This window comes from Lactococcus hircilactis (genome assembly GCF_009601015.1).
Taxonomy (GTDB): Bacteria; Bacillota; Bacilli; order Lactobacillales; family Streptococcaceae; genus Lactococcus; species Lactococcus hircilactis.
This window is the reverse complement of record NZ_WITJ01000011.1, coordinates 57,672-115,342: the sequence shown is the minus strand read 5'-3', so window position 1 is coordinate 115,342 and position 57,671 is coordinate 57,672. Positions and strand designations below refer to the sequence as shown.

Annotated in this window: 50 protein-coding genes, 2 pseudogenes and 1 riboswitch (2 of these 53 cut by a window edge); of the genes and pseudogenes, 6 read left to right on the top strand and 46 right to left on the bottom strand. The window is 38.3% G+C overall.

Annotation, left to right across the window (positions count from 1 at the left end; genetic code table 11):
• From GHI93_RS08910 to GHI93_RS08830, 18 genes are all read right to left on the bottom strand, one after another.
• A protein-coding gene (locus GHI93_RS08910; RefSeq protein WP_153496707.1) for an aspartate carbamoyltransferase catalytic subunit crosses the window boundary here: on the bottom strand, window positions 1-859 show its 5' portion. Its footprint begins 68 nt before the window's first position; 859 of the gene's 927 nt are visible here — the first part of the coding sequence; its start codon is at window positions 857-859; its stop codon lies off the left edge, out of view.
• A 30-nt stretch (window positions 860-889) separates the two neighbouring features.
• On the bottom strand, window positions 890-1,084 hold the full coding sequence (locus GHI93_RS08905; RefSeq protein WP_153496706.1) for a hypothetical protein: 195 nt from the start codon (window positions 1,082-1,084) through the stop codon (window positions 890-892).
• Between the two features lies 1 nt (window position 1,085).
• Complete coding sequence (locus tag GHI93_RS08900) at window positions 1,086-2,372, bottom strand: uracil-xanthine permease family protein (RefSeq protein ID WP_153496705.1); 1,287 nt, start codon at window positions 2,370-2,372, stop codon at window positions 1,086-1,088.
• Window positions 2,373-2,407: 35 nt separating this feature from the next.
• Complete coding sequence (gene pyrR / locus GHI93_RS08895) at window positions 2,408-2,929, bottom strand: bifunctional pyr operon transcriptional regulator/uracil phosphoribosyltransferase PyrR (protein ID WP_153496704.1); 522 nt, start codon at window positions 2,927-2,929, stop codon at window positions 2,408-2,410.
• Between the two features lie 386 nt (window positions 2,930-3,315).
• Window positions 3,316-4,866, bottom strand: a complete 1,551-nt coding sequence (gene ffh / locus GHI93_RS08890) for a signal recognition particle protein (RefSeq protein ID WP_153496703.1) — start codon at window positions 4,864-4,866, stop codon at window positions 3,316-3,318.
• Window positions 4,867-5,024: 158 nt separating this feature from the next.
• The gene (locus GHI93_RS08885; RefSeq protein WP_153496702.1) at window positions 5,025-8,963 is read right to left on the bottom strand and encodes a leucine-rich repeat domain-containing protein; all 3,939 of its coding nucleotides are present in this window, start codon (window positions 8,961-8,963) and stop codon (window positions 5,025-5,027) included.
• A gap of 55 nt (window positions 8,964-9,018) precedes the next feature.
• A complete protein-coding gene (locus GHI93_RS08880) occupies window positions 9,019-10,725 on the bottom strand; it encodes a ribonuclease J (RefSeq protein WP_153496701.1) in 1,707 nt (568 codons plus the stop codon).
• Between the two features lie 251 nt (window positions 10,726-10,976).
• Window positions 10,977-11,858 (bottom strand): 4-hydroxy-tetrahydrodipicolinate synthase, encoded by an 882-nt coding sequence (gene dapA, locus GHI93_RS08875; RefSeq protein ID WP_153496700.1) that lies wholly within the window; start codon window positions 11,856-11,858, stop codon window positions 10,977-10,979.
• Window positions 11,855-12,319 (bottom strand): NUDIX hydrolase, encoded by a 465-nt coding sequence (locus GHI93_RS08870; RefSeq protein ID WP_153496699.1) that lies wholly within the window; start codon window positions 12,317-12,319, stop codon window positions 11,855-11,857. The genes dapA and GHI93_RS08870 overlap by 4 nt, the downstream gene beginning before the upstream one ends.
• A gap of 1 nt (window position 12,320) precedes the next feature.
• On the bottom strand, window positions 12,321-13,400 hold the full coding sequence (locus GHI93_RS08865; RefSeq protein ID WP_153496698.1) for an aspartate-semialdehyde dehydrogenase: 1,080 nt from the start codon (window positions 13,398-13,400) through the stop codon (window positions 12,321-12,323).
• 56 nt (window positions 13,401-13,456) lie between these two features.
• A riboswitch (Lysine riboswitch) is annotated at window positions 13,457-13,625 on the bottom strand.
• A gap of 86 nt (window positions 13,626-13,711) precedes the next feature.
• Window positions 13,712-13,840, bottom strand: a complete 129-nt coding sequence (locus GHI93_RS13185; RefSeq protein ID WP_281347490.1) for a hypothetical protein — start codon at window positions 13,838-13,840, stop codon at window positions 13,712-13,714.
• A gap of 253 nt (window positions 13,841-14,093) precedes the next feature.
• On the bottom strand, window positions 14,094-14,525 hold the full coding sequence (locus tag GHI93_RS08860) for a hypothetical protein (protein ID WP_153496697.1): 432 nt from the start codon (window positions 14,523-14,525) through the stop codon (window positions 14,094-14,096).
• Between the two features lie 15 nt (window positions 14,526-14,540).
• Window positions 14,541-14,792 carry a hypothetical protein gene (locus GHI93_RS08855; RefSeq protein ID WP_153496696.1) on the bottom strand — a complete coding sequence of 84 codons (252 nt, stop codon included), beginning with the start codon at window positions 14,790-14,792 and terminating at the stop codon, window positions 14,541-14,543.
• Window positions 14,793-14,933: 141 nt separating this feature from the next.
• A complete protein-coding gene (tkt, locus tag GHI93_RS08850) occupies window positions 14,934-16,910 on the bottom strand; it encodes a transketolase (RefSeq protein ID WP_153496695.1) in 1,977 nt (658 codons plus the stop codon).
• A 265-nt stretch (window positions 16,911-17,175) separates the two neighbouring features.
• The gene (purB, locus tag GHI93_RS08845; RefSeq protein WP_343030350.1) at window positions 17,176-18,474 is read right to left on the bottom strand and encodes an adenylosuccinate lyase; all 1,299 of its coding nucleotides are present in this window, start codon (window positions 18,472-18,474) and stop codon (window positions 17,176-17,178) included.
• A gap of 122 nt (window positions 18,475-18,596) precedes the next feature.
• Complete coding sequence (aroD, locus tag GHI93_RS08840; RefSeq protein WP_153496694.1) at window positions 18,597-19,283, bottom strand: type I 3-dehydroquinate dehydratase; 687 nt, start codon at window positions 19,281-19,283, stop codon at window positions 18,597-18,599.
• A 118-nt stretch (window positions 19,284-19,401) separates the two neighbouring features.
• A complete protein-coding gene (locus GHI93_RS08835) occupies window positions 19,402-19,605 on the bottom strand; it encodes a DUF2969 family protein (protein WP_153496693.1) in 204 nt (67 codons plus the stop codon).
• Between the two features lie 177 nt (window positions 19,606-19,782).
• Window positions 19,783-21,186, bottom strand: coding sequence for an amino acid permease (locus tag GHI93_RS08830; RefSeq protein WP_153496692.1), 1,404 nt, complete (start codon window positions 21,184-21,186; stop codon window positions 19,783-19,785).
• A gap of 153 nt (window positions 21,187-21,339) precedes the next feature.
• On the opposite strand from GHI93_RS08830, the gene mmuM reads away from it, so the two are divergent.
• Window positions 21,340-22,284 carry a homocysteine S-methyltransferase gene (gene mmuM, locus GHI93_RS08825; protein ID WP_153496691.1) on the top strand — a complete coding sequence of 315 codons (945 nt, stop codon included), beginning with the start codon at window positions 21,340-21,342 and terminating at the stop codon, window positions 22,282-22,284.
• A 33-nt stretch (window positions 22,285-22,317) separates the two neighbouring features.
• Here the strand turns inward: mmuM and GHI93_RS08820 are convergent, their stop codons facing one another.
• The 16 genes and pseudogenes from GHI93_RS08820 to GHI93_RS08745 form a co-directional block, all read right to left on the bottom strand.
• A complete protein-coding gene (locus tag GHI93_RS08820; protein WP_153496690.1) occupies window positions 22,318-22,938 on the bottom strand; it encodes an FBP domain-containing protein in 621 nt (206 codons plus the stop codon).
• Window positions 22,939-23,194: 256 nt separating this feature from the next.
• Window positions 23,195-25,327, bottom strand: coding sequence for an AAA family ATPase (locus GHI93_RS08815; protein WP_153496689.1), 2,133 nt, complete (start codon window positions 25,325-25,327; stop codon window positions 23,195-23,197).
• A gap of 54 nt (window positions 25,328-25,381) precedes the next feature.
• Window positions 25,382-25,606 carry a transcriptional regulator gene (locus GHI93_RS08810; RefSeq protein WP_153496688.1) on the bottom strand — a complete coding sequence of 75 codons (225 nt, stop codon included), beginning with the start codon at window positions 25,604-25,606 and terminating at the stop codon, window positions 25,382-25,384.
• Window positions 25,607-25,858: 252 nt separating this feature from the next.
• Complete coding sequence (locus GHI93_RS08805; RefSeq protein WP_153496687.1) at window positions 25,859-26,224, bottom strand: DUF1304 domain-containing protein; 366 nt, start codon at window positions 26,222-26,224, stop codon at window positions 25,859-25,861.
• A gap of 25 nt (window positions 26,225-26,249) precedes the next feature.
• Window positions 26,250-26,888: a nitroreductase family protein gene (locus GHI93_RS08800; protein WP_153496686.1), complete on the bottom strand. Its 639-nt coding sequence runs from the start codon at window positions 26,886-26,888 to the stop codon at window positions 26,250-26,252.
• A 16-nt stretch (window positions 26,889-26,904) separates the two neighbouring features.
• Window positions 26,905-27,309, bottom strand: a complete 405-nt coding sequence (locus GHI93_RS08795; RefSeq protein WP_153496685.1) for a MarR family winged helix-turn-helix transcriptional regulator — start codon at window positions 27,307-27,309, stop codon at window positions 26,905-26,907.
• A gap of 129 nt (window positions 27,310-27,438) precedes the next feature.
• Window positions 27,439-28,298: pseudogene (gene scrK, locus GHI93_RS08790) on the bottom strand (fructokinase ScrK).
• Window positions 28,299-28,351: 53 nt separating this feature from the next.
• Window positions 28,352-29,221: an ROK family protein gene (locus GHI93_RS08785; RefSeq protein WP_153496684.1), complete on the bottom strand. Its 870-nt coding sequence runs from the start codon at window positions 29,219-29,221 to the stop codon at window positions 28,352-28,354.
• A 15-nt stretch (window positions 29,222-29,236) separates the two neighbouring features.
• Window positions 29,237-30,631 (bottom strand): glycoside hydrolase family 1 protein, encoded by a 1,395-nt coding sequence (locus tag GHI93_RS08780; protein WP_153496683.1) that lies wholly within the window; start codon window positions 30,629-30,631, stop codon window positions 29,237-29,239.
• A gap of 192 nt (window positions 30,632-30,823) precedes the next feature.
• Window positions 30,824-33,511, bottom strand: coding sequence for an alpha-mannosidase (locus GHI93_RS08775; RefSeq protein WP_153496717.1), 2,688 nt, complete (start codon window positions 33,509-33,511; stop codon window positions 30,824-30,826).
• A gap of 76 nt (window positions 33,512-33,587) precedes the next feature.
• The gene (locus GHI93_RS08770) at window positions 33,588-34,886 is read right to left on the bottom strand and encodes a glycoside hydrolase family 125 protein (RefSeq protein ID WP_153496682.1); all 1,299 of its coding nucleotides are present in this window, start codon (window positions 34,884-34,886) and stop codon (window positions 33,588-33,590) included.
• A 132-nt stretch (window positions 34,887-35,018) separates the two neighbouring features.
• Complete coding sequence (locus tag GHI93_RS08765) at window positions 35,019-36,698, bottom strand: extracellular solute-binding protein (protein WP_153496681.1); 1,680 nt, start codon at window positions 36,696-36,698, stop codon at window positions 35,019-35,021.
• Between the two features lie 69 nt (window positions 36,699-36,767).
• Entirely contained in the window at window positions 36,768-37,676 is a 909-nt protein-coding gene (locus tag GHI93_RS08760; RefSeq protein ID WP_153496680.1) for a carbohydrate ABC transporter permease, read from the bottom strand.
• 12 nt (window positions 37,677-37,688) lie between these two features.
• Window positions 37,689-38,672, bottom strand: coding sequence for an ABC transporter permease (locus GHI93_RS08755; RefSeq protein WP_153496679.1), 984 nt, complete (start codon window positions 38,670-38,672; stop codon window positions 37,689-37,691).
• Window positions 38,673-38,995: 323 nt separating this feature from the next.
• Window positions 38,996-39,478 carry a hypothetical protein gene (locus GHI93_RS08750; RefSeq protein ID WP_153496678.1) on the bottom strand — a complete coding sequence of 161 codons (483 nt, stop codon included), beginning with the start codon at window positions 39,476-39,478 and terminating at the stop codon, window positions 38,996-38,998.
• On the bottom strand, window positions 39,475-40,089 hold the full coding sequence (locus tag GHI93_RS08745; protein ID WP_153496677.1) for a DUF624 domain-containing protein: 615 nt from the start codon (window positions 40,087-40,089) through the stop codon (window positions 39,475-39,477). Before GHI93_RS08745 ends, GHI93_RS08750 begins: the two co-directional genes overlap by 4 nt.
• A 180-nt stretch (window positions 40,090-40,269) precedes the next feature.
• Between GHI93_RS08745 and GHI93_RS08740 the strand changes: the two genes are divergently transcribed.
• The 3 genes from GHI93_RS08740 (at window position 40,270) to GHI93_RS08730 (ending at window position 45,603) form a co-directional block, all read left to right on the top strand.
• Complete coding sequence (locus GHI93_RS08740; RefSeq protein WP_153496676.1) at window positions 40,270-41,331, top strand: GntR family transcriptional regulator; 1,062 nt, start codon at window positions 40,270-40,272, stop codon at window positions 41,329-41,331.
• 20 nt (window positions 41,332-41,351) lie between these two features.
• Window positions 41,352-43,577, top strand: a complete 2,226-nt coding sequence (locus tag GHI93_RS08735; RefSeq protein WP_153496675.1) for a GH92 family glycosyl hydrolase — start codon at window positions 41,352-41,354, stop codon at window positions 43,575-43,577.
• Window positions 43,578-43,680: 103 nt separating this feature from the next.
• A complete protein-coding gene (locus GHI93_RS08730; RefSeq protein ID WP_153496674.1) occupies window positions 43,681-45,603 on the top strand; it encodes a fructose-1,6-bisphosphatase in 1,923 nt (640 codons plus the stop codon).
• Window positions 45,604-45,728: 125 nt separating this feature from the next.
• Here GHI93_RS08730 and ftsY read toward each other — a convergent pair whose 3' ends face one another.
• From ftsY to GHI93_RS08715, 3 genes are read right to left on the bottom strand one after another with little or no spacing between them, the layout of a single operon-like run.
• Window positions 45,729-46,895, bottom strand: coding sequence for a signal recognition particle-docking protein FtsY (gene ftsY / locus GHI93_RS08725; RefSeq protein WP_153496673.1), 1,167 nt, complete (start codon window positions 46,893-46,895; stop codon window positions 45,729-45,731).
• Between the two features lie 14 nt (window positions 46,896-46,909).
• A complete protein-coding gene (locus tag GHI93_RS08720) occupies window positions 46,910-47,566 on the bottom strand; it encodes a VC0807 family protein (protein WP_246177067.1) in 657 nt (218 codons plus the stop codon).
• A gap of 7 nt (window positions 47,567-47,573) precedes the next feature.
• Window positions 47,574-48,383, bottom strand: a complete 810-nt coding sequence (locus tag GHI93_RS08715) for a Cof-type HAD-IIB family hydrolase (protein ID WP_153496715.1) — start codon at window positions 48,381-48,383, stop codon at window positions 47,574-47,576.
• A gap of 185 nt (window positions 48,384-48,568) precedes the next feature.
• Here GHI93_RS08715 and GHI93_RS08710 point away from each other — a divergent pair.
• A pseudogene (locus tag GHI93_RS08710) lies at window positions 48,569-48,934 on the top strand (CidA/LrgA family protein); the annotation flags it as partial.
• Between the two features lie 107 nt (window positions 48,935-49,041).
• The gene (locus GHI93_RS08705) at window positions 49,042-49,743 is read left to right on the top strand and encodes an LrgB family protein (RefSeq protein WP_153496671.1); all 702 of its coding nucleotides are present in this window, start codon (window positions 49,042-49,044) and stop codon (window positions 49,741-49,743) included.
• A 71-nt stretch (window positions 49,744-49,814) separates the two neighbouring features.
• Here GHI93_RS08705 and der read toward each other — a convergent pair whose 3' ends face one another.
• From der to GHI93_RS08660, 9 genes are all read right to left on the bottom strand, one after another.
• On the bottom strand, window positions 49,815-51,125 hold the full coding sequence (gene der, locus GHI93_RS08700; protein ID WP_153496670.1) for a ribosome biogenesis GTPase Der: 1,311 nt from the start codon (window positions 51,123-51,125) through the stop codon (window positions 49,815-49,817).
• A 244-nt stretch (window positions 51,126-51,369) separates the two neighbouring features.
• A complete protein-coding gene (locus GHI93_RS08695; protein WP_153496669.1) occupies window positions 51,370-52,581 on the bottom strand; it encodes a serine hydrolase domain-containing protein in 1,212 nt (403 codons plus the stop codon).
• 201 nt (window positions 52,582-52,782) lie between these two features.
• A complete protein-coding gene (locus GHI93_RS08690; RefSeq protein WP_153496668.1) occupies window positions 52,783-53,499 on the bottom strand; it encodes an NADPH-dependent oxidoreductase in 717 nt (238 codons plus the stop codon).
• Window positions 53,492-54,376 carry a primosomal protein DnaI gene (gene dnaI, locus GHI93_RS08685; RefSeq protein ID WP_153496667.1) on the bottom strand — a complete coding sequence of 295 codons (885 nt, stop codon included), beginning with the start codon at window positions 54,374-54,376 and terminating at the stop codon, window positions 53,492-53,494. Before dnaI ends, GHI93_RS08690 begins: the two co-directional genes overlap by 8 nt.
• Window positions 54,360-55,574 (bottom strand): DnaD domain protein, encoded by a 1,215-nt coding sequence (locus GHI93_RS08680; RefSeq protein ID WP_153496666.1) that lies wholly within the window; start codon window positions 55,572-55,574, stop codon window positions 54,360-54,362. Before GHI93_RS08680 ends, dnaI begins: the two co-directional genes overlap by 17 nt.
• Window positions 55,575-55,617: 43 nt before the next feature.
• On the bottom strand, window positions 55,618-56,064 hold the full coding sequence (gene nrdR, locus GHI93_RS08675; RefSeq protein ID WP_153496665.1) for a transcriptional regulator NrdR: 447 nt from the start codon (window positions 56,062-56,064) through the stop codon (window positions 55,618-55,620).
• Between the two features lie 22 nt (window positions 56,065-56,086).
• Window positions 56,087-56,737 (bottom strand): tRNA (guanosine(46)-N7)-methyltransferase TrmB, encoded by a 651-nt coding sequence (gene trmB / locus GHI93_RS08670; RefSeq protein WP_153496664.1) that lies wholly within the window; start codon window positions 56,735-56,737, stop codon window positions 56,087-56,089.
• Window positions 56,738-56,802: 65 nt separating this feature from the next.
• The gene (locus tag GHI93_RS08665; RefSeq protein WP_170272426.1) at window positions 56,803-57,576 is read right to left on the bottom strand and encodes a phosphotransferase; all 774 of its coding nucleotides are present in this window, start codon (window positions 57,574-57,576) and stop codon (window positions 56,803-56,805) included.
• 50 nt (window positions 57,577-57,626) lie between these two features.
• A protein-coding gene (locus GHI93_RS08660) for a Veg family protein (protein WP_153496662.1) crosses the window boundary here: on the bottom strand, window positions 57,627-57,671 show its 3' portion. Its footprint extends 204 nt past the window's final position; only the last 45 of its 249 coding nucleotides appear in the window; the start codon falls outside the window, past its right edge; the stop codon is at window positions 57,627-57,629.

Genomic DNA, 57,671 nt, shown 5'->3' with positions numbered 1-57,671 from the left:
TTCGGCTTTTAGGGCTCACAACAAGTGCGTCAGCAAGTTCTACATCGCGATTGACCGGTGCGGGGTGCATGATAATCGCTTCTGGTTTCATGAGCGCGCTTCTCTTTGTTGTTAATCCATAACGTTTGTGATAATCACTTTTACTGAAATTTTCATTTTCGTCCGCTCCCATTCGCTCATGTTGAACGCGCAAAAACATTGCGACATCCAAAAATTCTAACACATCGTCCAATTGAACAAATTGTCCGTAAGAATCAAACTCGTGAGTATGCCAGGCTTTAGGTCCTGTAAAATAGAGTGTTGCACCCAATTTTTTTAGAATCACCATGTTTGATTTTGCAACACGAGAATGGCTCAAATCACCAGAAATTGCAATGTTGAGTTGGTCAAAATGACCAAATTCTTCATAAATTGTCATCAAATCCAGCAAACATTGACTTGGGTGCTGTCCAGAACCATCGCCAGCATTGACAATCGCACACGTGATGTGCGGTGAATCCACTAATTTTTGATAGTATTTTTCTTCTTTTGAACGAATAACAGCAACTTTCACTCCCAAAGCACACAGCGTTAGCACCGTATCAAATAAGGTTTCTCCTTTGCTGATTGAGCTTTTTTGTGCATCAAACTCCAACACTTCAAGTCCAAGTTTGCGCTCTGCAATGTGAAAGGAGTGATGTGTTCGCGTGCTATTCTCAAAAAAGAGATTACTGACAAAAGTTTGTGACCACTCCGGCATTTGCACGGTGTTATTTTTGAAAGAAATGGCGCGAGTAATCAGAGCCATAACCTCATCAACACTCAAATCTTCCATGCTTGTTAAGTGAGATAAGCTCACCGTCCCATCTGTGCGTAACATTTTTTACCTCCCTGAGTAAAATTAAATGTTTTAATTCATTTTATTTTTTGTCAGTGCTGAGCATTTTTTGTCAGTACTGACAAGATCTAAAAGGCCATTTTTACGGATTTTTAACTGGGCATGCCCAAGTTTATTGTCCCATTTTGCACTTAATTCTACCGGAACGACTACACTAATCACACCTATTGTTCCTGATAAAACAAGCGCCAATTTCCAAAGTTTCATATTATTCCTCTTTAGGTAAAATAAGATTAAGAACGATGCCAAGGATTGTCGCAATCGCTACAGAAGAGATGGCAAAATTTTGAGTGACTTCAATAATCATCCCTCCAATCCCAATAACTAATACGACAGAGCTAATCAAAAGATTGCGTTTGATGTCAAAATTCACTTTATTTTCAACTAAAATCTTCAATCCACTCGCGGCAATGACACCAAACAGAGCAATAGACGCCCCACCAATGACTGGACTTGGGATTGATTGTAAAAGTGCTGTAATTTTTCCAATGAAAGACACAACCACTGCAAGTACCGCTGCTCCTGCAATGACATAAATGGAGTGAATTTTCGTAATCGCCATGACACCAATATTTTCTCCATAAGATGTCACAGGAGGAGCACCCAAAAATCCAGCAATAATCTGTGCAACACCGTCTCCAGACAGGGTTTTTTCAAGTCCCGGATCTTTGAAATAATCTTTTTTTGTTAAACTATTTAACACCATAATATGTCCAAAATGTTCTGTCATCGTTACAAATGCAATGGGCGCCATCGTCAAAATTGCGCTAGGATAAAATGCCCAGTGGTAACTGGCAAACATGATTTGAACTGGCGGAATTGCAAGCCAGTGAGCATGAGACAATCCAGAGAAGCTCACAATCGGCTGCTTGATTATAAGTCCAATCACAAGTGCAGCAACATACCCTGTGATAATTCCCAATAAAATGGGAACAACAGATAAGAACCCACGACCATAAATACTGTAAATCACGATGGAAAGCACGGTCACCAACGCAATAAGAATGTAGGCCAAACTATATCCTTTAAGCTGACCCGGATTGATATACATGGCATCATTGATTGCAGTAGGTGCTAAACTTAATCCAATGACCATCACAATCGGTCCGACGACAATCGGTGGAAGCACTTTATCAATCCACCCTTTTCCAGCCACTTTTACGATGAGCGCAACAATTAGATAAACTAATCCTCCAGTCATCGCACCTTGTGCAATCGCTGGAATTCCACCGTGTTTCATCAATAAAGTCATCGCGCCAATATATGCAAAACTTGATCCCATATAGGCGGGCACTTTATATTTTGTGACCGTCATGTGTGCAAGCGTTCCAAGTCCTGATGAAAGTAATGCAATCGCAGGATTTATTCCAACTAATATCGGAACAAGGACCGTTGAGCCAAACATCGCAAATAAATGCTGAAAAGACAAGCCAAACCATTGTGCAGTTTTGGGTTTTTCGTACACCCCTAAAATTATATCTTCTTTATTTTCCAAAACAGTCTCATTTCTTTTTCGTTTTTTGATCGTTTTTAAAGTTCACTTGCAATTAAGATGCTGTCTGAACCATCACATTCGTTCATTTGAACAATGATTTCCTCTTCTTTTGCAGTTGGAATATTTTTTCCGATATAATCCGCACGAATCGGTAATTCGCGGTGTCCACGATCGACAAGAACTGCCAATTGAACTCGTGCTGGGCGTCCCAATTTAACTAATCCATCAATCGCTGCACGAATGGTCCGTCCAGTATATAAAACATCATCCACTAAAATAATGTCTTTATCTGTAATATCAACATTTATTTCAGTCGTATCTACATCCGCTTGACGATCATCACGAAACGGCTTTGTGTCCATCTCTCCCAACGGAATTGACAGTCCTTCAAGTTGTTTTAGACGCTCTTGAATCCGTTGAGCTAAAAACACGCCACGTGTTTTAATTCCCACCAAAACAAGCTGGTCCATTTCTTTATTTCGCTCGATGATTTCGTAAGTGATCCGTGTGATGGCCCGTTTCATTGTGATTTCATCAATGATCTCTTTTTGTTTCATACTCTTCTCCTTTTTAATCAAAAAAATACCTTCATCCAAAAAGAATGCAGGTATAAGGTTTCAGAAAAATGGGATTTCCCCACTAATTTTATTCAAATTTAAAATTTCCGCCTTGTCTGCCTCTCTGGACAACCTTAAAGGTTTTATTCATTATATCAAACTTCGCTTCAAAATACAAGAAAAAATAAACGCTTAAAGTGTATCATCTTTCGCTTGTGCGGTTTCAAATTTATGGATTTTTCCTGATGTATTGGCAGCAGGTCTTTCGTGTTCCTCCTTTTGTATCAAGCGTTCGTGATAATTTTGACAAAAACAACAGGCTGAAAGATGATGCGTGCAGTAAACTAAAAAATCAAAGAAAATCCCTGATTTTTAGTGCTTAGTGCTTACTTTTTCTTTCCTTTTTTCATTTTCTTTTGAGCGCGTTTCATGGCTTGTTTCATGGCAAATTCAGTCGCTTTTCCTTTCAATCCGCCACCAAACATTGCACTCATATCGGGAGCTCCTGAATTTCCCATCATTCCAGATAAATCGCCTAAACTCGACAGATCAGGCATCCCATTCATTGCGCCTTTTCCTTTTGGTAGATTTGGCATGCCTTGTCCACCCATCATTTTACTCATCATGGCATTCATATCTCCATTCATCATGCCTTGCATCATGTCTTTGGATTGATTAAATTGCTTGATGAATTTGTTGACTTCGATAAAGGAATTCCCTGATCCTGATGCGATTCTTCTTCTGCGCGCTGGAGATAATTCGGCTTCTAAGTGACGCTCTTTTGGGGTCATGGATAAGACCATCGCACGTTTTCTTGCGATATCTTTCGGATCAACTTTTACTTTATCTATCCCAGGCATTTGTGAAAATCCTGGAATCATTTTCATGATCTCATCCATTGGTCCCATTGATTGGACTTGGTCTAATTGTTCAACAAAATCTTCAAAATCAAAACGGTTTTCGGCCATTTTTTCAGCCAATTTTGCGGATTGTTCTTCATCGAATTGTGCTTGTGCTTTTTCAATCAAGGTCAACATATCGCCCATTCCAAGAATTCGGCTGGACATGCGCTCAGGATAAAAAACTTCAAGATCTGTTAATTTTTCACCTGTCCCTGTAAATTTAATCGGTTTTCCGGTAATTTCTCTGATTGAAAGCGCTGCTCCACCACGCGTATCGCCATCTAATTTGGTGATGATGACGCCTGTGATGTCAAGTTTTTCATCAAATGTTTTAGCGACTTGAGCAGCAACTTGCCCTGTCATCGCATCAACCACCAGTAAAATCTCTGTTGGAGCTGCTATTGCTTTGATTTCTTGAAGTTCATTCATGAGTTTATCATCAATTTCAAGACGACCAGCAGTATCAATCAAAACATAGTCTTTTCGCTCATCTGCTGCTTTTTTGAGTCCACGAGAAACGATGTTGACTGGATTTTCGCTTGTTCCTTCTTCATAAACAGGGATGTCAAGTTGCATACCGAGTGTTTTAAGTTGTTCAACAGCTGCGGGACGATAAACGTCGGCTGCAATCATGAGTGGACGTGCATTTTGCTCTTCTTTGAGTTTTTTAGCCAGTTTTCCTGCAAAGGTCGTTTTTCCTGCCCCTTGAAGTCCAACCATCATGATAATGGTCGGGATTTTTGGTGATTTGAGAAGTTCAGATTCACCGCCACCTAAAATTTTTGTGAGTTCTTCATTGACAATGGAAATCACTTGTTGTGCAGGATTAAGTGCTTCTGAAACTTCAACTCCGATTGCACGTTCTCTAATATTTCTAATGAATTTCTTAACAACAGGAAGCGCAACGTCCGCTTCAAGCAGTGCAACGCGGATTTCTTTTGTAATTTCTAATACATCATTTTCAGAAATTTTCTTTTTTCCGCGAAGATTTTTAAATACGCTTTGGAGGCGCTCCGTTAAATTTTCAAATGCCAAAATAGTCATTCCTTTCACTGTTAATGAAAATAGGATAAGTTTTACATTAACATTTCATTTCAATTTATTCATCTGTTTTTCTTAGGCTTAGAAGTTTTTTAATTTGAAACAGAATAACTCTATTTTAACATTTTATAAGGATTTTTGTCGATTTTTATTCATTTTTGAACGATTTTATGGATGATTTTGAAAATGATCAGTCCTAAACTGAGTAAAAATGTTACGATGAGAGAAAATGAAATTGGAAAACGAGCATTTTGAGCAGGCACAGTTTTGTATTTTGGAGAAATTGAGAGAGGTGTTTTGGGGGGGAAGTTGTATTTTTGTGTTTCGTTAGGACTTGTCTTTTGTACTTCATAAGATCTATCTTTTTGTACTGGGGGATACTTGTGGGGTGAATTTTTGAGAGAAAACGTGGGAAATTTGTGTGATTTTAGTACGATGTTTGATACAAAATTTGGGGCATTTCTTTTGTGATGAATACGAAAATCAGTAGAGAATTGCGCGGGGAGTGAAACGTTTGGCCATGCTTGATTTGGCACATTTGCTGACGCTATTTTTTTATTTCCAGTACTGGTTTCAGTACTTAAAACAGATGAATCAAAGTGCGTCACGTGAGCTTCGGTTTGCGTTTGGGTTGGTGAATCTGCCATGTTCGCATTTTCAGGCGAGGTGTCGCTGTCTGCGCTGACAGAATTTTCTGTGGCAGCGGGTGGATTTGACGCGGCAGTTTCTTGCTGAATTTCGTCTGTTTGCGTTGAATCATTGGCTGGCGCTTGATTTTCGGTTTGCGTTTGCGTTGGTGAATCTGCCGTAGCCGCATTTTCTGGCGAGGTGTCGCTGTCAGTGCTGACAGAATTTGACGCGGCAGCGGGTGGATTTGATGCGGCAGTTTCTTCCTGAATTTCGTCTGCTTCCGTTGAATCATCAGCTGGTGCTTGCTTTTCGTTGCTCGATTGGTTGGGTAAATCTGGGTTGTCAGCGCTGACAGAATTTTCTGCGGCAGCGGGTGGATTTGATGCGGCAGTTTCTTCCTGAATTTGGTCTGTTTGCGTTGAATCATCAGCTGGCACTTGATTTTCGTCTTGCGTTTGCGTTGGTGAATCTGCTGTGTTCGCATTTTCAGGCGAGGTGTCGCTGTCAGCGCTGACAGAATTTTCTGTGGCAGTTTCTTGCTGAATTTCGTCTGTTTGCGTTGAATCATTGGCTGGCGCTTGATTTTCGTTGCTCGATTGGTCGAGTAAATCTGGGTTGTCAGTGCTGACAGAGTCCCCTGTGGCAGCGGGTGGATTTGACGTGACAGTTTCTTCCTGAATTTCGTCTGTTTGCGTTGAATCATCAGCTGGCGCTTGATTTTCGTCTTGCGTTTGCGTTGGTGAGTCTGCCGTTTTCGCATTTTCAGCCGAAGTGTCGCTGTCTGCGCTGACGGAATTTTCTGCGGCTGTTTCTTGCTGAATTTGATCTGTTTGCGTTGAATCATTGGCTGGCGCTTGATTTTCGTTTTGCGTTTGCGTTGGTGAATCTGCCGTGTTCGGAGTGTCAGGCGAAGTGTCGCTGTCTGCGCTGACAGAATTTTCTGTGACAGTTTCTTGCTGAATTTGGTTTATTTGCGTCGAATCATCAGCTGGCGCTTGATTTTCGTCTTGCGTTTGCGTTGGTGAATCTGCCATGTTCGCATTTTCAGCCGAAGTGTCGCTGTCTGCGCTGACAGAATTTTCTGTGGCAGCGGGTGGATTTGACGCGGCAGTTTCTTCCTGAATTTGATCTGTTTGCGTTGAATCATCAGCTGGCGCTTGATTTTCGTTTTGCGTTTGCGTTGGTGAATCTGCCATGTTCGCATTGTCAGCCGAAGTGTCGCTGTCTGTGCTGACAGAATTTTCTGTGGCAGTTTCTTCCTGAATTTCGTCTGCTTGCGTTGAATCATCAGCTGGTGCTTGATTTTCGTTGCTCGATTGGTCGGGTAAATCTGGGTTGTCAGCGCTGACAGAATTTTCTGCGGCAGCGGGTGGATTTGACGCGGCAGTTTCTTCCTGATTTTCGTCTTGCGTTTGCGTTGGTGAATCTGCCGTATCCGCATTTTCTGGCGAGGTGTCGCTGTCTGCACTGACAGAATTTTCTGCGGCAGCGGGTGGATTTGACACGTCACTTTCTTTATCAGTTTCGTCTGTTTCCGTTGAATCATTGGCTGGCGCTTGATTTTCGTTGCTCGATTGGTCGGGTAAATCTGGGTTGTCAGCGCTGACAGAGTTTCCTGTGGCAGCGGGTGGATTTGACGCGGCACTTTCTTGCTGAATTTGGTCTGTTTGCGTTGAATCATCGGCTGGTGCTTGATTTTCGTCTTGCGTTTGCGTTGGTGAATCTGCCATGTTCGCATTTTCAGCCGAAGTGTCGCTGTCAGTGCTGACAGAATTTTCTGCGGCAGTTTCTTCCTGAATTTCGTCTGCTTGCGTTGAATCATCAGCTGGCGCTTGATTTTCGTTTTGCGTTTGCGTTGGTGAATCTGCCGTGTTCGCATTTTCTGGCGAGGTGTCGCTGTCTGCGCTGACAGAATTTTCTGTGGCAGTTTCTTCCTGAATTTGGTCTGTTTGCGTTGAATCATCAGCTGGCGCTTGATTTTCGTCTTGCGTTTGCGTTGGTGAGTCTGCCGTGTTCGGAGTGTCAGGCGAGGTGTCGCTGTCTGTGCTGACGGAATTTTCTGCGGCTGTTTCTTCCTGAATTTCGTCTGTTTGCGTTGAATCATCAGCTGGCGCTTGATTTTCATTTTGCGTTTGCGTTGGTGAATCTGCCGTTTTCGGATTTTCAGGCGAGGTGTCGCTGTCTGCGCTGACAGAATTTTCTGTGGCAGTTTCTTGCTGAATTTGATCTGTTTGCGTTGAATCATCAGCTGGCGCTTGATTTTCGTCTTGCGTTTGAGTTGGTGAATCTGCCATGTTCAGATTTTCAGGCGAGGTGTCGCTGTCAGTGCTGACGGAATTTTCTGCGGCAGCGGGTGGATTTGACGCGGCAGTTTCATCCTGAATTTCGTCTGTTTGCGTTGAATCATTGGCTGGCGCTTGATTTTCGTTTTGCGTTTGTAGTGACGAATCTGCCGTGTTCGGATTTTCAGGCAAAGTGTCGCTGTCTGCGCTGACAGAATTTTCTGTGGCAGTTTCTTCCTGAATTTCGTCTGCTTGCGTTGAATCCTCCGTTGTGATTTCTCCAATCACTGTATCACTTTGATTACTTGCAAGAGAAGCACTGGGGCCGTCGTTAGTTTCAGATTGCGTTTCATCAGTCACGAGCCAACTTTTTTTGATGCTTCCATCAGCACTGACAGAAATTTTTCTCACTCCAGCAGTTGGCAAATCTGTGAGTCGATTAAAAAGCGGGCTGATTTTATTGAGCGCATCGTCCGCCAAAATCACACCACATCCAAGCTCCAAATTTGAAACAGGACTTCCAGAAAATGCCATCGAATCAACTTGCGTCGCACTTTCAGAATCGAAAATTACACTGATCAAAAGATTGGATTGAAATGCTTTTGAACAAATTTCTTCTAAACGCGCGCCAAAAGAAACGAAAGTGAGCTGATTATTTGCAAAAGCCCGCGTTCCTATTCGTGTTAAAGTCTCAGGAAATTCAATCGTTGAGAGTGCATTTCCTGAAAATGCGTCTGTTTTAATGCTTTTCACATTTTTTCCTAAAATCACTTCTTTCAATGCGGATTTATAAAAATCTTTCGCACTTGTTGTCGTCTGAAAAGCACTGGTATTAATCTCCGTGACATTATCTCCGATGATGACCGCACTGATGCCCGCATTTAAAAACGCTGACGCGCCAATACTGGTCACAGGATATGTGATTTGATTTTCATAAATTGAGTCAGGAATAACAATCCCAACCCCAGCTGCACCAGAATAACTTGTCACCGCAGCCGTATTTTGGTTGTGATCAATCGTATAAGTCACCCCTTGATCGTCCGTCACCGTACTATAAATCGTACTCGCCTGCGCTGTCAGCGCTGACAAAACGAAAGGACAGTCCAAAAATACTGGACTAATCTGTATTGTCAGTACTGACAAACCTACCAAAAGCGTCAATGCTCCTTTTTTTTGCATCAAAAAATCCTCCTGACATTTAATACGTCATTGCGGAGGATTTGTCACATCTTCGTTAATCTTTTTTATTTTTTCCGTGATATTTATTGAGTTCTTGTGGGTTTCTTGCTTCCATCACAACAGGTAAAATCACAGGTTTGCGGTGCGTTTGATCATACAAAAATTTACCCAGTGCATCTCGAATATTTCCCTTTAGCTCCGCCCACTCAAACGTTTTTCCAGCTAAATATTTATCTACCGTTTCATTAACCAATTCCCCTGCTTCGCGCATCAAATCACGCGACGTTTTCACATAAACAAACCCACGCGTATGGACACGAGATTTAGAAACGATTTTTTTATCATGCTTAGAAATCGTAATCACCGCAATGAAAATACCATCTTCTGAGAGGACTTTACGATCCCGTAACACCACAGAACCAATATCCCCCACACCAGAACCGTCAATCATCACATTCTCAGCCATGATTACGCCACTTGGCACCATTTCATCCCCATCAAATTCAACCGTTTCACCACGTTTTCCGATAAAAATGTGTTCAGGTAACATGCCCATATCCATTGCTAATTCAGCATGCGCATGCAATTCACGATATTCCCCTTGAATCGGAATCAAATTTTTAGGACGTAAAATATCCAGCATAAATTGAAGATCGCGCGCATTCGCATGTCCTGAAATCTTCAAATCAGAAGAAAGCATTTTCATCACGCCACCCGCTTTATACACATCATTTTCAATCCGAGCAATCGTCGTTTCAAATGAAACCGTAGGACTCGTTACAGAAAGCACCAAATCCCCATCCTTGATTTGGACAAATTTATGACGATGATGTGCCATTTCACCTAATATTTTGAGCGGTTCACCCATACGACCCGTCTCCAAAATCACCACTTCATCATCTTCGTATTTCTTGATTTCAGAAGGTTTAATGATTGCTTTTGGATCAACAATTTTTAACTTTTTCAACCGACGCGCTGTTTCAATAATCTGATCCATGTCCTCGCCCGTAAATGCAACCCGCCGTCCAATCTTAATGGCAGCATCCAACACTTGTTGAATCCGTCCTAAATTACCAGCGTTACAAGCAATAATCACGCGCCCTTGCGCATCATCAATATAATCATAAATTTTTTCATAAATTTCATGTTCACTTGCAGATTGTACTGTCGAAAGAGCATTTGGCGAAGAAGAAAGTAGCGCAAGCACACCATTATTCCCAATCTCAGCCAAGCGACGCATGTTCGTGCGATAGCCTTTTGCAACAGCAGGATCAAACCTAAAGTCTCCTGTATAAACAATCGTACCAGACGAAGCCGCAATGACAACGCCTAAACTGTCTGGAATCGTATGTGTCGTCGTGAAAAACGAAACCACAGCTTGTCCAAAGTCAATTTCAGTATTTTCATCCACCACATGAAAATCGTTAAATTTGCGTGATGCGTCATAATTTTTAACATTAATCTTTGCAAGTTCAATCGTTAATTCGCTCGCAAATACAGGAACTTTCAGCTCCGCAACAATATAAGGCAGCGCCCCAATCGAATCAGCGTGACCGTGAGTCAAGAAAATCCCCGCAACACGCGCTTTATTTTCAATTAAATAAGAAATATCAGGAATGACAAAATCAACCCCCAACATATCCATTTCTGCATACTTTAACCCTGCATCGAGAATGAAGATTTGGTCATTCACTTCCACCAAATACATATTTTTACCAAATTCACGTACACCACCCAGTGGTGTGATCTTTATATCAGCCATCATAGCCTTTCTTTTCCATCATAAAATTAAGCAAGATAAATTCATGCTTTTATGTTCAAACAACCGATTTTCGTTACGTCTCCTCCACATCAAACCGTGGTTCGTAAGCAAAAATTTCAAAAATGAAGAGCAAAAGAAGCTCCGTTTTCCGAGAATACACTACTCTAAGTGTAACCTAAACCAAGAAAAAAATCAAGCCCGCATGATGAAGACTTGATTTTGATACGATTTTTTATTTTTTTCAGCAGGATTTACAAATGAAATGCAGCGTTAATTTTTTTTGCTTCCTCAACTGTTGCCTCAACCAAAGGTAATCTCAATCCCCCTACCGCATATCCTTTTGCATTCAATACCGCTTTGATTGGTGCTGGACTTGGTAAAGAAAAGAGTGCATTAATTTGAGGTAAAATCAACCGTTGAATCGCCGCAGCACGAGCCAAAGAACCATGTTCAAGTTCATCAAACATTTCATAGATTTGTTGTCCTAAAACATGACTTGCAACAGAAACAACGCCTTTTGCACCCAATGCTTTTGCATGAAAAGCAAAACCATCTTCTCCCGTATAAATCAAGAAATCCTTTGGTGCTTGATCCACAAGTAGCGCCAACTGATCCACCGTCGTACAATCTTTCGTTCCAATAATATTTTTGAGTTGAGCCAATCTCAACAACGTAGGAAGTTCGATTTCTTGAACCACACGACCTGGAATATTATATAAAATAATCGGTAAATCAGAACTTTCAGCAATCGCTTTGAAATGCTGATAAATTCCTTCTTGCGAGGGTTTATTGTAATAGGGCGTCACTGCTAATCCTGCATCTATATATCCAAGCGCTGCAACTTCTTTAGCAAATGCCACAGAATCTCGTGTATCATTTGTTCCAATTCCTGCAATCAATGGTACGCGTCCCTTAACAATCTGATGCACTTTTTCAAAAATTTCAAGTTCTTCTTCGTGTGACAATGTCGGACTCTCAGCAGTCGTTCCTGCTAAAATAAACGCTTGAGTATGTTGTGCGATTAAATCCTCAACCAATTGTGCATAAGCCTCAAAATTAATGGATCCATCTGCTTTAAACGGTGTAACCAGTGCTGTTATTATCTCAGCGTTTTTTAGTTGCTCTAAACTCATTTCAACTCCTTTTTTTCAATAAATTCCAAAAAATCTTTAATGACACGTCGATTGGGCAGATGAATCTTTTGAGGTAAATCGTCTGTTGAAAACCACTTCAAATCAAGCACCTCTTCTTTTTGTGGCACCAGTGTTTTCGAAAACGCTGTACACAAATAAAATGCATTGGGCATATAAATCTGATCTCCGTTCGGATAAGTCATCACCCGATCATCACCCGAATAAAGACCAAAAAATTCCATGTTTTGAGCGACCAACCCTGTTTCTTCAAAAAGTTCTCGCCGTGCCGTCTCACAAAGTTGCTCTCCCCACTCCACTCCTCCAGCATGAAGCGCCCACGCACCATTATCTTTACGCTTTTGAAGTAAAATTTTCCCCTTTTGATAGACAATCACTCCTGCGCCAAGATAAATTAAACGCTCGTGACCGATTTTTTGCCGAATCTCTTCGATATAGCTCAATTTATTTGGCCTCAAATTTCAATTCAGAAACTGGATGGATCAAATCCCGCTCATGCAGTGTTTCAGCAATTTGAACAGAATTCCACGCTGCACCCTTCAAGAGATTATCAGAAACACACCAGAGATGAATTCCATTTGCCACATCCAAATCTTTACGAATCCGCCCAACAAAAGTTTCGCGTTTTCCAACAGATTCAATCGCTTGTGGATAGATTTGATGCGCCACATCATCTTCAAGTACCGCACCTGGAAATTGAGCAATTAAGCGCTTCACATCATCAATATCAGCGACCTTTTCAGTCTCAAGATAAACCGACTCCGAATGTCCAATCAAAACAGGAATCCGAACACACGTCGCACTCACCGCAATCGTGTCATCTTCCATAATTTTTTTTGTTTCATGTGTCATTTTCATTTCTTCATACGTATAATCATTATCTGTGAACACATCAATTTGAGGCAGTGCATTAAATGCGATTGGATAGTGCTTTTTATCTCCAGCAGAGGGCAAAATATCAGCCGACAATTGTGTTGGATCAACACCGTCATTAAGGACTGATTTCAACTGCTCTCGCGCCTCATCCATTGCACGATTTCCTGCCCCACCAATCGCCTGATAGGTAGAAACAATGATCCGTTTTAGCCCATAAACTTTTCGGATGGGTTCAAGAGCAATCATCATTTGGATCGTCGAACAATTCGGACAAGCAATAATGCCATGATGCGAATCAAGCGCATGTGGATTGACTTCTGGAACGACGAGAGGAACATCAGGATTTTGACGGAAGTGCGAAGTGTTATCAACCACAACAGCTCCTGCTTTAACCGCAAAAGGAGCATATTTTGCTGAAACAGAACCTCCTGCAGAAAAAAGTGCAAGATCAATATTTTCAAAAGAATCTTCCGTCAATGTTTCAACGATTAAATCCTGATCTCCAAATTTTACCGTTTTACCTGCAGATCGTTTGCTGGCAAGTGCTTTTACAGATGCAATCGGCAAAGTCGTATGCGTTAATTGTTCAAGCATCCGAGTTCCAACGGCGCCAGTAGCACCAACAACAGCAACATTATAAGATTTCATTTTAAATCCTTCCTTGGACGCAAAAACGCCACAACTAGAGGTGGCGCATAAGTTTAGTTTACATTAGCGCAACTTGGAAAAACCAAGACAGTCCGCGGGATTTAACCCAACGTCCCAAGCTGAAAGGCGTGAATGATCAGCTTTCGGCAAAAAATTCCGCCCTCAAGTTTCAACGTGCTCACCACTTCGCTTGACTTTTTAATTTTTGCAACCTCTAATTAATTTTTAAATTTTCTTCATTATACTTCTTTTGTATGTAAAATTCAAATATTTTCTACACATCTCCAAAAAAATTTGAAATATCTCACATCTTACAAAACATGTTCATCTTTTAACTCTTTTATCGCATGCTTGATGGCGAGTTTGACCACAAAATAAAGTCCAGCTAAAACAATCGCAAGCAGCATCAGCTCATAAAATAAAACAAAAATACTTCCCATTTACGCATCCTCCTTATTCTGATTTGTCAAAAAAAACTGCCTTGTCAGTAATGACAACGCAGTTTAAGGGCAAAAATCAAAGATTTTTGTGCTCACGAGGTTCACACAAGTCAGCAAATCCTCACACTTCCTGCGCGGCTGACTCAACAGCCCAGAATTCCCTTGCTTCGATTCTGTCAGTACTGACAGAAAATCGACTCATCGCATGTCTGCATTATAGCACACTTTTTCAAGCTTGTAAAGCTGATTCACTTTAAGTTTGGATCGTTTTTTTGATAAGTTTAGCTGCAAAAAGAAAACAAAACATCGGAAAAACCAAAAACAACGCCAGCACCATTGCCCACACTAAAGAAGAAACAAAAATAAAACACCACACAACCAGCACAAGCCCCAGCACAAGACTCATCAAAATCAACATTTTGATTTTGATACGTTTTGTTTTTAACCCCAACTCAAAATCTGCAACAGTACTGATTCCAATTCCCGTCATCAAAAGCTCACAAATCAAATAAATTAAAACAGGTCTAGGAATATAAAATAAAGCCACAAAAAATGCAGTCATGATTGTGTCAAAAAAAGACGAATTCACTGCTCCTTGTGACTGTGTTCCTATCACAGCCCCAACCAAAAAAGGAAAAAGCCAATAACACGCAAGTCCTCCAAAAACGCCTGTTCTCACTTTCATTGCGTGCCTCCTTTCTTAAATTAAATGAAGCACATCGCCCAATAAAATCGCAGCTGAACCTAGAAAACTCACAAAACAAATCGCAAAACCAATCGTCATCAGCCGTGTTCCATCACGATTATAAGATTTAACGGACCTTTTTCCACGATAAAAAACCATGCTCAGCACTGACAGAACAGTAAAAAACCCTTGAAGCACATGATTGGATAAAAACATAAAATTAACAAGCGAGCCTAAGCCAGCTAATAAAGCAAGTAAAATCGCCATCTCTTCTCCACATCTCTTTCTTTTGGATTCTCCTATTTTACCTCATTTTTCTTTCCAATAATCTTACATTTTCATCATCTTTTGATATGAAATAAAGAAATTTAATTACAAAAACATCTGTCAAAAGACAGATGTTTCATTTTAATCTAAATTCTTAAAGACTTCGATAACATGTTCAGCTGTAAAGCCATATGCTGGTAATACGATATTGGCTGGCGCTGAAGCCCCCCAACGATCAACCGTGATTGTTGCCCCGTCAATGCCCACGTATTTCGCCCAACCAAAGCTTGTTCCAGCTTCAATAGCCAGACGTTTGCGGACAGTTTTTGGTAACACTTCTTCTTTGTAATGCTCAGATTGTTCATCAAAGATATTCATCGAAGGCATCGAAACCACTCGAATGCCTTGACCTAAAGTCTTTTTAGCTTCAAGTGCAAGAGCCACCTCTGATCCCGACGCAATCAAAATCCCTTCCAGCGTTCCTTCTTCTTTAGAAAGAATATAAGCACCGTGATTCACACCCTCTTGAGCAAGTGCTTCAGAGCCTTCAAGGACAGGCAAATTTTGACGGGTCAAAATCAAAGCAGTCGGACGATTTGTACTCGACGCAGCTCTGCGCCAAGCTGCATTTACTTCATTCCCGTCTGCAGGACGAATCACATCCAGATTAGGCATTGATCGAACACTCGCAAGTTGTTCAATAGGTTCATGCGTTGGTCCATCTTCTCCAACTGCAATCGAATCATGTGTCCAAACATAAGTGACGGGCAAACTTTGCAAAGCTGCCATACGAACTGCTGGCAACATATAGTTTGAAAAAACAAAGAATGTTCCACCATAGACACGAGTTCCCCCATGTAAAGCAATCCCATTCATGGTTGCACCCATCGCGAACTCACGGACACCAAACCAAATGTTGCGTCCTGCATAATTTTCAGGCATAAAATCAGAATCTGCTTTTGCCATTGTATTATTCGACGCAGACAAATCCGCAGACCCACCCCAAAAGTTGGGCATTTGAGCAGACAATTCTTGAATCGCTTCTTGAGAAGTACTTCGTGATGCTTTTGATGAACCAAGTTCATGTTTGGTCAACGCCAGTTCGGGTGTTTTATTTTCAAAAGCAGCAACATATTGTTTTGCTAACTCAGGATATTTTTTTGAGTACGCTTTAAATGTTTCATTCCACACTTGCTCAAGCCCTTCTCCACGAGCCACAAGTGTTTCAATAAAGCGCTGCTTCACTTCGGTAGGAACTTCAAAAGCTTCATACGCCCAACCGTAAGCTTTTTTGGCTGCGGCAATCCCTTCAACTCCAAGTGGTGCGCCGTGAACGACATTTGTTCCTTCTTTTGGAGCTCCAAAACCGATGATTGTCTTCACTTCAATAATGGTCGGACGATTAAGATCCGCTTTTGCAAGCGCTACTGCTGCTGCAATTTCGTCCAAATCATTCCCGTCTTTTACCAGTAAATGTTGCCAACCGTAAGATTCAAAACGTTTTTGAACATCATCTGTAAAGGATTGTTCTAATTTTCCATCAAGTGAAATATTATTTGAATCATAAAACAAAATGAGTTTGCCAAGTTTAAGTTTTCCAGCTAAAGAACACGCTTCTTGAGAAACTCCCTCCATCAAATCGCCATCACCATTCAAAGCATATGTATAGTGATCCACGATGTTAAAATCAGGTCGATTATAAGTTGCAGCCAAATGTGCTTCTGCCATGGCCATTCCAACAGCATTTGCAATTCCTTGTCCTAAAGGACCAGTTGTTGCTTCAACACCATCCGTGTGCCCTACTTCTGGATGACCTGGTGTTTTTGATTTCCATTGCCGAAATTGCTTCAAATCCTCTACGGTCACCTTGTATCCAGCAAGATGCAAAAGACTATACAGCATCGCAGAACCATGACCAGCAGACAAAACAAACCGATCCCGATTTGACCACTGTCGTCCTGTTTTAGGATTTACATTGAGAAATTTACTCCACAAGACATAAGCCATTGGAGCAGCTCCCATTGGAAGTCCAGGATGTCCCGAATTTGCTTTTTGAATCGCATCCATAGAAAGCGTTCGAATGGTGTTGACTGCAAGTTGATCTGTTGTATCAAACATAATAATTCTCCAAATTTTTATTTATTTTTATCTCATTATACCATAAATAGTGTTCAAAAATCACTATAAAAACTAAAATATTTTTCTATTTAATTAAATTTTGATGAAAACATTTTTCATCGCGTGATGATTATTCTTTTCTCTTTTGTTCTTTTTTCTGTCAGTACTGACAGAAAATCATTTTCTTTCTTTTTCTCCAAAGTATTTCTGTCAGTACTGACAAAAAAAGTAACCGATCAAAATCGATTACTTTTATTTTCTATAATTATTTCAATCCCACACGTTCAAATACTTCATCCACTCGTTTCAAGTGATAGGTATAGTCAAAGGCCTGATCAATTTCATCCAGACTTAAAACTGCGCGAATTTGCTCATTAGCCTCAACAAGCGGACGGAACATCACTTGTTCATCCCATGATTTTGCTGTCAAAGGTTGTACTAAATCATAAGCAGCCTCACGTGCCATTCCTTTTTCAATCAACATAAGCATCACGTGTTGACTATAAATTAAACCAAATGTCGCATCCATATTGCGCTTCATATTCTCAGGAAAAACAGTCAGTTGCTTCACTATCCGTCCAAAACGATTCAATTGATAATCCAATAATTCTGTCGTGTCTGGAGCGATGATTCGCTCTGCCGAAGAGTGCGAAATATCTCGCTCATGCCAGAGTGCAACGTCCTCCATCGCCGTCAATGCGTGTCCACGAATCACACGAGAAATTCCCGTAATATTTTCAGAACCAATTGGATTACGTTTGTGTGGCATCGCTGATGAGCCTTTTTGACCTTTTGCAAAGAATTCTTCAACTTCACGCTGTTCAGATTTTTGAAGACCACGAATCTCAGTAGCCATCCGCTCAAGAGAAGTCGAAATCAAAGCCATCGTATTGAAATATTCCGCGTGCAAGTCACGTGGTAAAATCTGAGTTGAAATTTCTTGTGCCCTTGTTCCTAATTTTTCAGTCACATATTGTTCTACAAATGGAGGAATATTTGCAAAAGTGCCTACTGCACCTGAAATTTTACCCGCTTCAACTCCTTTTGCAGCATGATCAAAACGCTCGATATTCCGTTTCATTTCAGAATACCATGTTGCCAATTTCAACCCAAACGTTGTAGGTTCCGCATGAACGCCATGTGTGCGCCCCATCATCACAGTATATTTATGTTCAATCGCTTTATTTTTAACAATTTCAGCAAAATCTTTTAAATCTTGACGCAATACATCATTTGCTTGTTTATAAAGATAACCATAAGCAGTATCTACAACATCCGTTGATGTCAAACCATAATGCACCCATTTTCGCTCATCCCCCAAAGATTCCGAAACAGCACGTGTAAAAGCGACAACATCATGACGCGTTTCTTTTTCGATTTCAAGAATCCGATTCACATTAAATGTTGCGTGTGCTCTGATTTTTTTTACATCTTCCTCTGGAATTTCACCAAGTTTAGCCCATGCCTCATCAGCTAAAATCTCTACTTCAAGCCACGCTTTAAATTTATTTTCTTCAGTCCAAATATTTGCCATTTCAGGGCGAGAATAACGATTGATAACCACTTTTGATCTCCAAATTCTAGCATATAATTTACTTCTTCATTATAGCATTTATCACTGCTTTCATTCGAAATTTACAGAAAAATAATTAAATTAATCCATTTTTATTCGTCATCTCCGAACATTCAAGCTTCGTTTTCAAAAAGATCAAGTAAACGACTCATATCATCCAGCTCAATTTGTCCTGGTGCACTGGCTTCTAAAACGCTCGCAAATGTCCAACAAGATCCCGTAATATAGCCAGAAACACGCGTTAATTTTCCTAAGTCACTCATGGCAATCGTGATAAATTTTCGCCCATATTCTAAAGTTAAATCTCGTGTGATTTGTAATAAGTCAATCACATCACACTCTCTTTGTGGCATCACTGCAACCTTTACAAATGCCGTTTTTTCTTTATTCATTCTCAGTAATCTTTGTGTCAAATCCGTCGGCATCTCAGAAAAATTATGATAAGATAACACAATCTTATCTTTAACCTCTGAAAGCTCAGCTAATGCTTTCGGATACGAAAAATATTCCACATCAATAAAATCTGGATTATATTTTAATAATTCCTTCAAAATATGAACATAATGTTGATTAGAAATTTCTAATGCGCCACCTTCTTTTGCCGTCCGAATGGTCAACAATATCTGAAACATGTCAAATTTCTTGAAAATCAGTGCTGCCGCTTCAAAAATTAAATTTTGCGGCATAAAATCAATGCGCCACTCAATAATATCTGCCTTCTGAAAGGATTTTAAATCGAAATTTTCAATCTCTGCGATACTGATTGGCATAATTGGGACTGCAATCTTCGTTTTTCTCATTTAGATCTTCTTTCATTCTCATTTTATTTATACTTTATTTTATCATTTTTTGATGACAGCAACAATTAAAAACAAAAAAAGCACCTGGTGTACTTTTTTATTTCATTCAATTTTCAATTTAAACCGTAAGATTGTACGCTTTAATCGCTTCTTCCAATGCATCCTCAAATGTCCGAACAACCGCAACTTCTTTTGATGCAACCACGACGACAAAAGTTCCAAACTCTTCTTTAATTTCAGCCACAACTTTTTTACCTACTTTAATTTCAGCACCTGTTGTAGTATCAATGATTTCAATTTCTGTATCTTTTTTCTTTGACATCGGAAATTTCTCCTCTCATTTCTCATCACCAACTTATTCATTTTTTGATGATCACGTTCTCTTTTTTTTATTTTTCAAAAATGATTTTGAAAAACGTGCAACTGTATTATACCATTTTTTTATTCAAAATGATGTGATAAAAGCAAGTTTCCCATTTCACGATGCAAAACTGAAAAATTAATGTCTTTTTTGATACCAGGCGTGCCCGACATAACATAAAAGAACAAATGGAATTGTGTAATAAAGTGCAATTCTTTGACTTGGATCAAACCAAATCAAGAGACACGACAACCCACTTAAAGTAAACGCAAGCCAAGGAACAATTGGATAAGCAGGCGTTTTAAACTTCAAATCAGCTAAAGCCTTTCCTTCTTTAAGATAGCTTTTTCTAAAGTTTATTTCAGATAATGCAATCGCCATCCAAACTAAAACAACTGCAAGACCTGAGATTGAAACTAAGGCAAGATAAACTGATCCTGGTGCATAAATACTTGAAAACAAAGCAAAAAGTCCACCAACCATGCTCACAGCCATCGCAAAAAGAGGCACTTTTTTTTGCGTTGTTTTTTTAAATAATGGAGGAAGTGTCCCTTCATTTGAAAGGGACCAGAGCATCCGAGTAGAAGCATAAAGTCCTGAATTCGCCGCTGACATGATTGCGGTTAAAACAACAAAATTCATAATATCCCCAGCATAAGGAATACCAACTTCATTGAGAACTAGCACAAAAGGACTTTGAGACACCCCCGCTTGATGATAAGAAATCAATGCAGACATAACAAACATACTTCCAATAAAAAAGAGAATCAAACGCCATAAACTCGCATGAATTGCATGGGGAATTGTTTTTTCAGGATTAATCGTCTCCCCCGCAGTAATTCCGATGAGTTCCGTCCCAGAAAATGCAAAGTTGACCGTCAACATCGTTGTAAAAACTCCAGAAAACCCATTTGGAAACCACCCATGATCATAAAAATGAGAAAGTCCAATTCCACCGCGCACACCATTAAAGGGAAGAATTCCAAGAATAACTAGCCCCCCAATAATAATAAATAAAATAATCGCAACAACTTTAATACTTGAAAACCAAAATTCTGCTTCTGCAAACCATCGCACAGACAGTGCGTTGAGTGAGAAAATAAGCACAATAAAAAATAAACTCCAGACCCATGTAGCGACATGTGGAAACCATTGCTGCATGATCAAGCCAGATGCTGTAAATTCAGAACCTAAAGCAATCGTCCAAGTTAACCAATACAAAATCGCAACTGTAAATCCAGTATGCTCACCAATATACTTCTTCGCATAAACATGAAAAGCTCCAGTATAAGGCATCGCAACAGATAATTCACCCAAACACAGCATCACTAAATAAACTAAAATTGCTCCGATCCCATAAGCAATCAGTGTTCCCAAAGGTCCTGCCTGATGTATGGTATATCCCGAACTTAAAAATAAACCTGTTCCAATAACACCTCCCAAAGAAATCATTAAAACATGACGATCGGACATCGTTCTACTGAGATTCTTCTCTTTTTTTTCATTCGAATACTCTGATTTTTTTTGATTTGATTGCTCCATTTTTACTTCCTTCTAACTTTTATAAATTCATGATTCCGATTATACCATTTTAATAAAATAATTGTTAAAATATTATAATAATTCAAATTGTAATAATATTAGCATTATTTTATCCGAAGTGTTAAAATACAAAAAGAATAGAAAAGAGAAAAAATGACGCATCACATTCAAAAAGCAATAAAAGAAGGTCCTATACTCCTTGACGGTGCAATGGGAACAGAACTTTCAAAAAAAGGATTAGCGACCAATAATGACTTATGGTCTGCATTAGCACTCATCACCTCCCCAGAAGAAATTTATGCCGTTCACAAAAGTTATTTTGATGCAGGCGCAAAAATCGCAATTACGAATACCTACCAAGCCAATCTCCCTGCTTTTGAAAAACATGGAATTGATAAAAAAGACGGAAAGATACTCATTAAAAAAGCAGTTGCATTGGCCCGTCAAGCACGCGACGAGAGTAATCAAGAAGGTTTTGTTGCTGGAAGTATTGGTCCTTATGGCGCTTTTTTAGCAGATGGAAGTGAATACACTGGTGCTTATCATTTATCAAGGGCAGAGTACCAAGCTTTTCATCAGCCAAGATTAGATGCACTACTTGAAGCTGGAGTTGATCTTATTGCTTGTGAGACCATGCCAAATTTTGAAGAAATAAAAGCATTATGTGCATTGATCCATAGAACCTCGCCTTCTATTTTGTACTGGGTCAGTTTTAGTTTAAAAGACAGTCATACGTTATGCGATGGGACGCCATTAAAAAAGGCAATCACAGCACTCGCGCAAGAATCTCAAATCATCGCAATCGGAGCTAACTGTATTGAAGCTTCACTTGTCGATGATGCTATCGCGGAGTTTAAAGCCGCAAGTCACCTTCCAATTGTTATTTACCCAAATTCTGGTGAAAGCTATGATCCCATCAGCAAAACATGGCAAACAAACGCTACCGCTTTTAATTTAGCGGATCTCGCTACCAAATGGGTGAAATCAGGTGTTCAATTGATTGGTGGATGCTGTAGAACAAGTCCTGATGAGATAAAAACAATCGCTCAAAACCTAGAAAAATTAAAAGCGTTTGAAACAGCAATCAAAAAAGATTAGACGATACACCGTTTAATCTTTTTTATTCCTCATTTATTTTCTTGGTTTCACGATAGATTCAAACTTTTCAAATCCTCGCGAAGACTGGATTTGACGGTTGCATTGATCTGAGTCAACACAAATATAAGTTCCATTTTTAGTGTAATTTCCACCTTTTTTCTTTTTAGTGGTTGCTAAAAATAAAGTCACGACACTTGTTTTTTCACAAATTGTACAGATACTCTTTACCTGCTCAAACATGGTGCCATAATAGCCTTCTCCGTTTGAATTTATCACATATTTTCGAGAACTTGACATATCATTCCATGCGAAATAAGTAAGCTCATCTCGTCTGGTTTCATCGCATTTAGGAATGGTGATTTTTTTTACTTTTTTAAATTGATTTTTGATGTGTTGTGTAGAAAAATCAGGAAAAAGGGCGATGGTATTTTTCAATGGTTCAATCAAAAGCTCAACTTTTTTACGTGTCAGACTTTTATCTTTCAATTGAAGCACAAATTCGCTTAATTCTTTTGATGAATCAAGTGCTAATAATTCACACGCCATCTGATTATAAATTAACTCTTGTGTCGTACGATCATTTACAGTGTGATAAACATTTACGCACCTCAGTGCTGCTGCTTTAATAAAGTGATATTCGTATGGTTTTAACATTTTTTCTTCTTTCTTATCTTTTATCTGCTAAGAAAGATTCAGTTTTCTTAGCTGAAACGCTTGATGCGAGAGCAAAAACCCGCAACTTGCTTTCCAGCCATTTGAATGTTGGATTTGATTTTCATTTTATTTTCCTTTTCATCCTTTATGAATGATTTTCAGCTTCTATCCTACCAAAAAACAGACTGATTTGCAACTGACTTTTTTCGGCTTAAATACAAAAATACAGCTCACCCAATGTGCGCTGTATCTCTTGTTATTTCTTTTTTGCTGCTGAAATCACGACTTTTCCCTCAATCAATTCGGCACGCAACGCTTTTTCTTCAGGATGATCTAAATAGAAATCTGTCACTTGATCACGAATTTGCTGCTCAATAACTCTACGCAGCGGACGTGCCCCCATCGCTTCGTCGTAGCCTTCTTCAATCAGATGAGCTTTGACCTTTTGTGAAACTTCAAGTGTCAAATCTTTTTTAGCTAAGGTTTGATCGACTTCTGCAAGCATCAAGGCTACAATTTCTTTCAAATCTTCTTTGGTCAATGCAGTAAATTCAATCACGCCATTAAACCGATTTAAAAATTCAGGACGGAAATATGGTGCGAGTTTTGTCATCACATCTTTCTTTTCATCTTCTGAGGTTTTTGGATGAGAAAATCCTGCATTTGAAGTGGCAATGATGACCGTATTGTTAAAATTCACAACATTTCCCTGACCATCTGTTAATCGTCCATCATCCATCACTTGAAGGAGCAACGTTAACACTTGAGGATGTGCTTTTTCAATTTCATCTAGCAATACAATCGAGTAGGGACTCCGACGAACTTTCTCGGTCAGTGTGTTACTATTATCGTCATAGCCGACATAGCCTGCTGTCGTTCCGATTAATTTTGAGATGGCCGTTAAATCTGAGTATTCACTCATATCTAAGCGGATAATATTTTCTTTACTTCCGAACATTTCAAGCGCCAATTGTTTTGCGAGCTCGGTTTTTCCTAATCCTGTTGATCCAACAAACAAGAAGGAACCAATCGGGCGATTTCCCTCATCAAAGCCTGCACGATTTCGACGAATCGCTTTTGTAACCATCGCTACAGCTTCGTCTTGTCCAATAACCTTACCTGAGAGTCGTTTTCCAATTGTTTTTAATCGCTCAACATCAGAAGCACCCATTTGAGAGACTGGAATACCTGTCAATCGTTCAACAGATTTCGCAATGTCATTTGGAGTGGCGATAACCGATTGATTTTCTTTTGGATGATTTAACTCATCTTCTAATGTTGCAATTTCTCCTTTATATTTCAGAGCGGACTCAAAATCTTCAGTATTAACTGCTTTTTCTTGTTTTGATTTTAAATCCATCACCTTGTTTTCTAAGCTGACTTTATCTGTGACTGGATTTTTAGCAGAAAGGTGTGCCGCTGTCATATCCAGCAAATCAATTGCTTTATCTGGTAAAGCCCGTTGTGGGATATATTGCATGGAATAGTCCACTGCGGCTTTTAAAACATTTTCTGGAAGAAGCACGTGGTGGTGGTGTTCGTAGATGTTCGCGATTCCCTTTAAAATTTCAAGCGTGTCTTTTGGACTTGGGGCATTGACAGTCACTTCATTAAATCTACGCGCAAGCGCTGCATTTTTCATGATCGTATTGCGATATTCATCTTGCGTTGTCGCACCAATCAATGAAATTTCTCCTCGACTCAACGCTGGTTTGATGATGTCTGCTAAACCTTTTGAACCATCTTCACCTCCTGTTGAGCCCGCACCTAGAATTTGATGAATTTCATCAAAGAATAAGATGATGTTTCCAGCTGATTTGACTTCTTTCATTAAATTCTGGATGTTTTCTTCAAATGCTCCTCGATATTGTGTTCCAGCTTCCAGACTTGAAATGTCGATACTGTAGATTTCTTTATCTTTGATTGCTGCGGGAACATCTCCATTGACAATGGCTTGAGCTAATCCTTCAACTACTGCCGTTTTTCCGACCCCTGCATCTCCTACAAGAACGGGGTTATTTTTGGTTCGCCGTCCTAAAATTTCAGCAGTTTCTTGGATTTCTTTATTTCGTCCAATGACGGGATCAAGCATCCCTTCTCTTGCTTCTTGGGTTAAATTTCGCCCAAGCCGATTTAAAATCCCTTCTTGATTCACCCCTTGAGCTGATGCAGGTTGAAAAGAGTGATGTGGTAGCGTGTTATTCTCAATGTTTTGAGGAAGCTGTCCTGTTTGTCGATAAGCTGCGAAATCTTCTGGAGAGACTTCTCGACCGTTAATCATATAACGGCGGTTTTCTGAATTCAATCCGTTCATATTTCCCATCATCGTGTTGAAAATGTTATTCATGTCTGATCCAAATGGATCGTTAAAAAAGTTGTTGTTTGCCATCGTTTAATTCTCCTTTTACTTTCGTGCTTCTTGAATTAAATGGAAGCACTTTTTTTATTCGTCAAAATAGAGTTTTTCAAGTTCTCGAAGCACTTCCCACATCGCTTTGTTTTGTGCTTTGGCTAGTGCATCAAGATCACGCATATTTAAGCTTGTCGCATCCGTTTGTGTTTTGTTAAATGACTTGTGGATTGTGGTATAGCCATATCCGGAGTCTTTTGCTACACGGTAAATTGTCAGTGAGTTATCGCTCAAATAAGCTTTGATATCAAATCTCATGATGTCTCTTCTTTCTTATGTCTGGAAAAAGAAATCTTTTTGTGTTTCTTTATAAAAGGTGCTTCTGATTCGTTTTTCCTTTATCAAAAGAGGGAAGTGAGAGTGATTCTCACTTTTCTTGTTCCACTCTATAATTCTATTATACCACATTTGTGATATAACACAAGTGTAAAGTATCGGGAATTTTATTTTTTATAAAAAAAGAGCTTTTGGAAGATCCAAAAGCTTTTAGGTCATGTAGCGCTCCGTTTTTTAGAGGTGAAACCAAAGACTCAAGAGTGCTAAAATCGCTAATCCTCCTTGAGTGAGGATAATTTTTTTATCGCTCGTGAGACTTCCATAGGCTGCCACTAAAATGATGTATCCTAAAATGAGGAAGTTGATTTCGAGAGCATGGTGGGAAAAGTAAGTTCCATAAAGTAAAAGTACTCCAATTAATCCATTATAAATGCCTTGATTTTTTAATAAGGTTTGTATCTTTTCATTTTCTAAATCTTGAGCGGTGAGATGAAATACGCTGCGTGTCGTTTCGGAAGTGGTTTGGATGGTTTCGATGTACATAATGTAAAAGAACTCAAGTGCCACTAATGTGACTAAAATCGTAGAAATGACGGTCATTTTTTCTCCTTTTTATCAATTGGTTTTATTTAAATTGAGTGATTTTTTCTGCTGGAAGACGAGTGGATTCATATCCTTTTTCTGCTGCTTTTCCGATTGAGAGGATCATCACTGGAACGTAGCGCTCATCGTCAAGATCAAACGCTTTTGCAAGTTGATCTGATTCAAATCCCCCAATTGGATTGGTTTCGTATCCATGAGCACGTGCAATCAACATGAGTTGCATCGCGGCTAAACTTGCGTCGATTTTGACGACGTCGTTCATCTGAGCTTTTGTGAAACTTTTATAGTATGGAACAATGGCATTTATTTGTTGATCTCTCACTTCTTTTGGCATTTTTCCTTCTGCGACGGCTTGGTCATAGATTTCTTCTGCGCGTTCATAGCATTTCAAATCTCCAAAAATGAGGATCATCGCTGATGAGGTTTCATTTTGTTTGGTATTAAAACGAATCAAAGGGTTCAAACGTTCTTTTTGCGCTTGACTTTCAACAATCATAAAACGCCAAGGTTGCATATTGACAGATGAAGGTGCTGTTACGGCCTCATCAATCATCTCTAACATTTCTTCGTGTGAGATTTTTAAATCCTTATCATAAAGGCGGACTGATTTTCTTTCAAATGTGATTTCTGAGAAATTATTGTGTTTAAAATTTTTGTTCATTATTTTTTTGGTGCTTTCATTTCTTTATTTTTTCGAGTAAGGTGAGAAGTTGTGTTTCTTCAGCATCGGTTAATCCAAAGTTGAGCGTTTGTAATGTGCTATGATTGTCATTGCAGTGCTCAAGTTCAGTGATGGCTTTTTCTGTGATTTCGACTTCGATTTCACGTTGATTGTGTGCGTTTCTTTTTCGGATGATGTACTGTTTTTCTTCAAGACGTTTTAAATGTCGGGTGACGGCTGCGCGATCAATGCCCATTTCGACTTGAATCTGAGTTTGTGAGCATTTTTCTTTTTGCCTGATCACACAGAGCATTTCATAACGTGTGATGCTAAAGCCTGTACTTTTTTCGAATGTTGTGACCAGTTCTTGATTCGTAAGCTTAAGTTGGTAAAGTAGCTTACTTTTTTGAAAAAGTGACATGTTCTTCCTTTCTTTATATTGATGCGTCAATTGTTGACTTATCAACAATAACATTTTCTAAGAAGGTTGTAAACTGTATTGACTCAAGAAAAGCGATCGAATGTGTGTTGAGCATTCGATCGCTTTAATTTATTTCATTCGTTTTGCAAGTTCAAAGTTTCCAATGGTTGCTGAAGCATTATTTTGGATATGTGGAAGGACAAGATAATTTTCGACGGTTTTTGGAATGCGAACATAACCATTGAGAAGCGTGATAAAATTTTGCTGAACTTTTTTAGCATTCCTGGTTTTCCCATCACGCCGCCTCCAAAAATAATCTGGTCTGGCGCAAAAGAAAGGGTCGTATTCATTGCAATTTGAGCAATATAATAAGCTTGGATTTCCCAAACGGGATGATCATCGGGAAGATCTTCTCCTCGTATTCCTGTCCTGGCTTCGATAGATGGTCCTGCTGCAACGCCTTCTAAACAATCGTTGTGATAAGGACAAATGCCTTTGAAATCAAGATCGTCTGGGTGGCGTTTAACCCATTGATGTCCCATTTCTGCGTGAGAAAATCCGCCAATAAACTGTCCATTTTGAACAGCGCCGCCACCAATTCCTGTTCCAATGGTTAAATAAACGAGACTTTTTTCTCCAGTAAGAATCATTTCTCCATACGCACTTGCATTGACATCTGTGGTAAAGTTGATAGGAATATTTAAGGCCTTTTGAATTTTTGCTAATAAATTATAATTTGTCCATCCCTTTTTGGGAGTGCTTGTAATATAGCCGTATGTTGGACTGTCTGGTGTGATATCAATAGGGCCAAATGATCCGATTCCAAGCGCATCCACGGGATTTTCTTTGAAAAAGGAGAGTGTTTTTTTGATGGTTTCATCGGGTAGGGTTGTTTTAATTTGTGTACTTTTCAGTATTTTATTGTTTTCATCACCGACGGCTAAAACAAACTTGGTTCCGCCAGCTTCTATTGATCCGTATGTTTTCATTACTGTCCTTTTATTGTGTGACTCAAAACAGGTGCGTCATGCTATGGTTTTTGTTATTTTGAATCGGTTTGTGAAAAATCTACTGCAGCACCGATGAGATTGGCTTGATTGCGATAATAACACCGTTGAATCTCGGGCATAAAAGAAGCAATTTCGACTTGATTCATGATTTTTTGGAGCTGTTTTTTTAATTCAGGAATGAGCCAGTCTGCTTGTGAGACGCCACCGCCAAGAATGACAAGCTCTGGGTCAAAGGAATAGCTAAGGTTGTAGATTCCTTTTGCAACATTGAACGTAAAAATGTTCATTTCTTCTTTGGCAATGGGATCTCCTGCAAAAGCGAGATTAAAAATAGCAATGGCATCAAGGGATTGTGAAGTGCGTTCATTGTAACGCTTTGCCATCATAATGGTGGTTCCTAATTCAGAAAAAGTGTGTGTATCATCCATGAGCATAAATCCAAATTCTCCGCCAAAGAGGTGCTTTCCGTGATGTACTTTTCCATCCATCACAACGCTGCCACCAACTCCAGTCCCTAAAACGATAAATAAGACGTTTTTCAATCCTTTAGCGACGCCATATTTTACTTCTGCAAGTGCAGCACAGTTGGCATCATTTTCAATCGAAATTGGTAAGGCAAACCGTTTTTCAAGTGCTGAATGAATATTGAAATCGTGAATGTAAGGTAATGCACTTGCTCCTTCAATCACTCCTGTTTCTTTATTTACAGCGCCAGGAGCACTTATTGCAACACCTGTCAGTGCATATTTTTTTTTGTAAGTACTGACAATGCTTGTGAGCGTTTCGTAAAATTCGTCTAAAGTTTTGGGAGTGGGCGTTGCGCCTTCATCTTCGAGTTGTGATGCGTTAAAGTGAGCGTATTTGATACTGGTGCCTCCAATATCGATTGTGAGTAATGACATTTTTCTTCCTTTTTTCTAATCTAAATCATCTGTATCTAGTTGATTGCTTTGGGCGAGCGCTTTAAACCAGAGTCCTGATTTTTTCACTTTTCTTTTGAAATGATCTGCCAAATCGAGTTGATAGAATCCGTAACGATTTCGATAGCCATTACGCCAGCTCCAGCAGTCAATGAAGGTCCACGCGTGGTATCCAAAACAGTTGGATCCAGCTTGTATTCCTTTGTGAAGTTGTTTGAGATGTGCTTTCATAAATTCAATGCGATAATCGTCTTGAATCATTCCATTTTCATCCAGAAATCGTGTTTCATCCGCAACACCCATCCCATTTTCAGAAACGTACCACGGTAAATTGTGGTATTTATTTTTCATCATGAGTGCAACATCATACAGGGCTTCTGGATAGATTTCCCATCCGCGATAGGTGTTCATTTTTCGTTCGGGCCAAAGGTAGGGTTCAAATAAATCACTTAGCGCGCTCACTTTTTCATGCGCTTTTTGTGGGGCTTGAACGCGCAAGGGTTGATAATAGTTTAAGCCAATAAAATCAACTGTATTTTGGGATATTTTAGTGTTGTCAGTACTGACAACGTCTGGTAAAAGCTGATTTTTTGATAATAATTGGATAAGAAATTCTGGAAATTTTCCAAGTACTGCTGGATCAAGATAGGATTCACAAAGGAGTGCATCTGCGCACTTTTTTGCCAGCTGATCTGCTTTGCTTTCAGATCTGGCATAGGCTGGGCTGATATTTAAAATGATTCCAATTTTTCCGTCTTTAAGATTTAATTTCCGAAACGCTTCAACTGCATAAACGTGCGCCATAAGCGTGTGATAGCCAACTTGCACGGCACGTTTGAAATCATGAATGGCTGGATAATGATCTGATCCTAAATAGCCACATTCAACATGGACAATCGGTTCATTAAACGTCGTCCAGTATTTCACCAAATCGCCAAATTGCTCAAACGCTGTTTTGGCATAAAATGCAAACGCATCGACGGATTTGCGATTTTCAAAGCCGCCAATTTCCATCAGCCACCACGGCATATCAAAATGAAACAAATTGATGATGGGTGTAATGCCACGCGCTAATAGTCCTGAAAAATAATCGCGATAATACGCTACTGCAGCAGGATTTAGCGTTTTTCCATCTGGCAATAAACGCGTCCAAGCAATGGATGTTCGATAAGAATTCATGTGTATTTCTGTCATTAATGCGAGATCCGTTTTGTAGCGGTGATAAAGATCTGAGGTCGTATCTGGTCCTTGATGCGCATTGAAATTTTCAGGATTGAGTTCAAACCATTTATCCCAGGTGCTAGCGGATTTTCCATCTTCAAAACTCGCACCTTCGGTTTGTGGAGCGGATGTCGCAGCGCCCCAGAAAAAATCTTTTGGAAATTGAATCATTACTTCTCCTTTTGTTGATTGACAAAAACTAGCGTTTTTTATTTCTGTCAGTGCTGACAAGCTGTGCTGAACACGGGTTTTATTTCTGTCAGTGCTGACAAAGTGTGCTGAACACGGTTTTTATTTCTGTCAGTGCTGACAATGCTCATTTGAATATGAAAACGTTCTTATTCTATTTTACCACTTTTTTTCTCAATGCCAAACTGTCGTTAAGATTTCTGACGGATTTAATTTTTCTGCGAAATCTTCTTCATTTTCTTCAATTAAATTCGTCAGTTGTGGTGTTTTTTCGAGCACAGAAAGTTTAAGCGCATGAGGTGCTTTTGAATCGAGTGAATATCCTCTCAACAGCACACCAGTCCCGTTTTTCCCAATTTTCAATCCAGTTTGAACAAAGACATTTGAACTGATTTCAGCGATTTTTTTATCTGGTGGAAGTTGACCAATGTGTTGAGCAGCAGTTTGCTTTATGACCACTGGAATTTTCAACGCGACAGCATTTTGAAGCGTTTGATAATAATCTTCTAATTGATCTGCGTGTGGCTCAATCGAAAAACGTACAGAAAATTCTCCCAAACATTGCGCTTTAGGTGTCGGAAAATATCCCCAATCTCCCATTTCACCTACGCAACGGATTAACGTGAGCGCAATCGTATTTCCATTCAAAATTTCATATTCATTTACTGCAACATTTCCAACCGTCAGCCCATTGTTTTGATCTTTCAAATTCACAAAAGCGTGTTGATGCTGTGGGTTCGTCGGATTCTCCCAAACTTTACTGACTCCATTTGGACGCTCAACCGCTTCAAAAATACTTTCTGCAACATGATTTTCAGTCATTAAAGGCGTTGAAAATAAAACACGCAAGCGATGATCTTTCATTTGATTATCAAACGTTGTAGTGAATTCAAGTGCTTTACTGTCTTTTGTCATGCGAATCAGTGTCGTAAGCGTCAGCTCTGCATATTGATTGCCTCTCACGGAGTGACGTTGGGTGATGTCTGAGACTTTTTCTTGTTCCATTTTTAATGTCTTTGCAGCAGATTTTGGAATCCACAAATGATGGGTCAGTTTGACAATCGCCTCAACATCAGAATTTTCCACGCTTTCGACAGTAAAAGGAAAATCTGTTGAATAAAATGCTTTAGCATCTGCGGTTTGTTTAAAGATATATTCATTTCCCATATCTCCAACATCCTCAAAAACCAATTGATGTGGATAAATTTGACCCGTCTGCTTATTTGTCAGTGTCAGATCCCCTTTGTCAGTAATGACAGCTTTGATAAAGTCGTTTTCAAGATGCTGATTATCCTTCAAAAGTAACGTGTGAGATGATTTGTTAGTCTTTTTTGTATGGTTTGGCACAAGGGCTAATGTCCGATAGGACAGCGCTTCTATTTCAGGTAAATAAACGGAAACGTACACATATTTCGCCATATAAGCCACGCGAAATCCATCTTTTGGAAGATCATAAGCAAACTCGATTTTTACAGCATCAATTTTTGCATCCACTTCCACGCCATTGGCATCGATTACTCGAAAATCTGGCGTGTGTCGTGCTTCAAGTGTTTCATAAGCCCTATCCGGCCACATCTCTGAAAATTTTACCCGATCAATTTCAATTTTTGCTTGCGTACGCATCACACGTTTGGTTCCTGCTAAATTGTAGAGTGTAAATGGAAATGTATCCTGCGCAAATTTTTGGGTATCGATATTTCTTGAAATGCGATCTAATGCTTCATCCCGAACAAATTTTGCGACTTCTTGTGATTTAGCATATCGCGTCATCATCTCCTCATGCACAGCATCAACTGAACAACCACACACACTATCATGTGGATCATTTTGCAAAAGCAATCGCCACGCATAATAAAGTTCATCTAAAGGCTTATAATCACTGACCTCATTGGCTAAAACTAACAACGGTTCAGCAACATTTTCAAGAAGAACTTGCGTTTTTTCATTTTCTTTTTTCAAATACATTCTTGAAGATGCTGTATTCGCTAAGGTGTACCAGCCTGGTGTTTCTTGAGAAGTCAGCTCCCCAGAAACCTCTCCCAAGTCTTCTGGCAGATCTTTTTTCAAAGCATCCAAATAGTCATCAAAGTTGGAATGAATAAATTCATAATCCGAAAACAACTCATTTGCAAGAGCAATCGCTTGTCCCACATTGCGTTGTAATGGCTGGTGATCACATCCATTCATCATCAAAAGATGATGTGTTGACGCATATTTTTTAGCGTCAGCCAGTTTTTCATTCCAAAATTTGAGCGCTTCTGCTCTCTCCACTGGAATTTCGTTTCCGTTTGAATACCAATTTGCAAAAAGAATGCCCAAAATTTTTGACTGATCCGCACCGACCCAATTCATTTCAGAATATTGTGACGTATAACTTTCTCCAACCTGATTATTCAACCCTGTCGGTTTTACTCCCCTTCCAAATGCAGCAGCTTCTAATCCCATCTTTCGCATCATTTGAGGCGTTTGTCCCATATTTCCAAAAGTATCAGGAAAATAACCTATTTTTACTGCTTTTCCACCATATTTTTGAACTTCTTTCAATCCTACCAGCGTGTTTCTCACATGCGCTTCAGAAGAAATTAGGAAATCATCTTGTAAAATGTAAAACGGGCCAATTTTCAACCGTCCATCGGCGATATATTTCATGATTAAAGCTTTGTTTTGCGGTTTTACTTCTAAATAATCATCCAGTGGAATCGTTTGTCCGTCCACATGAAAATATTTAAAAGAAGGATCATTTTCAAATGCCTCAATAATTGCATCAAACAGCTCAACCACGCGCATGTGGTGCTGTTCAAACGGCATGTACCATTCACGATCTAAATGTGAGTGAGAGATAATATAAACCTTTTTCTTCATTTTTAATCCCATCTATGCGCTCAAAGCGTCTTATTTATTAAAGTTTTTTTGGACCATTTCTTTTGATTCAATACATTTAATCTTTATTGATTTTTATCCGAAGATCATAATACTCCATCATAAGTTCACAAAACATCATGTTCGCCCATGAAAACCATTCTCGCGTAAAGTGTTCAGGATGATCAACATCAATTCCTTCATGCATCGAAAATGTTCCTGCGTCCGTATTTGAAAGGACATCAAGTATTTTTTCTTGTTCCAATTTACTTTGTGAGGTCATGCCTTGCATCGCGAGTGCAATGGGCCACACATAATTTTCAGGTGTATGACTTGATCCAGTCCCAGATAAATATTTTCCTTCATAATAATAAGGATTTTCTTGACTTAAAAGTGTTTTGCGAGTCTTCAAATAACGCACATCATCTTTTTTGCAATATCCAAGATACGGACTTGAAATCAAATTTGGAATATTTGCATCGTCCATTAGAGAAAAATGTCCCAAACCGTCCACCTCATACGCATAAATCACTTCTCCTGCCGCGTTTTTTATGAGCCCAAATTGATCAATCCCTGCTTGAATTTTTGATTTTAATAAATGAATCCGAACACTCAGCGCTTCATCAGGTTTGATTTCAGAAAAAATATCTTCCAAATACCCAAGAACCACGACTGCAAACTGCTCTGAAGGAATCAAATAAGGATAATGTGTTGCATCATCACTCGGCCGAAAACCAGACCACGTCATTCCCGTCACCGCAAAATCAGGACCAAATCCGTGATTTGATAAGGTATCCGATGCTCGACTGGCCTCTTTTCTCTCAAAACGATAAGTCGAATGAGTATGATTTGTTTCGCACTCCCAAACCTCTAATACTGCCAAAACTGCATCAATAAATCGTTGATCAAACGGTGTAATCTCCCCTGTATTTAAATAAAATAAATACGCAAGTTGTAACGGATAACACAGTGAATCAATCTCATATTTACGCTCCCAAACATCAGGGCGCATGGCCGTAACATCAGTTTGATGTCCGTTTTTATTGGCCGTTTCATTAAATGCATTAGCGTACGGATCTTTAATGATAAAATCCATTTGACGTTGGATCAGTCCAAGAATGAGCCGTTTTATTTCGTCATCTTCTTTGGCATAGACAAGATAAGGACGCACTTGTGCGACGGAGTCACGCAACCACATCGCAGGGATGTCTCCAGTTAAAATATACGTCGTTTGATCAGGTAAAATCTTTACTGTCGTTTCAAGTGTATTTGTAAAACAGTGTTTGAAGATTTCAAACCACTTAGGATGGTCTTTTTTTGATAATTTTTCCATCTTATCAATAAAATTTAACGTTCCTTTTGAAAGGTGATTGTTCATTTTTACTCCATTTTTTATTCCTCAACAGTTACAATCAACTGCTGATACTTTAATCTGTTGATCTTATTTTGATGTTCTTTTTAAAAACAAGTAAAACGTGCTTCGTTCTACTTGTTTTGGAGTGAAGCTGATTTATTTTGTATTTTTCCAAGTATCATAGGCTTTTTGTTGTACCGCAACATATTTATCAACGCCAATTCCTTTTAGAGTATTGAGATAACTCTTCCATGTTGCAGCTGTTAATTTCGTTTGACCTGTGATGAATTTTGCCTCCATTTGTTGAACATAAGTCAATAAGTCGGTTTGCATTGTGGAACCCAGCTCATTTTGCTGTGTTTTTGACATATAGAGTGTTGGCCATGCGACAACTTCTGCAGGACCAATTTTACTTGCGACTTCTTGATTGATGAATGTTGAAAACGCATCGGGTTGTTCAGGATCGTTTTCATTTGCAAGCACAAGAGGCGTTTGCGCATTCACTTTTGGAGGTTGTGTTCCATAATCAGGGGTCACAGCAGAACGCGCTTGTTCTGAATTAGCAGGATCAATGCCTTTATTTAAAACGTGAACTTTCTCTCCTTTTTTATTTGTAGCCCAGTGCCAATAGCCTCCTTTGGATTGATCAGGACCAATATTTAGCGCTTGTGATCCAGCATTAGAATAAAAATAATCAACCCATCGAAGCGCAGCTGCAGGATTTATACATTTTGTTGTTAATGCAAACGCTCCGTTTGTTATTCCATCTGTTGCAGCAAATGCTGCTTTTTTCGAAGGATCAGATGTCATCGGTGCGGCCATCGGATCAAGAATGGCTTGTTGCGGCGTTTTACCCGAAGTAAAATAGCTAAACCAATCTGTATAAGTTCCTAAAGTATTCGCTGCTGCTTTTGCTTTTTTTTGATCATCAGATTGAGAAAAGATTTGTTTATCAAGTAATCCGTTACTGTACAATTTATTCATAAATAAGAGATACTGACGATACCCATTTGTTGTGGCTCCGTATGTCACTTTTCCTTTTTGGTTGACTTGCTGTTCTTGAGCCATGACACCAAACGCATTCATGATCCAGTTTCTAAGCGAAGGTAATCCAGTTGATGATAAAGGAATTTCGTCTTGTTTTCCGTTTCCATTAGGATCTTTTGTTTTAAAATCATAAAGCACAGTGTAAAGTTGATCCGTCGTTTTAGGGACTTGTAAATTTAATTTTTTCAACCATGCTCCATTAAACCAGAGTGAACCTTCATAAAGTTGTGGTTGCTTTGCAAATTTGGAATCTTGCAAATTATACTCATTGCCTAAAGCGGGTAAGGTATAGATGTGTCCATCTGGTGTTGTAATTGATTTTCGGACATCAGGATAATGCGCAAGGATTTTCTTTAAATTTGGCATATATCCCGCATCAATGTATTTTTCAAGTGGAATTAAAGTCGATCCTCCGTATTGAATGGCTTGAGCATTAGAGAGTGCTGATGCAAAAATCACTCCTGGAATATCCCCCGACGCCAAGGCTAAATTTAATTTTGTAGCGATGTCGGCAGAAGGCGGTGTCGTATATTTGAATGAAATGTTTGTTTGTTGACTGTAATCCTTTAAAAATGCCATTTTTGAGTAATCACTCGTTCCAGAACCTGGTGCAAACATCGACAAATTGAGTTTGTTTTTAACGATTGGAAGTCCAGTTTTAGAAACATCTTTTGCGTTTTTAGTCAATTGATTCAAATGATCTGACGCGGTTGATGAATTTCCACATGCGCAAAGACTTAATGTGGCAAGGATTGTAGCACCTACTAAAATAACTTTATTTGTTTTCATGTCGAAAACTCCTTTATAAATGATGAAATTAAAGACTTTTTATTTTCTGTCAGTACTGACAGAAATTGATTATCCTTTAAGCGAACCAACAAGCATTCCTTTTACAAAATAGCGCTGTAAGAAAGGATAAACAACGACAATCGGAAGTGTCGATACGATCATGACACCATATTTAATGATGCCTGCCAATTGTGCTTGTTTGTATGCGGCCATTTGGACAGAAGTATTTGATGCGGTTGAATTTGATGAGAGATCTTGCAAAATTAATAATTCACGAAGAATCATCTGCAAAGGATATTTGCTTCGATCTGAGAGATAAATCAAAGCATCCATAAAACCATTCCATCGTCCCACACCGACAAATAATGCGACGACTGCGATAATTGGTGCTGACAATGGCAGTACAATTTTAAAGAAAATTGTAAAATCATTTGCACCATCCATAATCGCTGATTCTTCAAGTTCACGTGGAATATTCGTTTCAAAAAACGACCGTGTAACAATGATGTTGTACACACTCGTAGCTACTGGCAAAATCAAAGCCCACATGGTATTGAGCATCCCCAAGTTCTTCACTAATAAGTAAGATGGAATCATTCCTCCAGAAAAGAACATCGTCACCATCATAAACTTGATGAAAAAATTTCTTCCAAAAAGTTCTGGACGTGAAAGCGTATAAGCACAAGGAATCGTCACAATGAGATTGACTAAAACTGTTGCAGCAGTATAAATGATCGTATTCTTGTACCCCATCCAAATGTCTTGATTCGCCAATATTTTAGCGTATCCAGCCCATGTAAATCCTTTTGGTAATAACCACATCGCCCCACTATTCACAAGTTTGGGATCAGAGACAGAACCACTAATAATATAAATCAAAGGATATAATACAAGTAAAGTTGCGATAATGACAAAAAGATAATTAAACGTGACAAACACTTTATCTCCTCTTGACATTTTAATATGTGTCGTATGCATTTTAAACTCCTTTTACCATAAACTACTTTCACTAAAGTGTTTTGTGATTGAATTGGCTGCAATCAATATGATGGCATTAATCGCAGAATTGAAAACTCCTACTGCTGTTGCAAATGAATACTGTCCGTTGAGCAGTCCTGCACGATAAACAAACGTCGAAATGACATCTGATGAGGATTGATTCAAAGGATTTTGCATTAAGATAATTTTTTCAAATCCTACATTTAAGAGTTGTCCCAGACTCATAATGAGTAAAATAATGATTGTTGGCGCAATCGTTGGTAAATTAATGTACCACGCGCGTTGCAAACGTGAAGCTCCATCAATGATTGCTGCTTCATGAAGTTGAGTATCAACTCCAGCTAAAGCAGCCATATAAATGACCGAACTCCATCCCGTAGATTGCCAAACGCCTGATAAAACATAAACCGTCTTAAACCACGCAGGATTTTCCATAAAATCAATCGGATGTCCACCAAAAAATTGAATTATCGTGTTAATAATCCCTGTTTGAGGATTCATAAATGCAACAAGCATTCCTACAATAACAACCGTTGAAATAAAATTTGGCGCATAAGTAATCGTTTGTGCAAATTTTTTTCCAAACCCATCTTTCAATTCATTGAGCGAAAGCGCTAAAATAATGGGTAAAGGAAATCCAACGATAAGGGAGTAAATACTGATCCCCAAAGTATTTCGAATTAACTCCCAGAAAAAATAAGAATGAAAAAATTGCTCAAAATAAGTCCATCCGACCCAAGGACTTCCCCAAATGCCAAGCGCTGGATTATAATCTTTCCATGCGATAATCACACCGTACATGGGTTGGTAGCAAAAGACCAGAAAAAATAGGAACGCTGGCAGAATAAAAAGATAGAGTTGATAATGCTGTCGCACTAAATTCCAAGAAAATTTCTTTTTTGGGGCTTTGAGCTTCTTGTTTTTAGTCTTTTTTGATGTGTGATGACCTGATGTGATCGATGATTCTGCTAACATTCGGCTTCTCCTTTTTTAAGTCCTTATTTCATTTGATATATCAAATTCAACAAAACATGATATAAATTTCATTTGGTATATCTTTATCTCTATAATAGCACTTTCTTTTTATTTTGCAAGCGCTAAACATAAAATATATTTTATTTTTTTATGACATTAGCTTTCCTTTAAATAAAGGATTTACGTGTATTTATACAAAAATTATTTTTAAATTATTTCTAATTTTTCATTTTATGATTTTAATAGACTTTTTTATGATTTGCTCAATAGATATATTATTAAAATAAGAAGTCTTAAAAATTAAGACTTCTTATTCGTGATGCTTACTTTAAGAGCTGTGTATTCGTTGCAGTTGTTAGATCAATTAACCATTTTCCGTGTGTTTTGACATACGAAATATTCATTGTCGTGATGTTATCGCGGTACTTTTTTTGAGTTCCGCTTTGATTGATGCTTTTCACTTTTGCTTCTGCTAATAAATGTCCCTTTGCTGACTTTAACACACGGTAGGAAAGGAGCGTGTTTCTGACGGTTTGTTTTTCAAAAAATTGAGAAAGTGCTTTTGTTGTATTTTTTCTTGCTTTTGGCACAAGGTAGGATACATATTTGCTGATGTCTTTTTGATTTGTTGCGGTGATGGTTTTGGCATAAATGCGTTTTGTCGCTTCTCCTTCTTTACTTAAATGCATCAGATTGGAGGGTTGGGGCAGTGCTTGATCCGCATTTTTTCCATAGTGCGCCAGCAAAAAAACAAAGCCACAGCACGTGAGCACAAGAAGGATGACCCCTTTTTTTGAAATTTTCATTTTTCATTCGCTTTCTCTAATTTTCTCATTCCTTGATAGGCAAACCAACTATTAACTAATAGAAATAAAGGAACTGGAACCAAAACTAATAGTGGAATATAAAAGCTCGTAACAAGTGCGATTCCCATCCCAATCAACATCACAATCGTATTTGGAATATTGACAAGGAGTAAGAAAAACGCCTGTCGAAAACTATCTTTTAGCGTAAGACGATATCTTACAATACTTGGAATAAGATAAAGAAATGTCCCAATAAAAAGTAAAAGTAACACGCCCAAACATCCCGTAACATAAATATTTCTTGTGAAAACGAGTGCGATTCTAAGATCAACATATAAAAAGACACCAATAAAACCACTCAAAAATCCCACTTGATTGCTTTGTTTAAAATTAATTTGAGCAGTCCTCAAAAAATTTTTCCAATTCAATTGATGCGCTTCTTGATTTCCTTCATAACTTTTGATCAAATAGTGAATCACAGCTGCTGTGGCAGGATAAATTCCCCCACAGATAAAATAACGAAAGACGACTAAAAACCAGTAAAGTTGTAATTTCCCTGTGAAAATTAAACACTCTCCAAATCTAATGCTCCCCAAAGCTAATTTTGACATTGCGTCTCCTTTTGGTATATCTTTTTTAATATTAAATCCGTTTTCAAAATGAATTATAGTATTATTTTTATGATTTGTCAATGGAAAAACGTATTATTTTGATTGTTTTCTCTTTTTTTACTTGTTTTTTTATAAAAAAAGGTTATAATTGGTATATCATTAATATGAAGGAGGTCGAAAATGGTTGTTCCCTTATACCAAAAAATTTCAGAAGATTTAAAAGATCAAATTCTCACTCATAAAATTGAAGTGGGAGAAAAATTGCCGACGGAATTGGAACTCTCAGAAACTTACCATGTCAGCCGAATTACTGCAAAACGTGCCCTTAATGAGCTCGAACAGATTGGATTAGTCAGTCGAACGCGAGGAAAAGGGTCATTTGTCAAAAAAAATTCCGAAAAAAAGACGTTATCGCAAACGACAAAGCAAATTCTTTTTATCCTCCCTTTTGGAGAAAGTACTTTTGGTGATTTCACTGTTGGATTGATTCCTTATGTGAAGCAATTTGGATATACGGTTTTTATTACAAATGGAGATTATTTAAGAGAAACACCGGTAAAAACGATTGCTGAAACTTTTGATGGTCTTGTATTTTATCCGCTAAACACTGATGAATTTTTAGATGCTTTATTTGAACTTTCGACGATAAAATTCCCTGTTGTTCTTTTAGATAAAAAAATTTATGGATTGGATTTTCCTTGTGTCATGTCTGATAATAAAGCTGGCGGTTTTCTTGCCACTCAAGCGTTGATTGATGCAGGACACACGCGCATTGGATTTATCATGAGCGATGAGATCCATCATCCTCAGACCACACGAAATCGCTATCTCGGTTATATTGATGCACTCAATCACTCTTCAATTGATTTTCATACGCCTTATAATGATCCAGCATCTAATGCGCGTGTTATTGTGGATTATGTCAAAACGTCTGGACTCACTGGAATGATTTGCGAAAACGACTTGATCGCACTTGGGCTGATGACAGAATTACAAAACGCTGGATTCCATATTCCAAATGATTTATCCATCGTAGGATTTGATGATATTCAAGCGGCAGGTCTTTCTAATCCTCCGCTTACAACGATTGCACAAGATTTCAATCGGATTGGTGCAGAAGCTGGACGGGTGTTAATGACATGGATTGAAACAGGAGTGATTCCTGATGATACTTATATTTCTGTTCAATTGATGATGCGTCAATCGACATCATCTATCACTACAAATACGACTTTAAAATGATTGCTAAATGAGGTAAAAATATGGACATCAAACACATTGATACGCGTCACGGAACTGCAAATTCTGGAAGTTTTTCACATGGGAATTGTTTGCCTTATACTGGAGTGCCTTGGGGAATGAATTATTTCACTCCTTCAACAGCACAAAGTCGAGGTGCTTGGTTTTTTCATCCTGAGGATCGCACGTTTGAAGGATTTCGTTTGACTCACCAACCGTCACCTTGGATGGGTGATTTCTCACATTTTACACTGACCCCTTTTTCGGGATTTTTAGGCGGAAATTCTTTGTGGCACGCTACTTCTTCTTATCGAGCAGATGAAGCAATATTTAATCCTGCCTGTCTTGACATTACGTCATTACGTTATCGCATTAAGTCTCGCTTGGTTCCTTCTATGTATGGAGGAATTTTAGCGATGGCATTTCAAAATCCTTCTGAAAAAGAAAATGGGTTGCTTTTAACTTTGCCTGGTCAATTTCAGCTGAAAAAAATAGATGAGAAAACAATCGAATTTTTTGTCATCAATTACGCAGATTCAGAAGATAAATCACTCAAATTTTATGTTCGATTATCATTTGATTTTCCAATTTCTATTGACACTGCAGTCGAGATTCATCCTGACGGGGAAAAAAATTGTTCTGTCAGTACTGACAGAACTTATACAGGCACTGACGGAGCAATCAAGATTGGATTTGGAAGTGTTGCGCAACAAAATGTTCGCTTTGGAACGTCCTTTATTTCTTTTAAACAGGCCCATTTAAATCTTGAACGTGAAAATCATTGGTCAATTGAAACTTATCTTTCTCATGCAGAAGATGCTTGGAATGATCTATTTTCTCGCATTGAGCTCACTCATCACGATCACAAGCAAGTGTCCACATTTTATCATAATCTCTATCGCACTTTTTTATTTCCACAGACTTTTTATGAATGGAATGAAAACCATGAAAAAATTCATTATGACACCACTTCAAAAACGGTTAAATCTGGCCCTTTTTATACGAATAACGGATTTTGGGATACTTTTAGAACTGTATATCCGCTTTACAGTTTAATTGCTGCCGAAAAATATGGTGATATGCTGGAAGGATTTTTGAATGCTTATCACGCGTCTGGTTACTTACCAAAATGGCTTTCTCCTGATGAGCGTGGATTAATGCCTGGAACGCTGATTGATGCGGTGATTGCTGATGCCGCTATAAAAGGAATTCGACTTGATTTGATGCCAGAATTTCTGTCAGCAATGACAAAAGCAGCAACGACACCTTCCCATGATCCTAAATACGGGCGCACCTCACCGCTAAAATATTTAAATCTTGGTTATGTGCCGATGGACGTTCATGAATCCGTCAATCATACACTGGATTATGCGTTTTCAGATTTTTGTATTTCACGCGTGGCCAAGGTTGTCTCAGATCAGGAAAAAGAAAAATTTTATGCAAAACAAGCGCTAAATTACAAAAATCTTTTTGATCAGAAAACGGGGTTCATGAGAGCAAAAGATCAATTAGGCCATTTTAGAGCGGATTTTCTATCGACACGGTGGGGACGTGATTACGCTGAGGGTTCTGCTTGGCAAACATCGTGGTCTGTTTTACATGATTTTTCTGGTCTTGTTTTGCTGCATGGTGGAGCGGAATCCTTTGAAAAAAAACTCATTGAACTTTGCAATCAACGCCCTGATTTTAATGTTGAGGGATACGGTTTTGAGATTCATGAAATGAGTGAAATGGCGGCATTAGAATTTGGTCAAGTTGCCATCTCCAATCAACCAAGTTTTCACTATCCTTACTTGTTTCACTATATTGGCAAACCTTGGATGGGAACTGCACTGCTTAAAAATCTCATGTTAGAAACGTTTAATGATGGTACTAAGGGGTATCCAGGTGATGAGGACAATGGAACAATGGCGGCATGGTATGTTTTTTCAAGTCTTGGTTTTTATCCTATCACAGCAGGGTCTGGTGAGTATGTGATTGGTTTGCCGCTTTGGGATAAAGCAACACTCCACCTCTCTTCTGGAAATACATTGACCATTGAGGCAATGCCAAATCAAGCACAGCAATTGTATGTGAATGCTGTAAAAATGGATCATGTTCCTGTCAAAGAAAGTTTTCTAAACCATTCTCAATTAATGGCTGGTGGTGTGCTTCATTTTGATTTGGGCATTGTTCCTAATCCAAATTGCTTCTCAAAAGATAAATTTCCTTATGCTTTGAGCCAAAATTCTGCAAATTTATTGCACTAATTGACCTCTTTTCCTCAATCAAAAAATAAACTTTCCTCTCTTTTATGTATCTAAAGTGATATAATAGAAAAATGAAAACGCTCGATTTCATGGGGAGAAAAAAATGGATGAGAAATATTATCAATTATTAAAAAAACAGTTTGATTCTAAAGCAGCAGTTTTGACGGAAATCATAAATTTAAATGCCATCTGCGAGCTACCTAAAGCAACAGAACATTTTGTGAGTGATCTTCATGGTGAATATGCTGCTTTTAATCATGTCCTTAGAAATGGCTCTGGAAGCATCAAAGAAAAGTTGAAAGAATGTTTCAAAGCGTATCGTGTGGATCAAATTTCAGATCTTGCAACGTTGATTTATTATCCTGAAGAAAAGCTCAAGTATCAAGCTGAAAAAATGCGCCCGGATGTTTTTGATACCTGGCGACAAAACAAGTTGATTGAGTTATTGAAAACGACAAAATTTGTCGGGGAAAAATACACGCGCTCTAAAGTTCGCAAAGCTTTACCTCAGCAATTTCGTTATATTTTAGAAGAATTACTCGCAGAAGAAGAATTTTCAACGGATAAAAAAGATTATTTTGAATCGATCATCAAAAAATTGTTGGATTTAAAACAATTATCCCCTTTAATGATTGCTTTAGCAGATACGATTCGCAGACTTACGGTGGATCATTTGCATGTGGTTGGAGACATTTATGATCGCGGTCCTTATCCTGATCAGATTATTGAGCGATTGATGGGGCTTCATTCTGTCGATATTCAGTGGGGAAATCACGATATTGTTTGGATGGCAACAATTGCTGGATCTCCTTTAGCCATGATGAATGTGCTCCGTGTTTCTGAACGTTATGGAAATTTAGATATTCTTGAAGAGCGTTATGGAATTAATCTGCGTCCTTTGATTGATTATGCTAAAACATATTATCAACCCACCAAAGCATTTCAACCGATCATCACAGAAGGCATTTCAATGCGTGAGGAGGAAAAGCAGCTGCTTAATCAATTGCAACAAGCTACTGCAATCCTTCAATTCAAACTGGAGAGTCAATTGATTCATCGGCGTCCAGAATTTTTATTAGATCATCGTGATGTATTAAATTTCATTGATTTCGATCAAAAAACCATTCGACTTAAAGATAAAACGTATCCTTTAGTGGATTTTAATGCGCCAACACTCGATTTTGAACATCCTGAAGTGCTAACACAGGAGGAAAAAATACTGACACAACGTCTTTTGACACATTTTCAATCCTCTGAAAAGCTAAAAAAACACGTCGATTTTCTTCTTGAGAAAGGTGGAATGTATCTTTGCTATAACGGGAATCTCTTGATTCATGGCTGCTTGCCGTTGCATGACAATGGAGATTTAAGATCCTTTAGATTGGAAAAAAAGGCTTATGCTGGGCGTGAATTATTAGATTATTTCGATCAAAAAGTACGCGAAAGCTTTATCAATCCTGAGACTTCAGATGATTTGGCGACCGATCTTTTGTGGTATCTTTGGGTAGGCGAATGTTCTTCTTTATTTGGTAAAGAAGCGATGACAACGTTTGAGCGCTACTATATTGAGGATAAAACGACGCATCATGAAAAGAAAAATGCCTATTATCAATTGCGTGAAGATCCTAAAACAATTGAGAATATTTTAGAAAATTTTGGCCTTCAAAAAGATGGACATCTCATCAATGGACATACGCCAATCAAAGAAAAGAATGGCGAAAATCCCATCAAAGCTCAGGGACGTTTAATTGTTATTGATGGCGGTTTTTCAAAACCTTATCAAAAAGAAACAGGCATCGCTGGGTATACTTTATTATACAATAGTTTTGGAATGCAACTTTCAGCACATCAGCCATTTAGTAGCGTTTTAGAAGCTGTCAATGAAAGTCGAGATATGATAAGTGTCAAGCGTTTGGTCGATCAAGTCACTGAAAGAAAACGGGTGCGCGATACTCATGTCGGGCAACAACTCCTCAAAGATATTGAAGATTTAGAAGCCTTATATGCCCACTTTGATCGCTATTAAAAGCTGTCAGTACTGACAGTTTAGCGGATTGAAAAATTTCATTTTACTTCAAGCAAAAAGGAGTTGTTTTAAACCAAAAACAACTCCTTTTTCTTCACTCTTTTTCTGTCAGTACTGACAGTTTTTTATAATAATTCCTTAAACAATCCGCGAACAAAGAACGCTTCGTCAAAGTCTTGTAAATCATCAATCCGCTCACCTAAACCAATTAGTTTTACTGGAATACGCAAACTTTGGACAATAGAAAGCACAATGCCTCCTTTTGCTGAACCGTCCAACTTCGTCAGCGCAATACCTGTGATCGGTGTTACTGTGCTAAATTCCTTGGCCTGAGAAATCGCATTTTGCCCTGTTGTCGCATCTAGTGCTAGGATCGTTTCATGTGGCGCATCTGGCAATTCACGTCGGATAACTTTTCCGATTTTTTCTAATTCTTTCATCAAGTGATCTTTATTTTGAAGTCGTCCTGCTGTATCAATCAATAAAATATCATACGCTTCATCTTTAGCTTTTTTCATCGCATCAAAAACAACACTTGCAGGATCTGATCCCGCCTCTTTTGTGACTACTTCTACATCCGCGCGCTTTCCCCATTCTACCAATTGATCTATTGCACCCGCACGAAACGTGTCCGCTGCAGCTAACAAAACTTTTTTGCCTTCACTTTTATAACGCGCAGCCAACTTGCCAATCGTGGTCGTTTTTCCTACACCATTGACCCCGACAAAGAGATAAACACTCAAACCTTGTGCTGTTGTCAGTACTGACGGTAATTTATCCTCGTCAAATTTATCAACAATTTTTTCAACAATCAGCTGTTTAAGATCCTCTGTCGATTTTGCTTTGGTCAATTTAGCTTCTTGGCGCAATTCTTTTGTAATGTCCATTGCTAATTCAACACCGACATCCGACATGATCAATGTTTCTTCCAAATCTTCAAAGAATTCCTCATCGACCGTTCTAAAATTTGCAAAAAGTTCATTAAATCCCGTTGCAAAAGTTTGGCGCGTCAAATTTAAAGAATTTTCATATTTCTTTTCAGTAGCTTTACGAGACTGAACAAAAATATCAGCGAGCGCGTCCACATCAATCTGAATCTCATCTTCAGATTCATCTGCTTGAGTGATGACAGACGATTTTAGTGTATCATCAAGCGCAGTTTCACTCTGTTCTTGCGCTGTCAGTACTGACAGTGGCTCATGTTCTGCTGGAGTCGTTTTTTCTTCTATTGGTTCTTGTGTTACTGCGTCATTTTCTTTCTTTTTTCCAAATAAACGGTCAAAAAGTCCCATTTTATCCCTCCAAATTATGCTTTTGTGTCGCTTTCATCTTCTGAAAATTTTTTATTAATGAAATAAATCCCTACGATCAGTAGTAAAATTGCTAAAATATCAATGCCTTTTGAGAGTAAGACAAACGAAGTTGTCCCAACCAAAAACGCCAACATGATCGTTGCAAGCGCATGAAGCGCAAATATCGCTCCCATGAATAAAGTAAAACTCATCAAAAAACGATCCATTTCACGTTTTTCATCTGGCAAATCTTCGCTCTCATTTCTGTCAGTACTGACAGAAATAACGTGCTTATTTTTTAAAAGCACGCCCATAATTGGACGGTTGATGGCACTTGAGAAAAGAAAAACGATCCCAATTGTCCCAGTTAAAATCGGATGCCAAAGTTTAAACGCTAAATCATTGCCATGCGTCAAATAAACTGCCACAATCGAAATCAGAAAACCGCAAATCGCAACCAATCCAATGGGATTAATTTTACGCTTTTTAATGCCCGTCCCTAACGTCAATAAAACAGGAAAAGCCGTCGCCACACCTAATGAAACCGTATCAGAAACCCTAAATCCCTTCAAAATTCCATACGCAATGACAGGCAAAATAAATGCAAAAATAAAACTAAAAATCCAATTTTTAATCTGAGGATTTTGATTTTCCATATTGAGTTCGCTCATTTTTCTCTTAAAATACGTACTGTTCAATTACCGCAGCAACAGCATTCTCATCATTTGTTCTGTCAGCAATGACAGCGGCTTTTTCCTTTAATTGCGCAACAGCATTGCCCATCGCAACACCACATCCTGCCCATTGAATCATCGAAAGATCATTTTCTTCATCTCCCATCGCCATTACCTCATGAGGGTTCAAATGAAGCAAGTCGGCTAATTTTTCAAGACCATACGCTTTATTGATTCCTTTTGGCATGAATTCCACTAATTTTGCTTGGGATTTAAAAATTTCATACTTATCATAAAAGTCAGATGGAAAATCTAAAATCTTCTCATCTAAAACTTTCGCTTCCGTACATGAAACAACTTTATTAATTAACGTCTGTTTTGGTAACGTTTCAATTTCCGCCTGCTTAAATGTCAAAATTTTATTTAATGTCGGATACAAAGATGGAACACGTGAAGCAGTCATATAAACCACACCTTCACTTAAAAGATCACATGGCAAACCAAGATTTTGAGTCATTGCCTTAATGTCTTTTGTCTCAGAGAGCGTAAACGTTTTTTTCGACAAAATATCCCCTGTGTTTCTTTGAATCAAACCACCATTAAAAGTGATGGAAAAATCATCAAAACCAGTCATCTCCAACTGCTCCAAATAAGAATGAATCGCAACCAACGGACGTCCTGTCGTCAACACGACATGAATCCCTTTAGCACGCGCCTTTTGAATCGCAGCAGCATTTTCAGTTGAAATCTCTTTTTTGGCATTTAACAACGTTCCATCCAAATCCAGAGCAATTAATTTAATATCAGCATTCATCATTTCATTATACCACATTTTATGCACAATATTTCACAGCAAAATTTTCTCATCCTCCTTTTTTTGTCATAAAAAAATCAAGCTGTAAAAAATAAATTTTACAAAACATAAATGAATAGTTGTAAATTTGAAGGTGAAGGAGTAAAATTGAAGAGAACAAAATTTACCTAATAGAGATTACTAATATGAAAATTTATTTACAACTTCTAATCATTTTTGGCTTTTCTTATATCGGAAATGTCATCTCAAACGCCTTTGATTTACCCGTTCCAGGACCAATCATTGGCATGCTTCTCTTATTTTTAGCCTTGCAATTCAAACTCCTTGAGTTTAAAAATGTTGATGCTGCAGGAAGCTTTCTTATCAATAACATGACCATTTTATTTCTCCCCGCTGGAGTGGGAATCATGGCAAAATGGGGATTGATTTCACATTTTTGGCTCCAAATTTTATTGATTGTCGTCGTTGCACTCATCATCAACCTTTTTATTCTTGGCAAATTGGTCGAGTGGATCAAAGTTAAATTTGAAGGAGATTATCTCTCACCAGAGCTTATTTCCCAAAAAATCGCACTGGACGTGATCAACCAACATTCTAAAAATAAGAAAAATAAAAAAGAATGGTGGCAAACATCTCATGAAACAAAAGGAGAAAACTAATGCTACAGATTATCACTGCAGATCCCTTATTTGGCCTTGTTTTGACCATCCTCATTTTTATGATTGGCGTTCGAATCAATGAAATTTTTCATAAACCTTGGACAAATCCCCTCTTATTTTCTACCGTTTTAATCATTCTTGTCCTTGTTCTCGCACATATCCCTTACAAAAATTATTATGTCGGAGGATCAATTTTAAATGATCTGATTGGACCAAGTACCGTCGCACTCGGTATTCCACTTTATAAAACCTTCCATTTGATGAAACATCACGCAAGAAGTATTACCATTTCCATCGCAATTGCTGCATTGATCAACACCATTTTAACGGCGCTTGCTGCAAAACTCTTTGGATTGAGCCGCCTTGCTAGCCTCTCAATTTTCCCAAAATCTGTGACCACAGCAATGGCTATGGGAATCTCTGATAAAATGCACGGTGTAGAGCAAATCACCGTTGTTGTCGTTGTTGCAACAGGAATTTTGACCAGTGTCATTGGATCCCCTTTACTTAAACTCTTTAAAATCAAAGATCCTGTTGCTCAAGGAGTTGCACTCGGAGGAACAGGGCACGCAATTGGAACAGGAACAGCCATTGAACTAGGAAAAGTGCAAGGAGCCATGGCTGCCTTAAGCATTGGAATCACAGGAATCATGTATGTCATCTTCGCACCATTAGTTGCACATCTCATCTTAGGCTATTAGAATGATTCAATTTAATCCTCATTATTATCCTTAATCAAAAAAACCTTCACATGAAGGTTTTTTTGATGCCCTTATTTTCTTTTTCTTGTAATCATGTGAATCGGTGTGCCTTCAAAAACAAATGCTTTTCGAATTTGATTTTCTAAAAATCGCAGATACGAAAAGTGCATCAGCTCTTCTTCATTTACAAAAACAACAAAAGTTGGTGGTTTAACAGCCACTTGTGTCGCATAGAAAATTTTAAGGCGTTTTCCTTTATCCGTTGGCGTAGGATTGATGGCAACAGCATCCATAATCACATCATTCAAAATTGAACTTGAAATGCGAAGATTTTGACTCGCAGAAATCTCCTTGATTTGCTCAGGAATTTGTGATAATCGTTGCCCTGTTTTTGCGGAAACATAAACGATGGGAGCATAATCCAAATATTTGAATTCCCAACGAATGTCTTCTTCAAATTTTTTCATTGTTTTGTCGTCTTTTACAAGTGTATCCCACTTATTGACCACAATCAAAATTCCTTTTCCAGCTTCATGAGCAAATCCTGCAATCCGTTTATCATATTCTCGAATTCCTTCTTGCGCATTGAGAACCATTAACACCACATCACTCCGGTCAATCGCACGCATTGCACGCATCACAGCATATTTTTCAGTGTTTTCATATACTTTTCCAGATTTTCTCATTCCAGCTGTATCAATCATGACAAATTCTTGTCCTTCAGGATCTGTAAAATGAGTATCTATCGCATCACGTGTTGTTCCTGCAATCGGACTTGCAATCACGCGTTCTTCACCTAAAATCGCATTAATCAAGCTTGATTTTCCAACATTTGGACGTCCAATCAAACTAAACTTGATCAAATCTGGATTTTCTTCTTCAAGATCGGCTGGAAGATTTTCAACAATAGCATCCAACACATCTCCCGTCCCTAAACCATGCGCTGCAGAAACAGGATAAGGGTCCCCCAATCCCAAACTATAAAAATCAAAAATATCCATCCGACGTTCAGGATTATCCACTTTATTAACGACAAGAATGATCGGTTTACTCGTGTGATAAAGGAGTTGTGCAACAGCTTCATCAGCATCTGTAAGCCCCGTTTCACCGTCAACTACTGCTACGATGACATCTGCCTCATTCATCGCAATTTCAGCTTGAGCGCGAATTTCAGTCATAAAAGGTTCATCTGATAATTCAATCCCACCTGTATCAATCAAACTGAATTTTTTATTCAACCACTCTCCCGTTGCATAGATGCGGTCTCGAGTGACACCTGGAATATTTTCCACAATCGAAATGCGTTCCCCTGCAATTCTGTTAAAAATCGTTGATTTCCCAACATTAGGGCGGCCAACAATCGCTACTGTAGGTAAGCTCATCTTTTTCTCTCTTTCTTTATTGTTGCGCTTTTGAGCACTTCATCTTATCCGTTCACGGATTTTTGATCTGATCCGTTCATTTTTACATCATTTTTCTGTTGATTCAAAGCCTCTTTTTCACTTGATTCATTGCAATTTCAGCAGAAATCAAAAGGGACGTATTTCAATATTATAACATGTTTTAAATAAAAAGTAGATAAACGTTCACATTTATCCACTGTTTTGAACATCTTATTTTTGAAACTTAAAGCCCGAACTCTAACTTGAAAATATTTGCAACAAGCTGTTGTTGTATCAAATCATTAGCTGTCGGGAATGAATTACTCATGAAAATCACTGCATTTTTACCATCGTTAGTAAATTTTGCTTTTAATTCATAGCCATACCCTACACCGCTTAAAGTATAATAATTAATACGCTTATACATGCCACCAGAATAACCGGATGTCACAGTGCCTAAGGAATGCAACAAAACATTTCCTTGAGCTGACAGTGTTTTATTTTGTAGAATACTTGAGATCAAGGTATAAAAATCACCCGGAGTCATTGCTATATTTCCAGCTCCAAGCTCACTATAGCGCTGAGCATCACTTTCTACAATAGGAGCGGAATATGGCTCCTGATAAGTAAAATGATAAGGTGTCGCCAAATTGATGACTTCGTCTTTATTATAAACAAATCCAGAATGCGTTAATCCTAATTTTGCTTTAAAATCTTGATCAAAAAGTTTTTGATATGAAGTTCCAGTTAATTTTACGACAATACCCGCTAATAAAACATAGTTTTGATCAATGTAATTCCACTGACCAACTTTTCCATTACTTGTGACATTTGACGCCGTCCAATCTGCAATCGTAAGATCATCTGTACTGGTTGGAAGCGACGTTGGTTTCACTAATCCACTTGTCATATTGAGTAAGTTTTTTATTTCGATTTGATCGCCATTTTTTAATTGAGGATAAAATTTACTGACTTTGTCCGTTAAACTTAATTGACCATTTTCGACCAAATTCATAATCATTTGTGCCGTAATTGTTTTTTGAGCCGATAAAATTTGATATTGTGCATTTGGATTATTTTCAATCTTTTTTGAAACATCGAAATAGCCATAGCCTCTCTCAAAATGAATTTGTCCATTTCTAACAATCAATAACGTCCCAACTTGGCTCCCAATATATGGTTTTAACTGATTATTAATCTCAGTTTCTTGAGGGGTCATCGCAGGTTGCGTAGCAGGAAATGATGGTGCTACTTCTCGACTTGAAGAAGGTGTCGTTTTTTTGGATGGAGATTGAGTTTTCGCGTGAACAACCGAACTTGATTCACTTTTTTGTGTTTTATTTTGGCTCAACGGATGAGGCAATAGGTATCCGATGATGATTCCTAATAGGATTGATAAAAAAAGGAAAACGAAATTTAACCGTTTTATTCGCTTCTTTTTTCGGCGTTTTTCCATAAGAGATTTCCTTACTTTTTTTATAACTATGTCCGATGAAAGAAAAAATTAACAGGATTTTTTTTGATTTTCATATTTTTTCATCAAGCACTGCTCTATTATAACATTTTTAATCAATAATTAAACCATTTTACACAAAATACATTTGTAATACTTTAAAATTAAGTTTTTAAGACGCATCCCACGTTTTTTGAAAATAGCTCATAACAATTTTTTAGCTTTTAAAAGTTGTGTTGACGATTTTATTTCTGGAACTCCCCATTGTTGAACCATGCGTTCTGACCACGTACTATCGAGACGTCTTTTTCCTGCATAATCTGATTGTGTCTTATCATATGCAAGAATTGTTGCCTCATCTTGCACGTGATACGTTTCGTTAAAAACCATACTTTCATATGGCAGACGTGGTTTCACAGCATTTTTTCGTGCTGGTTTCCCAAGTGCGATGCCAAAGAGTGGAAAAGTATAATCTGGAAGTCCCAAAAGTTCAGAAATTTCAGCAGATTGATCACGAATTAAGCCAACAATCACACCACCATAATCCATTGCTTCAGCAGCCAGTAACACATTTTCAGCAGCAAGCGATGCATCAACTGTTGAAATTAATATGGATTCTACTCCTTTGGGTTGGAAATCTCCCTGGTTTAATGCAACTGCTTTTTCTGCGCGATTCAAATCCCCAACAAAAACCAAAAAAGTAGCACAATTTTTGATTGATTTTTGCGCTTGAATTTCAAAAATTTTAGATTTTTGTGTTTCTGATGATACGATAATGATGGAATACGATTGGAAGTTTTTCCAATTAGATGCTGCGCGCCCAGCTTCAATCCACTCTTTTAAGAGTTCTGCTGGAATTTTTTCATCCGTAAAATTGCGAACGGAAGTGTGGGATTTCATAAGATGTATCAGATCAATCATGACGACGGTTTACTCCTTCAAGATGTATTTCTCGTGAAAGGTATTTGATGCGCTCCATCACTCTTTTGGCGGGCCAAATGTCTTCTACTTTTTTTGTTTGTGCTAAATGTTGTTCGAGTTCTTTCATGGTCAAATTTGAAGTAAAAAAAGTTGGGAGATTATTTTGCATGCGTGCTTGCAAAAGCACTTGTAAAATCGAATCTCTTAACCAGCTATTATTAAGTTCTGCTCCAATGTCATCAAGCACCACAACCTGTGCTGTTTTTAATTCATTCAGCCATGTTTTTGCATTATCAAAATCTAATCCAGAGACAAAGGTTGGATAATGCAACACTGTTGTTGAAATTTCATGATGTGCTAATTCATTCGCCATTGCAGCCATCATATATGATTTTCCTACACCAAAATCCCCATAAATATACAGCCCTTTTTCAGTTTTAGGAGATTGAATAAATCGATTGATGGCTTCGATGAGTTGATATTGACTCTCGTTTGTAATCTGAACATCTTCAGGATTATATAAATCAATTTTCTTGAGCGCTTTTGGAAGTCCCAAAATTTGAACCCGCTTTAGAAGATTCAGATGAGCTTGTTGTTTAGCTAATTCTTGCGTCGTTTGATATGAAACATCCGCATATCCTTGATTCATAATCAGCGCTGGTTCATAGCTGATGTGCGATTGTTCCAGATCAAATTTTTCTTTTGCCATGACAAACTCATAAAATTTAGAATAAGAACGTTCAATTTCTTCACGTGTCATTTTATTTTGACTGATAAACGCTTGAACTTCTGAATTTTTCAAGGTTTTTTGGACAATTGCGTCTAAATTCCCTTGATGATCCATTCGTCGGTTCAAAATTTCACCGATGGATTCCATTGCCATTCTCCTTTCTCATCTTTTTTTGCAATTCAGCAAATTTTGCTTTCGTTTCTGATGTTGTGTGCTCAACATAGTTAGCATTTGACCATTCTGGACTCTTTTTGACCACTCTTGGGTTACGTTCAAATTTTGTTTGCTTTTCTTTTTGACGTTTCTCGCGATTCATAAACCATGTAACCGCTTTTTGTGCAGTAAAAACTTGATTTTGTAAACATTCATTAGCCAATTGATGAAGAAACGCAGCATTTAATGTCGGATTTTTACGTTGCACTAAAACATAATGCAACATGATATTTTGGACCTCATCAGGAATTGATTGAACCTTTAGTTCGTTTAAAAGGCGAAGCTCTCCAGATGAAGTCGTACCTCCTGTATTTTTCCTGAGTTGCTGCAAAAATTGAATCGGTCCATCAGAACCATCTGGCTTTGAGACATGCATTTTTGCAACACGGATCAGCTCCTCTACAGGCTTTTCTACCGCTGTCAGTACTGACGACGGTTCTGTCAGTGCTGACAGCTGTTGTGCAAGGCGTGCACCATTCATTGTAGCATCAGGATTTTGAGTTGTTTTAGCCAATGTAAACAGATCATACCAGCTTTTATCAAATCTTTGTGCGAGCTGATAAAGCATCAATTTATCTTGGTTTTCATGACTAAACGTCATTTTCTGATCTTTCATCGCGAGCTCAAACGCCCCCATATTAAAGGATTCTTCATCCTTTTTCACATCCGAGATGGGCTGTGATGCAAAGGATTCGTTTCCTTGTGGATGATAGATTTCATAAAATTTTTTTGATATTTCTTGACCCTTTGTTTTTTTGTCAGTACTGACAAAAGCTTGGGTGAACCTGTTTTGATCAATTTTTGACCATAAAAGCTGCTTTAGAAGATCATCTTTCATGAATGCATCATAGGTTTTTGGACTTTGCATTTCGATATAAAATTCAGCATGATGATCATAAACTTTGATCAAGTCAAGCGCACTCAGGTGATCAAGCGCAGCTTCAAATTGATTTGGTCCAAAATTAAGATATTCTAAGAAAAATGTTATTTTCCCAGAATCACTGATTTTTAGTACCTGATACAAGGCATACGCATCTCGTCCAATAATCGGCAAATAAAGCTTCGTAAATGTATCCGCGTCAAAACTAATTCTGTCAGTACTGACAACAACAAATCGATCTCCTGCTAACATTTTTCTCCTTTCTGATTTTCATTATTTTTGCAGAGTTAAACATTTATTTTTTAGTGATATTTTTTAGTAGCGCTTCTAACTCACTGACGTCTTTAAATGAGCGATAAACACTCGCAAATCGAATATAAGTGATATCATCCACATTCGCCAATTCTTCCATGACAAATTCACCAATCTTATCACTTGGTACTTCATTATGATCCAAACGTCTAATCTTTTGTTCCACATTTGAGACAACATTTTCAATCGTCTCGCTTGAAACAGGGCGTTTATATGCTGAACGAATTAATCCACGTGTGATTTTTTCACGATTAAATGGTTCTCGCTTGTCATCTTTTTTAATCACTAACAGGGGCATTTCTTCAATTCGCTCAAACGTTGTGAAACGAAAACCACAGTTTTCACAGACACGGCGTCGTCTGATAGCTTCTTCAGCCTGTCTCGAATCAACCACACGAGATTCTTCAGAAAAACATTTCGGACACTTCATCGCATTTTCCTCTCTTATTTTCTTATTTTTTCACAAATTGCGCTTCAAGTCGATAAATCACTTGACCTTTTTTAGAAAATTTTTCTTCATATTCAGTCATTACATTTTCTTTAGCAAAAGCTTCATCAGCATGCAAATCTAACCACACTTGCTTTAATTTCATCCCATAATTTGTCATCGAAACTAAAGAATATTCAAATAAACCACGATTATCGGTTTTAAAATGAATCTCGCCTTCACTTTTCAAAATTTTTTCGTCTGTAGCCAAAAAAGTTTGATACGTCAACCGCCTTTTTTCATGACGTGTTTTTGGCCATGGATCTGAAAAATTCAAATACACACGATCGCATTCTCCATCCTCAAAAAACTCTGACAACTGCGCTCCATTCACCAAAATCATCTGAACATTAGGCAATTCAGCCTCAATCGCCCGATCAAGTGCATAAGACAATACCGAAAGCTGTAAATCTATCGCAATGTAATTAATTTCCGGATGTTTTGCAGCCATTCCAACGATAAATGCACCTTTTCCACATCCAACCTCAATATGAATCGGATGATCGTTTCCAAAACGTTCTGACCAGCGTCCTTTATATTCTGCTGGATTTTCTACAACAAGATGCGTGTTTGCTTTAAGGTACTCTGGAGCACCTTTACGATATTTGACGCGCATATTTTCTCCTTTTGTCACGCTAAAACTGAAAAATGAGAAGGTTTCCCTTCTCGATAAACTACTGTTTAAAACAATCGACAGAAGTTTCTAAGCCCCTGGATTTCTTCATTAACTTGCTTGATATGATTTTTTAAAAGTGCATCAGAAATTTGGCGAAGATAGGAAAGTTTCCCATACCACGCTACTTTATTCATCACATTATCTTTCGGCTGGTAACCAGAATAGCTCAACCACCGGCTCCAATCTACTGGTTTAATATAATGAGATAAAATATACGCCATATCAACCATTGGATCACTCAAAAAAACAGTGTCCCAATCCACCAAATAGACACGTTGCGTTTCATCATCAACGAGCCAATTATTATGGTTGACATCTCCATGAACAACTGTCACTTCATGGTCTGGCAATTCTGGAAGCTCCCTTTTCATCTGATTAACAATAGATGAAAGATAGATATTTTTTTGCAATGCAGTAGAACTTGAGTAAACACCCTCTAATAGTGCTTCAGGACCAACTGCTTGACTGCCAAGTTTTTTATATGAGTCCACTAACTTTTTACTTTTATGGAGGTGAGATAAAATTTGATTGATTTGTGTATCACTCATTTCTTCAGGAGTGAGGGTGTGTCCATTAATCCAAGGTTGTGCTGAAAGCATGTCGCCTTGAGCCGTTCGTTTCGTCCAAAGGACGCGTGGCGTAATGCCTTCCAAATAAATACTTGTGAGCATCGGATTCGCATTTTTTTTGATAAACACGCGTGCTTCATCATTTCTTGCGGTAAACGCATTGCCTGAACCACCTTTGACAGGAATCATATCTAAATCCCAATTTGCCATCATCTTTTTTATCTCCTTTCCAAAAAATTTATGAATGAACCTTTAATACATTAAAAATGAATTAAAATCGTTGCAGTTAAAATATCCGCATATTG

Excerpts from the sequence above, each read along its gene's own strand:
- GHI93_RS08805 (WP_153496687.1), bottom strand. The coding sequence starts at position 26,224 with ATGACCGTCATTTCTACGATTTTAGTCACATTAGTGGCACTTGAGTTC.
- GHI93_RS08695 (WP_153496669.1), bottom strand. The coding sequence starts at position 52,581 with ATGGAAAAACGCCGAAAAAAGAAGCGAATAAAACGGTTAAATTTCGTT.
- GHI93_RS08705 (WP_153496671.1), top strand. The coding sequence starts at position 49,042 with ATGCTACAGATTATCACTGCAGATCCCTTATTTGGCCTTGTTTTGACC.
- GHI93_RS08785 (WP_153496684.1), bottom strand. The coding sequence starts at position 29,221 with ATGTCATTACTCACAATCGATATTGGAGGCACCAGTATCAAATACGCT.
- GHI93_RS08880 (WP_153496701.1), bottom strand. The coding sequence starts at position 10,725 with ATGGCTGATATAAAGATCACACCACTGGGTGGTGTACGTGAATTTGGT.
- nrdR (WP_153496665.1), bottom strand. The coding sequence starts at position 56,064 with ATGAAGTGTCCGAAATGTTTTTCTGAAGAATCTCGTGTGGTTGATTCG.
- GHI93_RS08740 (WP_153496676.1), top strand. The coding sequence starts at position 40,270 with ATGGTTGTTCCCTTATACCAAAAAATTTCAGAAGATTTAAAAGATCAA.
- GHI93_RS08775 (WP_153496717.1), bottom strand. The coding sequence starts at position 33,511 with ATGAAGAAAAAGGTTTATATTATCTCTCACTCACATTTAGATCGTGAA.
- trmB (WP_153496664.1), bottom strand. The coding sequence starts at position 56,737 with ATGCGCGTCAAATATCGTAAAGGTGCTCCAGAGTACCTTAAAGCAAAC.
- GHI93_RS08835 (WP_153496693.1), bottom strand. The coding sequence starts at position 19,605 with ATGTCAAAGAAAAAAGATACAGAAATTGAAATCATTGATACTACAACA.
- der (WP_153496670.1), bottom strand. The coding sequence starts at position 51,125 with ATGAGCTTACCTACAGTAGCGATTGTTGGCCGCCCTAATGTTGGGAAA.
- GHI93_RS08750 (WP_153496678.1), bottom strand. The coding sequence starts at position 39,478 with ATGAAAATTTCAAAAAAAGGGGTCATCCTTCTTGTGCTCACGTGCTGT.
- GHI93_RS08855 (WP_153496696.1), bottom strand. The coding sequence starts at position 14,792 with ATGGCGATTTTACTTGCTTTATTAGCTGGCTTAGGCTCGCTTGTTAAT.
- GHI93_RS13185 (WP_281347490.1), bottom strand. The coding sequence starts at position 13,840 with ATGGGAAGTATTTTTGTTTTATTTTATGAGCTGATGCTGCTTGCGATT.
- GHI93_RS08690 (WP_153496668.1), bottom strand. The coding sequence starts at position 53,499 with ATGATTGATCTGATACATCTTATGAAATCCCACACTTCCGTTCGCAAT.
- GHI93_RS08865 (WP_153496698.1), bottom strand. The coding sequence starts at position 13,400 with ATGAAATCTTATAATGTTGCTGTTGTTGGTGCTACTGGCGCCGTTGGA.
- ftsY (WP_153496673.1), bottom strand. The coding sequence starts at position 46,895 with ATGGGACTTTTTGACCGTTTATTTGGAAAAAAGAAAGAAAATGACGCA.
- GHI93_RS08830 (WP_153496692.1), bottom strand. The coding sequence starts at position 21,186 with ATGGAGCAATCAAATCAAAAAAAATCAGAGTATTCGAATGAAAAAAAA.
- GHI93_RS08720 (WP_246177067.1), bottom strand. The coding sequence starts at position 47,566 with ATGAGCGAACTCAATATGGAAAATCAAAATCCTCAGATTAAAAATTGG.
- GHI93_RS08755 (WP_153496679.1), bottom strand. The coding sequence starts at position 38,672 with ATGTTAGCAGAATCATCGATCACATCAGGTCATCACACATCAAAAAAG.
- dapA (WP_153496700.1), bottom strand. The coding sequence starts at position 11,858 with ATGAGTTTAGAGCAACTAAAAAACGCTGAGATAATAACAGCACTGGTT.
- GHI93_RS08860 (WP_153496697.1), bottom strand. The coding sequence starts at position 14,525 with ATGAAAGTGAGAACAGGCGTTTTTGGAGGACTTGCGTGTTATTGGCTT.
- GHI93_RS08815 (WP_153496689.1), bottom strand. The coding sequence starts at position 25,327 with ATGGCAAACAACAACTTTTTTAACGATCCATTTGGATCAGACATGAAT.
- dnaI (WP_153496667.1), bottom strand. The coding sequence starts at position 54,376 with ATGGAATCCATCGGTGAAATTTTGAACCGACGAATGGATCATCAAGGG.
- GHI93_RS08765 (WP_153496681.1), bottom strand. The coding sequence starts at position 36,698 with ATGAAAACAAATAAAGTTATTTTAGTAGGTGCTACAATCCTTGCCACA.
- GHI93_RS08780 (WP_153496683.1), bottom strand. The coding sequence starts at position 30,631 with ATGATTCAATTTCCAAAAGATTTTTTCTGGGGCGCTGCGACATCCGCT.
- pyrR (WP_153496704.1), bottom strand. The coding sequence starts at position 2,929 with ATGAAACAAAAAGAGATCATTGATGAAATCACAATGAAACGGGCCATC.
- GHI93_RS08735 (WP_153496675.1), top strand. The coding sequence starts at position 41,352 with ATGGACATCAAACACATTGATACGCGTCACGGAACTGCAAATTCTGGA.
- GHI93_RS08800 (WP_153496686.1), bottom strand. The coding sequence starts at position 26,888 with ATGAACAAAAATTTTAAACACAATAATTTCTCAGAAATCACATTTGAA.
- GHI93_RS08760 (WP_153496680.1), bottom strand. The coding sequence starts at position 37,676 with ATGCATACGACACATATTAAAATGTCAAGAGGAGATAAAGTGTTTGTC.
- GHI93_RS08745 (WP_153496677.1), bottom strand. The coding sequence starts at position 40,089 with ATGTCAAAATTAGCTTTGGGGAGCATTAGATTTGGAGAGTGTTTAATT.
- GHI93_RS08820 (WP_153496690.1), bottom strand. The coding sequence starts at position 22,938 with ATGTTAAAACCATACGAATATCACTTTATTAAAGCAGCAGCACTGAGG.
- GHI93_RS08885 (WP_153496702.1), bottom strand. The coding sequence starts at position 8,963 with ATGCAAAAAAAAGGAGCATTGACGCTTTTGGTAGGTTTGTCAGTACTG.
- aroD (WP_153496694.1), bottom strand. The coding sequence starts at position 19,283 with ATGAGAAAAACGAAGATTGCAGTCCCAATTATGCCAATCAGTATCGCA.
- GHI93_RS08680 (WP_153496666.1), bottom strand. The coding sequence starts at position 55,574 with ATGTTAGCAGGAGATCGATTTGTTGTTGTCAGTACTGACAGAATTAGT.
- tkt (WP_153496695.1), bottom strand. The coding sequence starts at position 16,910 with ATGTTTGATACAACAGATCAACTTGCAGTCAACACCATTCGAACGCTT.
- mmuM (WP_153496691.1), top strand. The coding sequence starts at position 21,340 with ATGACGCATCACATTCAAAAAGCAATAAAAGAAGGTCCTATACTCCTT.
- GHI93_RS08905 (WP_153496706.1), bottom strand. The coding sequence starts at position 1,084 with ATGAAACTTTGGAAATTGGCGCTTGTTTTATCAGGAACAATAGGTGTG.
- GHI93_RS08770 (WP_153496682.1), bottom strand. The coding sequence starts at position 34,886 with ATGAACAATCACCTTTCAAAAGGAACGTTAAATTTTATTGATAAGATG.
- GHI93_RS08730 (WP_153496674.1), top strand. The coding sequence starts at position 43,681 with ATGGATGAGAAATATTATCAATTATTAAAAAAACAGTTTGATTCTAAA.
- GHI93_RS08810 (WP_153496688.1), bottom strand. The coding sequence starts at position 25,606 with ATGAGATTTGATATCAAAGCTTATTTGAGCGATAACTCACTGACAATT.
- GHI93_RS08715 (WP_153496715.1), bottom strand. The coding sequence starts at position 48,383 with ATGAATGCTGATATTAAATTAATTGCTCTGGATTTGGATGGAACGTTG.
- GHI93_RS08795 (WP_153496685.1), bottom strand. The coding sequence starts at position 27,309 with ATGTCACTTTTTCAAAAAAGTAAGCTACTTTACCAACTTAAGCTTACG.
- GHI93_RS08665 (WP_170272426.1), bottom strand. The coding sequence starts at position 57,576 with ATGGCAAATTGGGATTTAGATATGATTCCTGTCAAAGGTGGTTCAGGC.